At 73.0% G+C, this 57075-nt stretch carries 57 protein-coding genes (2 of these 57 only partly in view); 28 read left to right on the top strand and 29 right to left on the bottom strand.

Annotated elements, in window-relative coordinates:
- Together DB033_RS11270 and DB033_RS11275 are read right to left on the bottom strand one after the other, a co-directional pair.
- On the bottom strand, window positions 1-211 hold the 5' portion of the coding sequence (locus DB033_RS11270; RefSeq protein ID WP_111766751.1) for a hypothetical protein. The gene continues 20 nt to the left of window position 1, outside the view; only the first 211 of its 231 coding nucleotides appear in the window; it begins with the start codon at window positions 209-211; its stop codon lies beyond the left edge, outside the window.
- A 49-nt stretch (window positions 212-260) separates the two neighbouring features.
- The gene (locus DB033_RS11275) at window positions 261-1406 is read right to left on the bottom strand and encodes an inorganic phosphate transporter (RefSeq protein ID WP_111766752.1); all 1146 of its coding nucleotides are present in this window, start codon (window positions 1404-1406) and stop codon (window positions 261-263) included.
- A gap of 415 nt (window positions 1407-1821) precedes the next feature.
- On the opposite strand from DB033_RS11275, the gene DB033_RS11280 reads away from it, so the two are divergent.
- Entirely contained in the window at window positions 1822-2073 is a 252-nt protein-coding gene (locus DB033_RS11280; RefSeq protein ID WP_205843761.1) for a hypothetical protein, read from the top strand.
- 56 nt (window positions 2074-2129) lie between these two features.
- Window positions 2130-3740, top strand: a complete 1611-nt coding sequence (locus DB033_RS11285; RefSeq protein ID WP_111766753.1) for a CYTH and CHAD domain-containing protein — start codon at window positions 2130-2132, stop codon at window positions 3738-3740.
- A gap of 57 nt (window positions 3741-3797) precedes the next feature.
- Here DB033_RS11285 and DB033_RS11290 read toward each other — a convergent pair whose 3' ends face one another.
- The 3 genes from DB033_RS11290 to DB033_RS11305 all read right to left on the bottom strand — a co-directional run bounded on the left by DB033_RS11290 (window position 3798) and on the right by DB033_RS11305 (window position 8764).
- Window positions 3798-6065 carry an esterase-like activity of phytase family protein gene (locus DB033_RS11290; RefSeq protein WP_111766754.1) on the bottom strand — a complete coding sequence of 756 codons (2268 nt, stop codon included), beginning with the start codon at window positions 6063-6065 and terminating at the stop codon, window positions 3798-3800.
- Between the two features lie 239 nt (window positions 6066-6304).
- Entirely contained in the window at window positions 6305-6745 is a 441-nt protein-coding gene (locus DB033_RS11295; RefSeq protein WP_111766755.1) for a hypothetical protein, read from the bottom strand.
- A 528-nt stretch (window positions 6746-7273) separates the two neighbouring features.
- Window positions 7274-8764: an MFS transporter gene (locus tag DB033_RS11305; protein WP_111766757.1), complete on the bottom strand. Its 1491-nt coding sequence runs from the start codon at window positions 8762-8764 to the stop codon at window positions 7274-7276.
- Window positions 8765-8893: 129 nt separating this feature from the next.
- Between DB033_RS11305 and DB033_RS11310 the strand changes: the two genes are divergently transcribed.
- On the top strand, window positions 8894-9562 hold the full coding sequence (locus tag DB033_RS11310; protein ID WP_111766758.1) for a TetR/AcrR family transcriptional regulator: 669 nt from the start codon (window positions 8894-8896) through the stop codon (window positions 9560-9562).
- An 8-nt stretch (window positions 9563-9570) separates the two neighbouring features.
- On the opposite strand, the gene DB033_RS21805 is transcribed toward DB033_RS11310, so the two are convergent.
- From DB033_RS21805 to DB033_RS11325, 3 genes are all read right to left on the bottom strand, one after another.
- Window positions 9571-9987 carry a DUF2255 family protein gene (locus tag DB033_RS21805; RefSeq protein ID WP_205843762.1) on the bottom strand — a complete coding sequence of 139 codons (417 nt, stop codon included), beginning with the start codon at window positions 9985-9987 and terminating at the stop codon, window positions 9571-9573.
- Window positions 9988-10072: 85 nt separating this feature from the next.
- Complete coding sequence (locus DB033_RS11320) at window positions 10073-10522, bottom strand: SRPBCC family protein (protein WP_111766759.1); 450 nt, start codon at window positions 10520-10522, stop codon at window positions 10073-10075.
- Window positions 10519-10824, bottom strand: coding sequence for an ArsR/SmtB family transcription factor (locus DB033_RS11325; RefSeq protein WP_240615843.1), 306 nt, complete (start codon window positions 10822-10824; stop codon window positions 10519-10521). The genes DB033_RS11320 and DB033_RS11325 overlap by 4 nt, the downstream gene beginning before the upstream one ends.
- 590 nt (window positions 10825-11414) lie before the next feature.
- Between DB033_RS11325 and DB033_RS11330 the strand changes: the two genes are divergently transcribed.
- A complete protein-coding gene (locus tag DB033_RS11330; RefSeq protein WP_170315554.1) occupies window positions 11415-13520 on the top strand; it encodes a PhoX family protein in 2106 nt (701 codons plus the stop codon).
- 55 nt (window positions 13521-13575) lie between these two features.
- On the opposite strand, the gene DB033_RS11335 is transcribed toward DB033_RS11330, so the two are convergent.
- Window positions 13576-14037 (bottom strand): ferritin family protein, encoded by a 462-nt coding sequence (locus DB033_RS11335; protein ID WP_111766762.1) that lies wholly within the window; start codon window positions 14035-14037, stop codon window positions 13576-13578.
- Window positions 14038-14282: 245 nt separating this feature from the next.
- On the opposite strand from DB033_RS11335, the gene DB033_RS11340 reads away from it, so the two are divergent.
- From DB033_RS11340 to DB033_RS11375, 8 genes are all read left to right on the top strand, one after another.
- Window positions 14283-15149, top strand: a complete 867-nt coding sequence (locus DB033_RS11340; RefSeq protein ID WP_111767430.1) for an MBL fold metallo-hydrolase — start codon at window positions 14283-14285, stop codon at window positions 15147-15149.
- Window positions 15146-15853, top strand: a complete 708-nt coding sequence (locus tag DB033_RS11345; protein ID WP_111766763.1) for an HAD family hydrolase — start codon at window positions 15146-15148, stop codon at window positions 15851-15853. Before DB033_RS11340 ends, DB033_RS11345 begins: the two co-directional genes overlap by 4 nt.
- Before the next feature lie 480 nt (window positions 15854-16333).
- Entirely contained in the window at window positions 16334-17191 is an 858-nt protein-coding gene (locus DB033_RS11350) for a YsnF/AvaK domain-containing protein (RefSeq protein WP_111766764.1), read from the top strand.
- Window positions 17192-17224: 33 nt separating this feature from the next.
- A complete protein-coding gene (locus DB033_RS11355) occupies window positions 17225-17989 on the top strand; it encodes a hypothetical protein (protein ID WP_111766765.1) in 765 nt (254 codons plus the stop codon).
- A complete protein-coding gene (locus tag DB033_RS11360; protein ID WP_205843763.1) occupies window positions 17986-18399 on the top strand; it encodes a phage holin family protein in 414 nt (137 codons plus the stop codon). Before DB033_RS11355 ends, DB033_RS11360 begins: the two co-directional genes overlap by 4 nt.
- Window positions 18396-18986, top strand: coding sequence for a DUF3618 domain-containing protein (locus tag DB033_RS11365; RefSeq protein WP_111766767.1), 591 nt, complete (start codon window positions 18396-18398; stop codon window positions 18984-18986). Before DB033_RS11360 ends, DB033_RS11365 begins: the two co-directional genes overlap by 4 nt.
- Window positions 18987-19111: 125 nt before the next feature.
- Window positions 19112-20164: a YihY/virulence factor BrkB family protein gene (locus DB033_RS11370; protein WP_111766768.1), complete on the top strand. Its 1053-nt coding sequence runs from the start codon at window positions 19112-19114 to the stop codon at window positions 20162-20164.
- Between the two features lie 153 nt (window positions 20165-20317).
- Entirely contained in the window at window positions 20318-21058 is a 741-nt protein-coding gene (locus DB033_RS11375) for a GAF domain-containing protein (protein ID WP_111766769.1), read from the top strand.
- Window positions 21059-21075: 17 nt separating this feature from the next.
- Here the strand turns inward: DB033_RS11375 and DB033_RS11380 are convergent, their stop codons facing one another.
- The 11 genes from DB033_RS11380 to DB033_RS11430 all read right to left on the bottom strand — a co-directional run bounded on the left by DB033_RS11380 (window position 21076) and on the right by DB033_RS11430 (window position 32128).
- Window positions 21076-21720, bottom strand: coding sequence for a hypothetical protein (locus tag DB033_RS11380; RefSeq protein WP_111766770.1), 645 nt, complete (start codon window positions 21718-21720; stop codon window positions 21076-21078).
- A gap of 104 nt (window positions 21721-21824) precedes the next feature.
- On the bottom strand, window positions 21825-22601 hold the full coding sequence (locus tag DB033_RS11385) for a GAF and ANTAR domain-containing protein (RefSeq protein WP_111766771.1): 777 nt from the start codon (window positions 22599-22601) through the stop codon (window positions 21825-21827).
- Window positions 22602-22724: 123 nt separating this feature from the next.
- Complete coding sequence (locus DB033_RS11390; protein ID WP_111766772.1) at window positions 22725-23516, bottom strand: GAF and ANTAR domain-containing protein; 792 nt, start codon at window positions 23514-23516, stop codon at window positions 22725-22727.
- A complete protein-coding gene (locus DB033_RS11395; protein ID WP_111766773.1) occupies window positions 23513-24232 on the bottom strand; it encodes a GAF and ANTAR domain-containing protein in 720 nt (239 codons plus the stop codon). Before DB033_RS11395 ends, DB033_RS11390 begins: the two co-directional genes overlap by 4 nt.
- 4 nt (window positions 24233-24236) lie before the next feature.
- Window positions 24237-24803, bottom strand: a complete 567-nt coding sequence (locus tag DB033_RS11400; protein ID WP_170315520.1) for a GAF domain-containing protein — start codon at window positions 24801-24803, stop codon at window positions 24237-24239.
- A gap of 467 nt (window positions 24804-25270) precedes the next feature.
- Window positions 25271-26167 (bottom strand): polyphosphate kinase 2, encoded by an 897-nt coding sequence (gene ppk2, locus DB033_RS11405; protein ID WP_111766775.1) that lies wholly within the window; start codon window positions 26165-26167, stop codon window positions 25271-25273.
- 428 nt (window positions 26168-26595) lie between these two features.
- On the bottom strand, window positions 26596-27528 hold the full coding sequence (locus tag DB033_RS11410) for a lysophospholipid acyltransferase family protein (protein ID WP_111766776.1): 933 nt from the start codon (window positions 27526-27528) through the stop codon (window positions 26596-26598).
- Complete coding sequence (locus DB033_RS11415) at window positions 27525-28364, bottom strand: GNAT family N-acetyltransferase (RefSeq protein WP_111766777.1); 840 nt, start codon at window positions 28362-28364, stop codon at window positions 27525-27527. Before DB033_RS11415 ends, DB033_RS11410 begins: the two co-directional genes overlap by 4 nt.
- Before the next feature lie 112 nt (window positions 28365-28476).
- Window positions 28477-30453 (bottom strand): acetoacetate--CoA ligase, encoded by a 1977-nt coding sequence (locus tag DB033_RS11420; protein ID WP_111766778.1) that lies wholly within the window; start codon window positions 30451-30453, stop codon window positions 28477-28479.
- Between the two features lie 98 nt (window positions 30454-30551).
- Entirely contained in the window at window positions 30552-31430 is an 879-nt protein-coding gene (gene mshD / locus DB033_RS11425; protein WP_111766779.1) for a mycothiol synthase, read from the bottom strand.
- Entirely contained in the window at window positions 31427-32128 is a 702-nt protein-coding gene (locus DB033_RS11430) for a winged helix-turn-helix transcriptional regulator (protein ID WP_111766780.1), read from the bottom strand. The genes mshD and DB033_RS11430 overlap by 4 nt, the downstream gene beginning before the upstream one ends.
- A gap of 236 nt (window positions 32129-32364) precedes the next feature.
- Here DB033_RS11430 and DB033_RS11435 point away from each other — a divergent pair, with 236 nt between their 5' ends.
- The 6 genes from DB033_RS11435 (at window position 32365) to DB033_RS11455 (ending at window position 36383) form a co-directional block, all read left to right on the top strand.
- A complete protein-coding gene (locus DB033_RS11435; RefSeq protein WP_111766781.1) occupies window positions 32365-33162 on the top strand; it encodes an alpha/beta hydrolase in 798 nt (265 codons plus the stop codon).
- A gap of 18 nt (window positions 33163-33180) precedes the next feature.
- Window positions 33181-33876: an LmeA family phospholipid-binding protein gene (locus DB033_RS11440; protein WP_111766782.1), complete on the top strand. Its 696-nt coding sequence runs from the start codon at window positions 33181-33183 to the stop codon at window positions 33874-33876.
- Window positions 33877-33957: 81 nt separating this feature from the next.
- Window positions 33958-34038: a putative leader peptide gene (locus DB033_RS21810; protein WP_420814062.1), complete on the top strand. Its 81-nt coding sequence runs from the start codon at window positions 33958-33960 to the stop codon at window positions 34036-34038.
- Between the two features lie 152 nt (window positions 34039-34190).
- Window positions 34191-35033, top strand: a complete 843-nt coding sequence (locus tag DB033_RS11445) for a sulfurtransferase (protein ID WP_111766783.1) — start codon at window positions 34191-34193, stop codon at window positions 35031-35033.
- A gap of 28 nt (window positions 35034-35061) precedes the next feature.
- A complete protein-coding gene (locus tag DB033_RS11450; protein WP_111766784.1) occupies window positions 35062-35361 on the top strand; it encodes a DUF1416 domain-containing protein in 300 nt (99 codons plus the stop codon).
- A gap of 425 nt (window positions 35362-35786) precedes the next feature.
- Window positions 35787-36383 carry a heme-binding beta-barrel domain-containing protein gene (locus DB033_RS11455; protein ID WP_420814063.1) on the top strand — a complete coding sequence of 199 codons (597 nt, stop codon included), beginning with the start codon at window positions 35787-35789 and terminating at the stop codon, window positions 36381-36383.
- Window position 36384: 1 nt separating this feature from the next.
- Here DB033_RS11455 and DB033_RS11460 read toward each other — a convergent pair whose 3' ends face one another.
- A complete protein-coding gene (locus DB033_RS11460; protein WP_111766786.1) occupies window positions 36385-37989 on the bottom strand; it encodes a SpoIID/LytB domain-containing protein in 1605 nt (534 codons plus the stop codon).
- Entirely contained in the window at window positions 37986-40709 is a 2724-nt protein-coding gene (locus tag DB033_RS11465; protein ID WP_170315521.1) for an N-acetylmuramoyl-L-alanine amidase, read from the bottom strand. Before DB033_RS11465 ends, DB033_RS11460 begins: the two co-directional genes overlap by 4 nt.
- 1026 nt (window positions 40710-41735) lie before the next feature.
- Here DB033_RS11465 and DB033_RS11470 point away from each other — a divergent pair.
- On the top strand, window positions 41736-43628 hold the full coding sequence (locus DB033_RS11470) for an FG-GAP repeat domain-containing protein (RefSeq protein ID WP_111766788.1): 1893 nt from the start codon (window positions 41736-41738) through the stop codon (window positions 43626-43628).
- 79 nt (window positions 43629-43707) lie between these two features.
- On the opposite strand, the gene pgm is transcribed toward DB033_RS11470, so the two are convergent.
- The 3 genes from pgm to DB033_RS11485 all read right to left on the bottom strand — a co-directional run bounded on the left by pgm (window position 43708) and on the right by DB033_RS11485 (window position 47123).
- Window positions 43708-45345 (bottom strand): phosphoglucomutase (alpha-D-glucose-1,6-bisphosphate-dependent), encoded by a 1638-nt coding sequence (gene pgm / locus DB033_RS11475; RefSeq protein ID WP_111766789.1) that lies wholly within the window; start codon window positions 45343-45345, stop codon window positions 43708-43710.
- Window positions 45346-45430: 85 nt separating this feature from the next.
- Complete coding sequence (locus DB033_RS11480) at window positions 45431-46273, bottom strand: aminodeoxychorismate lyase (protein WP_111767431.1); 843 nt, start codon at window positions 46271-46273, stop codon at window positions 45431-45433.
- Between the two features lie 88 nt (window positions 46274-46361).
- A complete protein-coding gene (locus DB033_RS11485) occupies window positions 46362-47123 on the bottom strand; it encodes an SDR family NAD(P)-dependent oxidoreductase (RefSeq protein ID WP_111766790.1) in 762 nt (253 codons plus the stop codon).
- 101 nt (window positions 47124-47224) lie between these two features.
- Here DB033_RS11485 and DB033_RS11490 point away from each other — a divergent pair, with 101 nt between their 5' ends.
- The gene (locus DB033_RS11490; RefSeq protein WP_111766791.1) at window positions 47225-48067 is read left to right on the top strand and encodes a helix-turn-helix transcriptional regulator; all 843 of its coding nucleotides are present in this window, start codon (window positions 47225-47227) and stop codon (window positions 48065-48067) included.
- A 1-nt stretch (window position 48068) separates the two neighbouring features.
- Here DB033_RS11490 and coaA read toward each other — a convergent pair whose 3' ends face one another.
- Window positions 48069-49139, bottom strand: a complete 1071-nt coding sequence (coaA, locus tag DB033_RS11495) for a type I pantothenate kinase (RefSeq protein ID WP_111766792.1) — start codon at window positions 49137-49139, stop codon at window positions 48069-48071.
- Between the two features lie 156 nt (window positions 49140-49295).
- Between coaA and ygfZ the strand changes: the two genes are divergently transcribed.
- The 5 genes from ygfZ to DB033_RS11520 all read left to right on the top strand — a co-directional run bounded on the left by ygfZ (window position 49296) and on the right by DB033_RS11520 (window position 53390).
- The gene (gene ygfZ / locus DB033_RS11500; protein ID WP_111766793.1) at window positions 49296-50387 is read left to right on the top strand and encodes a CAF17-like 4Fe-4S cluster assembly/insertion protein YgfZ; all 1092 of its coding nucleotides are present in this window, start codon (window positions 49296-49298) and stop codon (window positions 50385-50387) included.
- 17 nt (window positions 50388-50404) lie between these two features.
- Window positions 50405-51349, top strand: a complete 945-nt coding sequence (locus DB033_RS11505) for a threonine ammonia-lyase (protein ID WP_111766794.1) — start codon at window positions 50405-50407, stop codon at window positions 51347-51349.
- Window positions 51346-51918 carry a 3-keto-5-aminohexanoate cleavage protein gene (locus DB033_RS11510; RefSeq protein ID WP_111766795.1) on the top strand — a complete coding sequence of 191 codons (573 nt, stop codon included), beginning with the start codon at window positions 51346-51348 and terminating at the stop codon, window positions 51916-51918. Before DB033_RS11505 ends, DB033_RS11510 begins: the two co-directional genes overlap by 4 nt.
- 177 nt (window positions 51919-52095) lie before the next feature.
- Window positions 52096-53040 (top strand): asparaginase, encoded by a 945-nt coding sequence (locus DB033_RS11515; RefSeq protein ID WP_240615844.1) that lies wholly within the window; start codon window positions 52096-52098, stop codon window positions 53038-53040.
- Window positions 53041-53198: 158 nt separating this feature from the next.
- Window positions 53199-53390, top strand: coding sequence for a DUF3073 domain-containing protein (locus tag DB033_RS11520; RefSeq protein ID WP_111766797.1), 192 nt, complete (start codon window positions 53199-53201; stop codon window positions 53388-53390).
- Window positions 53391-53583: 193 nt separating this feature from the next.
- Here the strand turns inward: DB033_RS11520 and DB033_RS11525 are convergent, their stop codons facing one another.
- Window positions 53584-53862: a hypothetical protein gene (locus tag DB033_RS11525; RefSeq protein ID WP_111766798.1), complete on the bottom strand. Its 279-nt coding sequence runs from the start codon at window positions 53860-53862 to the stop codon at window positions 53584-53586.
- Between the two features lie 538 nt (window positions 53863-54400).
- On the opposite strand from DB033_RS11525, the gene DB033_RS11530 reads away from it, so the two are divergent.
- The 3 genes from DB033_RS11530 to DB033_RS11540 all read left to right on the top strand — a co-directional run bounded on the left by DB033_RS11530 (window position 54401) and on the right by DB033_RS11540 (window position 55802).
- Window positions 54401-54985, top strand: coding sequence for a hypothetical protein (locus DB033_RS11530; RefSeq protein ID WP_111766799.1), 585 nt, complete (start codon window positions 54401-54403; stop codon window positions 54983-54985).
- A 262-nt stretch (window positions 54986-55247) separates the two neighbouring features.
- Window positions 55248-55433 carry a CsbD family protein gene (locus DB033_RS11535; protein ID WP_111766800.1) on the top strand — a complete coding sequence of 62 codons (186 nt, stop codon included), beginning with the start codon at window positions 55248-55250 and terminating at the stop codon, window positions 55431-55433.
- Window positions 55434-55610: 177 nt separating this feature from the next.
- Window positions 55611-55802 (top strand): hypothetical protein, encoded by a 192-nt coding sequence (locus DB033_RS11540; protein ID WP_111766801.1) that lies wholly within the window; start codon window positions 55611-55613, stop codon window positions 55800-55802.
- 69 nt (window positions 55803-55871) lie between these two features.
- Here DB033_RS11540 and purM read toward each other — a convergent pair whose 3' ends face one another.
- Complete coding sequence (purM, locus tag DB033_RS11545) at window positions 55872-56951, bottom strand: phosphoribosylformylglycinamidine cyclo-ligase (protein WP_111766802.1); 1080 nt, start codon at window positions 56949-56951, stop codon at window positions 55872-55874.
- Window positions 56948-57075 carry the 3' portion of an amidophosphoribosyltransferase gene (gene purF / locus DB033_RS11550; protein WP_111767432.1) on the bottom strand. It continues 1411 nt past the right edge of the window, so the window shows 128 of its 1539 coding nt (coding positions 1412-1539); its start codon lies off the right edge, out of view — the gene reads right to left on this strand; it ends in the stop codon at window positions 56948-56950. The genes purM and purF overlap by 4 nt, the downstream gene beginning before the upstream one ends.

Raw genomic sequence — 57075 nt, forward strand, 5'->3', positions numbered from 1 at the left:
TCAGCCACAGCCCGTAGAGCACGACGACGGCGGCCATCACCAGGCAGGCCGCACCCAGCGCCCGGCCGGCGCCGGCGGGACGGCCCGCCGCCACCCGGGCGTCGGCCGCGCTCAGCGAGGCGATACCGAGGGCGACGACGCCCACCACCACGACGGTGGCCGACAGCGCCACCACCGCGACCAGTCCCAGGGCACTCCAGTCGATCGTCATGCGGTGGCCTCCCGGCGCTCGGTGGTGCGGTGGCGGGACGGGCACCGGTTCATCGGACGCCCGCCGGTTCCTTGGCGGTGGTGACGACGACCTCGTCGGAGTCGTTGACATTGTCGCTCGAGACCCGGCTGCGGCGGGCGATCGAGAAGATGGCCAGCGCGGCGACGACGAGCACGCCGAGCATGACCACGGTGCCGACGGTGCCGGTGTTGGCGACCAGGGCCGCGACGCCGCCGACCAGGGCGGCGGCCGGGAGGGTCAGCAGCCAGGCGTAGAGCATCTTGCGGGCGGTCGTCCACTTCACCTCGGCCAACCGGCGTCCGACGCCGGAACCGACGATCGACCCGGAGCACACGTGGGTGGTGGACAGCCCGAAGCCCAGGTGCGAGGACGCCAGGATGGTCGCGGTCGAGGCGGTCTCGGCGGCGAAGCCCTGCGGCGCCTCGATCTCCACGAGACCCTTGCCCATGGTGCGCATGATCCGCCAGCCGCCGGAGTAGGTGCCCAGCCCGATGGCGAGGCCGGCCGCCAGCACGACCCAGAACTGCGGTCCGGTGCCGCTGTCCTGGTAGCCGGCGGTGATCAGCACGAGCGTGATGACCCCCATCGTCTTCTGCCCGTCGGACGTGCCGTGGGCCAGCGCGACCAGCGAGGCCGACACGGTCTGTCCGTGCCGGAAGCCGCTCTCGGCGCGCCTGCCCCCACGGCCGGCGACGATCTTGTACGCGAGGTAGGTGGCCAGGCCCGCCGCGAGTCCCGCGACGACGGGGGCGATGACGGCCGGCAGCAGGATCTTGGAGACAACCACCGAAAAGTGCACGCCGGACACCCCCGCGCCGACCAGCACGGCACCGATCAGGCCGCCGAACAGGGCGTGCGAGGAGCTCGACGGCAGGCCGAAGAGCCACGTCATCAGGTTCCACAGGATGGCGCCGATGAGCCCGGCGAACACCATCACCGGGGTGACGACCGCGTCGTCGACGATGCCGCCGGAGATCGTCTTGGCGACCTCGGTGGACAGGAAGGCGCCGACGACGTTGAGGACGGCGGCGATGAGCACCGCCACCCGGGGCTTGAGCGCCCCGGTCGCCACCGACGTGGCCATCGCGTTGGCACTGTCGTGGAAGCCGTTGGTGAAGTCGAACGCGAGCGCGGTGAGCACCACCATGACCACGATGAAGAGGGTTGCCGACATGGGCGGGTTCGCTTTCGGGCGGGGGATCCGGGGCCCGGACGGCCGGCGGACCGCGCTGACGCTAGGAGCGGACGCTGAACCCCGGGTGAACGGCGGCTGTGCGGCTGCTGTCCGGGTCTGCGGCATCCGGGTGGTTCCACCGCGACGCGTCGTCCCAGGTCAAGGGCGGGTCAAGGGCTGATCATCGCCGGGTAAAGGAGGTGATCCGGGCGGCCGACGCCTCCGTTCCCGGCGCGGCGACCCGCCGCCGGGGCGACGGACCGGCACCGGTGCGCGCCCCCGGCCGACTTGTCAACCCGACGTTGACGTCCACGGCAACGTACCGTTGACAGCGACCGGGCGGGACCGCCCGGTCGGACCGACGCCGGCACCCCGCCCCGGCGGCCCGGACCGCCCGCCGCGAGAGGAGTGCGCCGTGACCGGACGTCCCCCGCACAAGCGGCTGGCCCGGGCGGTGGCGGCCCTGCAGGCCATCGAGGACCCCATCGTCCGGCTGGACGCCGTGCGGGCGGCCCGCGAGGAGTTCGAGAGCCTCGAACGTGACGCGGTGGCCGCCTGTCGCGCCGCCGGGCACACCTGGACCGACATCGGCGCCCGCTACGGGCTCTCCCGGCAGGGCGCCCAGCAGCGGTTCCGCCGCCGGACCCCGCCGACCGCACCGCCGTGAGCCCGCGACGTCCGCTCCACCGTCCGAACCCCAGCACCGACCCCAGGAGAACCACCGTGGCCCCCAGCCCGCTCCACTTCGACGTCCGCGCCGACACCGCAGTGCCCGACCTCGCCGACCTTCCGCCCGAGGGTGGCCGTTGGGAGGTGGGTGCCGCGTCGTCGGAGACCCGCTACCTCGACACCGCGGCGCACGACCTGACGCGCGCGGGTGCGGCGCTGGCCCGGACCACCGGCGACAGTGGCGCCGGTTGGCGGCTGGAGTTGCCCGGCCGCCCGCCGCAGTACCTGGTCGACCGCCCGCGCGCGACGGTCACCCCCGAGCTGCCGGCGGCGCTGGCCGCCGCCACCGTGGGGGTCCGCCGGGGCCGCGAGGTGGCCGAGGTGGCGACGGTGCGGATCCACCGGACCGTGCACCGGCTGGTCGATGCCGCCGGCGATCCGCTGGTCGAGCTCGCCGACGAGACCGTGCACACCGCGGCCACCACCGCCGACGGGGTCCTGCTGGAGGATTTCCGGCGTTGGGTGCTCGCCGGCTCCGCGGCCGGGAACGACGGTGTGGCCCCGGTGGTCGACGCCGTGGCCGCCCGGCTGACCGGGACCGACGGAGCGGTCTTCGACCCGGCTCCGGGCACCGACCTGCAGCGCGCTCTGGTCGGGCATCCGGGCGCGGCCACGACGCCGCCGCCGTCGTCCGACCAGGCGAGCGCCGGCACGTCGCACAAGGCCGGCGGGACCGAGCACGCGAAGGGCAGGAAGGGCAGCAAGGCACAGAAAGGAAAGGCACAGAAGGGGAAGGGGAAGGGAAAGGCCGCGGACGGACGGACGGCCGGCGAGCTCATCCTGGCCTACCTCCGCGCCCAGGACGACGCCCTGATCGCCGGCGACCTGGTCCTGCGGGCCCGCGACGGTGGCATCCATCCGACCCGGGTGGCGACGCGGCGGCTGCGCAGCACGCTGCGCATCTTCCGGCCGTTCGTCGACGCCGACCGCGCGGCCGCCTTCGACGCCGAACTCTCGTGGTACGCCGCGACTCTCGGCGAGGTGCGGGACCGCGAGGTGCAGCGGGTACGGATGCGGGCGCTGCTCGACGAGATCCCGGACGACCTCGTGCTCGGGCCCGTCGGCAGCAGCATCGACGCGGTGCTGCGGTCGGAAGAGGTGCTGCACCGCGGACGCCTCGCCGAGGCCATGGACTCCGACCGGTACCTGGCGCTGCTGCGCGAGGCGCATCTGTGGAGCACGACTCCCCCGTTCACGGCCCGGGCCGACGACGACGCCGAGGTGCTGACCGGGCGCGTCGACAAGGCGGCCGCCAAGCTGGTGGCGCACCTGGAGGCCGGCTTGCGGGCCGGCGGCGACGACGAGGAGTTGCACAGTGCGCGCAAGGCGGGCAAGCGGGCCCGGTACGCGGCCGAGCTCGCCGCCCCTGTCCTGGGGAAGGAGGGCGCGAAGCTGGTGTCGCGGTACGAGGAGGTGCAGGACGTCCTCGGTGACTTCCAGGACGGGGTCGTGGCCTGCGCGCTGATCCGGCGGCTGGCCACCGGCACGGTCGGCAAACGCAAGGAGAACGGCTTCACCTACGGCCTGTTGTACGCCCGCGAGCGCGAGCGGGCCGTCGAGGGCCGCCGGCGCGCCGACGCGTTGTTCGCCGGCCTCCGGGATTGACCGACCGGGCCGGTCCGCGGTATCCGCGGGCCGGCCCGGCCGTCGTCGGGTCCGGTCTCAGTGCCCTTCGACGGCGGTCACCCCGAGATCGGGGTTGTCGGTGAAGATGCCGTCCAGGCCGGCGTCGAGGAAGACCCGCATCTCACCGAGCACGTCCCCCGGCGCCTCCGGATCCGCACCGCTGCGGAAAGCGGTCGGGAGGAAACGGTTCTCGACCCGGAACGTCCACCCGTGCACCACCAGCCCGCGGCGGTGGGCGTCCCGGATGACGTTCGTCGGTGTGGTCAGGTCGCCGGCGGCGTCCCGCGGGATGAGGACGTCCTTGCACGCGCCGATTCCGTCGGCGTACCGCGAGATCTCCGTGATCCCGGCCCGGGTCATCAGGTCGGCGTAGGTGCGGGAGTCGCCGGCGGCGACCAGGTCGTACGGTGCGCCGGTGCAGTTGACCAGCTGGGCCAGCGGCAACCGCGTCATCCGGTCCAGGTCCCGCAGGTTGGACGTCTCGAAGCTCTGGATGAACACCGGCGCCCGTCGGCCGTCGTAACCGTTGTCGTGCAACACGGCCAGCAGCGGCTCCTCCAGCGACAGGCCGATGGAGTCGAAGTAGGTCGGGTGCTTCGTCTCCGCATAGACGCCCACCGGCCGCCCGTCACAGGTCCGGGAGTGCCGGGCCAGGTCGACGACCTCGTCGAAGGTGGGGATCTGGTAGAGCCCGTCGTAGACGGTGTTCTGCGGCCGGGTGGCCGGGATCCGCTCCACCGCGCGCAGTGTCTTGAGTTCGGCGAGGGTGAAGTCCTCGGTGAACCACCCGGTGAGCGCGACGCCGTCGATGACCTTGGTCGCCTGCCGGTCGGCGAACTCGGGCCGGGTGGCCACGTCGGTGGTGCCGGTGATGTCGTTCTCGTGGCGGGCGACCAGGACGCCGTCCGCGGTCGACACCAGGTCGGGCTCGATGTAGTCCGCACACTGCAGGATGGCCGTCTCGTAGGCGGCCAGCGTGTGCTCGGGCCGGTAGCCGCTGGCGCCGCGATGCCCGATGACCAGCGGGTCACGGGAGGCGGAATGTCCGTGTCCGTGACGCTTCTCGATGTCGAGGACGATCAGCTCGGTGTCGTCCGGGGTGCCGGGCACCCGTCCGGCACTGCCCGGGTAGTTGTTGTCGCTGGCGACCAGGATGCGTCCGTCGGCGAGCGGCAGCGCGACCTCGACCGACTGCAACGGGAAGGCGAAGGGATTCCCGATGCCGTAGCCGTCGGCGGTACCCGTCACTCCGATGTGGCCGGGGTTGGCGATCCGCAGCAGGTCGACCAGCAGGGTCTTCTCGACGAAGCCCGCGGCGTCGGTGTCGTCGAGATCGATGCGGTAGAGCCGTTTCGTGACCGATGCCGGACCCTCGAAGTCGTCGCGCTCGATGAGCACGATGTCGCCGTCGCGGGTGCTGAACGCGTCGCCGATGACGTTGGCGTCCTGATCGGTCTCGTACTGCCACGTCCGGCCCGTGTAGGACGCCGACGCGGTGTCGAACTCGTAGATGTACCGGCGGCGCAGCACCGGGTCGTCGGTGAAGGAGCCCTCGACGACCGGGTACAGCGTGGCGCCGTCCTTCGACGCGGCCATCGCTTCGAAGCCACGGCTCCCGCGCACCCGCGGGGTCGCCGACGGGTCCAGGTGGGGATCCGCCGGCGAGCTGCCGTCGGGGAACCGCACCGGCGGCGCGAGCAGCCGGCCCGTGGCGTCCACGTGCAGCAGGAACGGCCCGAACTCCTCGCCGATCCAGAACGAGCCGTCGGCGGAGCGCACCACCGACTCGATGTCGAAGTCCGCGCCGGTGAGCAGCCGCTCCGCGGTCGCGCCGTTGACGATCGGGAAGTCGATGAGCCCGTCGGGATCGCGGAGGGAGATGAACTCACCCACGTCCACGACACCCGGGCCGCCGTCGGCGGTCTCCCACCGCGGGGTGATCCGGTAGAGGCGGAGCAGGAAGTCCGCGGAGTTCGCCTTGGTCCCGAAGCCGTTGTCCGGCATCGCCCAGAAGGTCCCGTCCCCGTCGGCGACCATGCCCGAGAACCCGGGGATGACCTGTCCCGGGAACGGGCCGACCCGGCCGTTCGCCGCTGTGGCCAGGGCGCCGGACGGCGGGCCGGGTGCCTGGAAGTCGGCGCTGAGCACGGCGCGTCGCTCGAGCACGGCGTCTCCGGCACCGGCCGACCAGCCCGGTCGGCTCGGCGCGCCGGGCGGGGCGGCCGCTGCGGACGGCACGGCGATCACCACCGATCCGGCGGCCACCACCGCGGCGATGATCGAACCCAGGAACGGATGTCGCATGGCTGCCTCCTCCGTGGCCGTCTCGACGACGAGCCGCCGGTGAAGGCTGCGACCCGAGGTTGAACGGTAGGTGACCCGGTGTGGACCCGTCTTACTCCTACGCGTGAATTCGGCGGACGTCGATCCACCGCACGGACGACGCCGCGCCGCCACGGCGCTCAGCCCGACGTCGGAGCTCACCCGGGCGGAGGTCGACCGGCGTTCCGGGGAACTCACACCGACGGTTCCCCGGCGGTCGCTCAGCGGCGCCCGGGAACGGGCTGCCGTGTGGCGAGCCGGGCCTTCGCCCTCGCGATGGGCCACTGGGCGACCACGGCGGGCAGGACCCAGAACAACGGGTTGCCGGTGCCGGCCACCGAGGCACCGGTGAGCAGGGCGACGTAGCTGCCACCGAGGACGTGCGGGACGAGGGTCGTCCACCCCGGAGGCCGTCGCCGCCACAGCCACAGGCCGGCCACCGCACTCACCTCCGTCAGGATCGCGACGGGCAGCAGCCACCAGAGCCGGTCCCACGCGATCACCGCCAGGGCGCCGCCGCTGACCGCTGTCAGGGCCACCGCGGCCTGGTAACCCGGCCCGGTCACCGACCGGAGACGACGGACGGACACGAACGCCGGCCCCGCCAGCAGACCGACGGTCCCGGCGACGATGTGGCCGGTCAGCACCGCGTCGAAGGTCACGGTCCGATGGTCGCAGCGCGACCTTGACACTGTCAAGGTCGCCGGTCGGCCTCGCGGTGTCGGTGTCGGTCGCGCCCACCGCGCCTCTGCAGGTACATCGCCTCGTCGACGGTCGAGACGAGGGCGTCGGCGGTGCGGGTGCCGCCGTCGACGACGACCCTGATGCCGGCCGCGGGATGCACCTGTGTCTCGGCCGGCCGGGCGCAACCGGTGCGGCCACCCGGATCCGGCCCCGTGGCGAATTCCTCGGTCGGCAGGGCGTGCCGCACCTGCGCCGCGGGACGGTCAGCAACTCACCTCCCAGTGTCGTCGACGGACGTGAACCGGTCGAGGTCGACGAACAGCATCGCGACCGGCCGGGCCGCCGCCGATGGGCGATCGCGTGCTCCGGCCGAGCCGGCAGCAACGTGCGGTCGGCCAGTCCGGTCAACGGGTCGTGGACGAGCTGGTGCCACACGATGGTTCCTGCGCAGGCACGACCGCGGCTCGCGTCCGGCGATCGGCGGAGCCCGATCCCGGACCGTGACGTCAGGCCGGCGGCGCCGCCGGGTGCTCGTCGACGGTGCGGGCGTCGTCCAGGGTGAGCGCCCCGAGCACCGCGAGAACACCGGCCAGCACGGTGAGCGCCAGATAGGCGACGCGCTCCCCGTGGAAGTAGGAGGCGACGAGGTCCGGGCTCCAGCCGCCGAGCGGCAGGACCGTCACCACCAGCGCAGCGATCAGGGTGCCGATGAACGCGGTGCCGACACTGGTGCCGACCTCCTGTGCGGTGTCGTTGAGCGCCGCACCGAGTGACGTCCGGTTCTCGGGCATGGCATCGATGAGCCCGACGGCGCAGATGGTCATCACGGTCCGCAGGCCGACGGTCATGATGACCATCCCGACGGCGATGGCGGCGTATCCGTGGTCGACGGCCCAGGCGAGCCATCCCAACCCGACGGTCAGCGACACGGCACCGACCAGGCAGGCCGCGCGCCGACCCACCCGCGCCACCAGCCGCTCGGTGAGCGGCCCGACGGCCAGCATGGTCGCGATGAAGGGCAGGTTGGCCAGCCCGGCCCTGATCGGGCTCCACCCGTAGGCGTACTGGAAGTGCAGGATCAGGCTGAACATCACGCCGGCCATCGCCAGCGACGTGCCGATCTGGGCGAGCGTCGCGCCGCGGACGGTGCGGTCGCGCAGCAGGCTCAGATCCAGCATCGGCGAGGTGGTGCGCCGCTCCCGCACCACGAACCCGGCGACCGCGGCGACCGCGCCGGCGGCGGACAGCAGGGTCGCGGCCGAGAGCCAGCCGTGCTCGACCCCACTGGTCAGGGTGTAGCAGCCGAGGCCGATCCCGAGCACGGTGAGGGCGGCCCCGGGAAGGTCCAGGGTGTCGGCGGTGAGGTCCTCCGACCGGTCCTGGGCGACGCCCAGACGCACACCGACGAAGGCGATGAGCGCGATCGGCGCGTTGGCCAGCAGCAGCCACTGCCAGCCGACGTGGGCCAGGGCGGTGCCGCCGATGAGCGGCCCGAGGACGAAGCCGCTCATGCCGACGACGATCATCACGGTCATCGCCCGCATCCGCAGCGTCTGGTCGGAGAACAACCGGAACACCAGCGAATTGGTGATCGGCGCCATCGCCGCGGCCGCGATCCCGAGCCCGGCGCGCAGCGCGACCAGCTCGCCGGTGCTGGTCACCGCCAGCACGGCCAGGCTCATCAGGCCGAAGGCGGCCAGCCCGATCTGCAGGACCCGGCGCCGGCCGAACCGGTCGGCGATCGACCCGGCGGTGAGCAGCAGGCCGCCGAACGTCAGCGAGTAGGCACCGGTGATCCACTGCAGCGACGTGGTGCTCCCCTGCAGGTCGCGCCCGATGGTGGGCAACGCGATCGTCAGCAGGGTGTTGTCGACCATCTCGACGAAGAAAGCCAGACACAGAGCGGTCAGCGGGATCCAGGCGGCGCGCAGGGACGGGTAGGAGCGGGTCGACCCGCCGGGGGCAACGGCCCGGGCAGGGGTCTGAGATGTGGTCATGAGGCCTCCGATTATCGAACGACGTTCGATAATCGAACGCTGTTCGAACTATAGAACCGCGTTCGATAGACTGCAAGGGTGAATCGCGAGACGAGTACGCGCCCCGCCCGCCGCCGCGCATCGCACTCCATGGAGGCGGTGCTGACCGAGGCCGTCCGGTTGCTGGACGAGGCCGGCGAGGGCGCGCTGACGTTCCGGGCCCTGGCCGCCCGGCTGGGTGGCGGTGTCGGCAGCATCTACTGGTACGTGCAGAACAAGGACGAGCTGCTGGACCGGGCCGCCGACCACGTGATGGACGGCGTCCTCGCCGCGACCGAGACCTTCGTCGCCGACGAGGATCCCATCAACGCCCTCCGCGAGATCGGTGTCACCCTCTACGACACCGCGATCGACCGGCCGTGGCTGGGCCGGTACTTCATGCGCAACACCGGGTTCCAGCCGAACTCACTGCGCTTCTACGAGCGGGTCGGCGGACAGGTGCTCCGCCTGCACCTGACCCCTCGGCAGTCGTTCCACGCGGCGTCAGCGGTCGTCGGTTTCGTGGTGGGTCTCGCGGCCGACATGGGTCAGCAACCGCCGGAGCAGGTCCTGAGCGGCGAGATGAACCGCGACCGGTTCATGGACGGGGTGGTCGCGGAGTGGAGCGCGCTGGATCCGGCGGAGTACCCCTTCCTGCACACGATCCTCGACGAGTTCGCCCGTCACCGGGACGCCGACCAGTTCCGCGCGGGACTGGACCTGCTGCTGGACGGGTTGCGCCGGCAGGCCGACGCCGGCGGGACGACGCGGGAACGCTGACCGGCGCGTCAGCCGCAGCCGCAGCCGCAGCCGCAGCCGCAGCCGCAGCCGCAGCCGCAGCGTCGTGGCGGCCGCGGCCTGCGTGCACGTCCGGTGCACTGCAGGCGGTCCGGGTCCGCCGTACTTGGTCCGGTGGGCAGCGTCGATCCGGTCGCCGAGACCCGGGTGGGCTCCACCGATGTCGTCGACACCGACCTCACCCTCGAGCCCTGGACCCGCACCCGGGCCCGCCCGGTGCGGACGGCCGCACCGAACCAACCCGTCTCCCGGCGGTGCCGGCTCCGGACGAACACGCAGCCGTCGACACGGACCACCCAGATCGGCGTCCACGGCCGCAGCGTCCCGTCCGCGCACGCGACGGCGATGGACAGCTCCCCGGTGGCACCGATCCGGGCGAGTGCGTCGTCGGTCCACGCCACGTCCATCCGGACAGTCCGCGCCCGGGGGACCGGGACAGGTCGGCAACAGCCGACCCCGACCGCTCCCGGGTCCCCGGCGCCGGAGTCCGGGTCAGCCGGCCCCGAGCACCTGGGCGACACCCTCCAGGCACCACTGCCAGCCGGTCCGCATGTTCTCGAGCGTCTCGGCGTCGGAGAGGTCGTCGACCGTCAGGTCGAGGCGGGTGCCGCCGTCGGCCGGATGCAGCGTCACGGTGCAGCGCGAGGTCTCGGACATGTCCGCCCCTTCGGTGCGGACCTCGAGGACGAGTCGTGACACAGGCTCGAAGACCACGAACGTCGCGCTCTCGCGGTAGGCGTCACCGTCGGGGCGGGGGCCGAAGCGGATCCGGTAGCCGCCACCCGTGCGCGGATCGACCTCGCAGGCCGACACCGCCCAGTCAGGGTCCGGGCACACCCAGCGGCGCAGCAGGTCGGCGTCGGTGAAGGCGTCCCACACCCGTTCGGGCGGGGCCGGGTAGGTGCGGTCGAGGTCGAACGACAGGAGCGGGGCGGTGGTCATGTGTCCTCCAGGAGTGTGCCGAGAGCGTCCAGCCGGGTCGACCAGAGCGCCTGCTGCCGTGCGGTCCACGTGGCCACGGCGACGAGGGCGTCGTCGCGCAGCCGGCACTCGCGAACGCGGCCGCGTTTGACGGTCGTCACCAGACCGGCCTCCTCCAGCACCCGCAGGTGCTTCAGGACCGCCGGCAGGGACAACGCCGTGGGGGCCGCGAGATCGCCGACCGACGTCGGACCGCGGGCGAGCCGCTCGACGATGGCCAGCCGGGTCGGGTCGCCCAGCGCCGCGAACTGATGGTGAACCACGTGGTTAACTATTGCGCGATCGATCGGAGGTGTCAAGGGGGTGGGCCGGTCCGGTCGGCGCCGGGTCGAGGAACACCGGGCGGGGGCTCCACGCCCGTGAGCACACCGCCGTCGCCGCCGGCCCTCGGCATCCATCGCCCACTCCGGAGGGCCCCGCGCCGACACGGGCACACCTCCGCCACCCGGCGCCGTCGATGACGACATCACCGGCGCTGCAGCGGGTCCGGAACGGTGAGCACCCCTGCCGGCGGACTCCCCGGGCGGCGTCGACGTCCGGATCCCCCCGTCCCGACATCACGTCACGACCGGACGCCCGTCCGCCACCGCGACGACGAACCCGCTACCCCACCGGTCACACCCACCGCAGCCCGGCCCGACCCACCAGCGTCGGACCCCTGGGCCACCCACGCGGCCCGACCGCCTCCCGGCCGCCCACTGTTCACCCGCCGGACACCTGCGAACCCCTGCCGCGCGGTGCCGTCTTCGTAACGTCACGCGGGTCCCACCTCCGCGCACCGCCCGCCGCGACGTGCGCCGCCGACAGACCTGGAGTCCCCGTGACCCTGAACGACCGTCGTCTCCCCCTGCTCATGGCCGGCCACACCGTCGGCAAGCGCAGTGCCGTGACGTGTGCACTCAAGTGCGACAACGCCTGTGCGCACCCCGCTCCCAACGTCAGCGACAACCCGACGTTCCGCGACATCGCCGGTGCCGCCCTCAGCCGCCGGATGCTGCTGAAGGGCGCCGCGGCCGGTGCCGCCGTCGTCCTGCTCGGCGGCGAGCTGGCCGGCACCACCCCGTCGGCGTCCGCGACCCCGGTCGTCGACCCGGCGGCGCCGGTGGTCCCCGGTTTCGGCGGCAAGGGCCGCGCCCCGGGCCTGTACTGGAACCCCATCGAGCCGGTCAGCGCCGAGGTCGACGCCTTCACCGTCCCCGAGGGCTACGACTGGTCGACCATCCTGCGGTGGGGCGACCCGCTCTTCGACGAGAACGAGATCTTCGACGTCCAGAACCAGACGGAGGACCGGCAGGCCCGCCAGTTCGGTTACAACAACGACTATCTCGACATCATGCACATCCCCGGCACGGGCGGCCGCGAGGCCCTGCTGGTCTGCAACCACGAGTACGTCAACCCGGCCATCATGTTCCCCGACGGCACCGACCCGGTCGCCCAGCGCAAGATCGCCATGCAGGCGCACGGCATGTCCGTGGTGCACCTGCACCGCAAGAAGCGCACCGACCCGTGGACCTACACCGTCGGCAGCCGCTACAACCGCCGCATCACCGCCACCACCCCGTTCACCCTGACCGGTGCCGCCGCGGGCAGCGAGCTCGTCCGCACCGGTGCCGACCCGGCCGGCACCACCGTGTTCGGCACCCTCGGCAACTGCGCCGGCGGCACCACCCCGTGGGGCACGGTGCTGTCCGGCGAGGAGAACTTCAACGGCTACTTCCGCGCCGCCGGCACCGCCACCGGCGAGGCCCGCTACGGCCTCGCCGACAAGGAGACCGCCAACGGCTGGGAGACGATCGACCCGCGGTTCGACGCCCGCACCCCGGAGACGGTCAACGAGCCCAACCGCTTCGGCTGGATCGTCGAGATCGACCCGTTCGACCCGACCTCCACCCCGGTCAAGCACACCGCCCTGGGCCGCATGAAGCACGAGGGCGCCAACGTCATCGTCGGCAAGAGCCGCCACGTCGCCGCCTACATGGGTGACGACGAGCGCTTCGACTACCTCTACAAGTTCGTCTCCAAGGAGAAGATGCGCGGCGGCTGGCGCAACGGCGTCAACTCCTCGCAGATCATCGGCAGCAAGGACCGCGCGTTCAACAAGACGCTGCTGGACTCCGGCAGCCTCTACGTCGCGCGGTTCAGCGGGGACTCCCCCGCCGGCGAGATCGACGGCAACGGCGCACTCCCCGCCGACGGGAAGTTCGACGGCACCGGCGAATGGCTGCCCATCGTCATCGACGGCGTCTCCCAGGTCCCCGGCTTCACCGTCGAGCAGGCGCTCGTCGACACGCGGCTCGCCGCCGACGCCCTCGGCGCCACCAAGATGGACCGCTGCGAGGACGTCCAGCCCGACCTGCGCACCGGGCGCATCTACGTCGCCTGCACCAACAACAGCGACCGCGGGGTCAAGCCGGGCAAGGAGGCCGCCACCGAGGTGAACCCCCGCAACGGCAACAAGGACGGCCACATCGTCGAGATCACCGAGAGCCGCGACGACGTCCGCTCCACCACGTTCCGCTGGTCGCTGCTGCTCGTCTGCGGCGATCCGTCGACCAACGCCGCCACGTACTTCGCGGGCTACCCCAAGGACAAGGTCTCCCCGATCAGCTGCCCGGACAACCTGGCGTTCGACTCCTGGGGCAACCTCTGGATCGCCACCGACGGCGCCCCGAGCTCCATCGGCAAGAACGACGGCCTGTTCAAGGTGCCGCTGCGTGGCCCGGAGCGGGGCCACGTCAAGCAGTTCCTCTCCGTCCCGCGGGACGCCGAGACCTGCGGCCCGGTGATCCACGACCAGGACAACCTCGTGTTCGTCTCCGTGCAGCACCCCGGCGAGGACGGCACCTTCGCCGAGCAGCTGTCGTTCTTCCCCGACTACGTCCCGGAGGGCACCACCCCGGCGCCGGGTGACTGGCGCGGCCCGCGGCCTGCCGTGGTGCAGGTCTTCGCCACCCGGTGACCACCCCGGTGCGGGAGGTTCCCGGCCGGGAGCCTCCCGCACCACCCGTGCGCGGTCAGCGGCCGGCGATGAGGGCGTGCGGTGCGGTCTGTTTGATCCGGGCCGTCAACCACTGCAGCTGCACCTCGGTCTCGCGGTCACACGTGCGCACCACGGTCGCCAGCCCGTGGTCGCGGAGTCCGTTCGCGGCCTGTTCCACCACGGTCCAGCTCAGGTGCACGAACGACGCCAGCATCCAGAGATCCTGCAGATCGCACAACAGCCCGACCGAGCCGGTCCGGTGGGTGTCCGACCGCGGGCCCGGTGGCCCGTCGGGGACGTCGCCCGGATCGACCGCGCCGTATCGGCGCAACAGGGGGCCGAGCGCACCCCGGTGCTCCTCACACTGCCCGGCGAGACTCGTGCACACACCGACGATGTCGGGTTCCTCCGGGTGCACCTCGGCCGCCCGGCGGAACGAACCGGCCAGCGAGTCCTCGGCGGCGTCCACCAGCTCCAGGTATGCCGGGATCTTCACGGTCGACCTCCCCGCGGCGGCGCCGGGCACCCGCTGAACCGCTGTCCGGTCCGGGTGCGCGACGTTTCGTCCCTGCTCCAGTCTTACCCCGGACGGCAGCCGCGTGCCCCCACCCGACCGGGTGAGCGCACCGGCGTCCGGGCGAACGCGCGGTCCCACCCGGGTTCGGGTACAGCACCCGGAGTCCGGGTCGCCCGGGGTCGACGCACCGGCCGCCGACGGCCGGACCGACCGGAGGCATGCCCATGTCCCGACCCGACCGCTCCGACACCCCACGCGCCGAGGCGTCGCTGTTCTTCATCGGCAACGCGACCACGCTCATCCGGTTCGGCGAGCTCACCCTGTTGACCGACCCGAACTTCCTGCACGCCGGTCAATACGCCTATCTCGGCCACGGACTCACGTCACGCCGACTGACCGACCCCGCCCTCGACGTCACCGCGCTCCCGCCCCTGGACGGTGTCGTGCTGTCGCACCTGCACGGCGACCACTGGGACCGGGTCGCGCAACGGGGCCTCGACCGGGCCCTGCCCATCGTCACCACCCCGCACGCCCGGACGAAGCTGCACCACCGTGGTTTCGGTGGCGCGGCCGGCCTCGCGACCTGGGAGTCGACCACCCTTACCCACGGGGCCACCTCGGTCCGCATCACCGCGCTGCCGGGCCGGCACGCCACCGGGTGGGTGCGGCACCTGCTGCCCCCGGTGATGGGCTCGATGCTGGAGTTCAGCACCGGCGGTGGCCCGGTCGAGATGCGGATGTACCTGTCGGGCGACACCCTGCTCATCGACGACCTCGCCGAGATCCCGGCCCGGTTCCCGCGCGTGGACAACGGCGTGCTGCACCTGGGCGGCACCCGCATCCCGGCGGGCCTGCGACGCGGGCTGATGGTGACCATGGACGCGGTCCAGGGGGCGGACCTGATGCAGCTGATCGACCCCACCGTGACCATCCCGGTGCACTTCGACGACTACACCGTGTTCACCAGCCCGCTGTCGGACTTCCGCGACGAGGTGCAGCGGCGCGGCCTGCTCGACCGGGTGCGGTTCCTGGAACGCGGCGGCACGGTCCCGCTCGCCGTCCGGGGCGACGACGGGGCGGTCACGCCATGACCGTCCGCGCCGTCCTGTTCGACATCGACGGCACCCTCGTGGATTCCAACTACCTGCACGTGCAGGCGTGGTCGGAGGCGATGGCCGCCGCCGGGCACCCGGCGGACGACGCCAGCATCCACCGGGCCATCGGGATGGACTCGGATCTGCTGCTGCGGTCGGTGCTCGGCCGGGACACCCCGACTCCGGTCACCGACGCCGCCGCCGCCGGGCACGCCGACCGCTACCAGGCCCTGGCGTCGCGGCTGCGGGTCTTCGACGGCGCCCGGGAACTGTTGCACGCCATCCACTCCGGCGGCCGGCAGGTCGTCCTCGCCACGTCCGCGCCGCCCGCCGAACTGGACGCCCTGCTGGCCGTGCTCGACGCCGCGGACGACGTCGACCACGTCACCTCCGGGGAGGACGTCAGCCAGGCCAAGCCCGCCGCCGAGCTGATCGAGGTCGCGCTCGGCCGCGCCGGCGTCACCGCGGCCGAGGCGGTGCTCGTCGGTGACACCGTGTGGGACGGCGAGGCGGCCGCGCGGGCCGGCGTGGCGTTCGTCGGGGTGCTGTCCGGTGGCATCGCCCGGGCCGAACTGGCCGCTGCCGGAGCCGTCGCGGTCTACGACGACGTGGCCACCCTGCTCGGTGACCTGGACGCGAGTCCTCTTCGCAACGACGTCTCCACTCCCGGCTCCACCCGACCGGGGCCACGTCACGGGTGACCCGCACGCCGCCGACCCCGACGGCGGAGGCCCGGACGGGTGATTCGCGACATCGGCCCATCCGGTCCGTGTTTAGCCCCGGGAGTGCCGGGTAGACAGGAACACGTCGCTAACAATGCGATGTCATCCGGGCTCGGACACGAAAGCGACACCCAGCCCATGAACGTCTCCACCCGCTTCCCGGCCGCCGCCGGCAGCGTGCGCCCATCGACGGTCTCCGTGCCGCCCCGCCTGCACACCGGGCAGCCCCCCGGTATTCGTGCGGCGAGGCCCTAGAGCACCCGTTCCGGCGTTTCTGCTCCACCCGTACCGCCGCCCGCCGGTGGTCGGTCGTCCGGACGCCGCTCCGACCGACCGCGCCCCGCGGGAGACGACACCGCTCCCCCCAGGCTTTTCCACCCAGGCTTTCCACCCAGGCCATCCGGTTGCATCCCGACCCACGGGGCGCCCGGTGGCACACCCACCCATGAGGAGGTCTCCATGACCGAGGCACAGCACACGACCACGAGCCCCGACCAGTACCTGGGCCTGACCGCCGTCGGCCCGGACCAGGACAAGATCGGCTCCGTGGGCCAGGTCTACGTCAACGACCAGAGCGGCGTCCCGGACTGGATCACCGTCAACACCGGCCTCTTCGGCACCACCGAGAACTTCGTGCCGCTCGAGGGCTCCCGCATCCAGGGCGACAACCTGGTCCTGCCGTTCGGCAAGGACATCGTCAAGGACGCCCCCAAGGTCGCCGACGCCAGCCACCTGGACCCTGACGAGCAGGAGGAGCTGTACGCGCACTACTCCCGCTACATCACCTCGGGTCGCACCACGACCGGCACGGTCGACGCCGACGCAGACTTCGCGCGCACCGACACGACCGTGGGCACCGACACCACCGTGGGCACCGGCGACGTGAACCGTCACGGCACCGTCGGCCACGACACCTCCGGTCCGACCACCGACGACGCCATGACCCGCTCCGAGGAGCAGCTGAACGTGGGCACGCAGCGTGTCGAGGCCGGTCGGGCCCGACTGCGCAAGTACGTCGTGACCGAGCAGCAGAGCGTGACCGTCCCGGTCTCGCGCGAAGAGGTCCGCGTCGAGCGCGAGCCCATCACCGACGCCAACCGCGGCGACGCCCTGGCCGGCCCGGAGATCTCCGAGGAGGAGCACGAGGTCGTCCTGCACGCCGAGCGTCCGGTCGTGGAGACCGAAGCCGTTCCGGTCGAGCGCGTGCGCCTGGGCACCGAGACCGTCACCGAGCAGCAGCAGGTGACCGGTGAGGTCCGCAAGGAGCAGATCGAGGTCGAGGGCGACACCACGACCGGCCGCGGCACCTCTGCCTGATCCAGCACCACTCGATCGACGAAGGGAATCACGATGACCAGCAGTTCCGGATTCGGATCCACAGGTACTCCCAGCGGCATCCCTGATCTCCCGCCGCCGCCGGCGCCCTCCACGTGGCAGGCGCCGTCGAGCACGCCCCTGAGCACCGGCACCTCGGGCTCCGGCGGTTCCACCACCGACGTCGCCAAGGACCAGGCCGCGTCCGTCGCCGGCAGCGCCAAGGACGCCGCCAAGGACGTCGCCGGCACCGCCAAGGAGCAGGTCAGCCAGGTCACCGGTGAGGCCAAGAAGCAGGCGAAGGATCTCTTCGGCCAGACCCGCTCCGAGCTCACCGAGCAGGCGTCCACCCAGCAGCAGCGGGTCGCCGGCGGTCTGCACTCGGTCAGCGACCAGTTGCGGTCGCTGGCCAACGGTGAGGCCCAGCAGGGTCCCACCACCGACCTGGCGCACCAGGCGGCGGACAAGGTCCAGGAGATCGCCTCGTTCTTCGAGAACCGTGACCCGGGCCAGCTTCTCGACGAGGTCCGTCGCTACGCGCAGCGCCGCCCGGGCATGTTCCTCGCTCTGTCGCTGGGCGCCGGCGTTCTCGCCGGTCGCCTGACCCGCGGCCTCACCGCCGACGACAGCAGCAGCTCGGATGCGCCGCGCACCGGTGGCACCGCGCAGGTCGGCGGCACCGTCCCCCGGCCCGCGCTGGGCACGCCGGCCTACGGCACCCCCGCCGCACCGGCCTACGGCACCCCGGCCGCACCCGCGTACGGCACCCCTGCCTGGTCCGATCCGGGGGTCCCGCGGTGAGCTCACCCACGGAGACGACGGACAGTTCGTCCAAGTCACTCGGTGAACTGCTCAGCGGTGTCACCGAGGACCTCTCGACGCTGATGCGTCAAGAGGTCCAGCTGGCCAAGGCCGAGGCCACGCAGTCGGCCAAGCGCGCCGGCAAGGGCGCCGGCATGATGGCCGGCGCCGTGGTGGCCGCGCACTTCGTGCTGCTGTTCCTGTCCATCGCCCTCTGGTGGGGTCTCGGCAACTCCATCGGCCACGGCTGGTCGGCACTGATCGTGGCGGTCCTCTGGGGCGTCGTCGGCGCCGTGCTGTTCAGCGTCGGCAAGAAGGCGATCGCACAGGTCCGCGGCCTTGACCGCACCACCGAGACGGTCGCGAAGATCCCGAACGCGATCAAAGGCAACGAGGAGCAGAACCGATGACGACGAGCAACGACCCCGACCAGATCCGTCGCGAGATCGAGGCCACCCGCGCCGGTCTCAGCAACGACGTGAACGCCCTGTCGGACAAGGTGAACCCCACGCAGATCGTGGAGCGCCAGAAGTCCAAGATCACGGGCGCCGCCCGCTCGGTGAAGGAGAGCATCATGGGATCCGCTGATTCTGCGACGTCCTCCGCCCAGAGCGCGGTGTCGTCCGTGGGCGACGCCGTCAGCGACGCGCCGTCCGCGGTGAAGTCCAAGACTCGGGGCAACCCGCTGGCGGCCGGGCTCATCGCCTTCGGTGCCGGTGTGCTCGTCTCCTCGCTGTTCCCGGCGTCGGAGAAGGAGTCGCAGGCGGCGGCGGCGTTGAAGGAGAAGGCGCAGCCGCTGGTGGACGAGGTCACCTCGGTGGCCAAGGAGGCGGCGGCGCACCTGCAGGAGCCCGCACAGAACGCGCTCGAGTCGGTCAAGTCGACCGCGACCGACGCCGTCGACACCGTCAAGGACGAGGCCGGCAGCGCCAAGGACGAGGTCAAGGGCCAGGCCGTGGACGCCAAGGACAGCGTCCAGCAGGCCCGGAGCAGCTGATCGAGTAGTTGCGGTGCACGGTGGGGCGGGTCGGCGAACAGCCGGCCCGCCCCACCGCTGTCTGTGGGCCCGTCGCGGAGCGCCGACGGGTCCGTGCGAGATACCTGATGACGTGAGAGGACCCGATGGACCAGCAGAACAGCGGCGACAAGGCGGCCACCGCACCGCATCCCGATGACGACCGCAAACCCGACGCGATCTCCGACCTCACGAAGCCGTCGTGGAAGTTCGTCTTCAAGAAGACGGTCCGGGAGTTCTCGCAGGACGAGTGTCTCGACCTCGCCGCGGGCCTGACCTACTACGCCGTGCTGGCCCTCTTCCCCGCCCTGCTCGCCATCGTGTCGCTGCTGGGACTGCTCGGGCAGGACCAGGCCGGGACCGACGCGCTGATGAACATCATCCGGCAGGTCGCACCCAGTGCCGCGGACACCATGCAGGGTGTGGTCACCCAGCTCACCCAGAGTCAGGGAGCGGGGATCGGGCTGGTCATCGGCATCCTGGGTGCGCTGTGGTCGGCGTCCGGGTACGTGGGCGCCTTCGGCCGCTCGATGAACCGGGTCTACGAGATCGACGAGGGCCGGCCGTTCTACAAGCTGCGGCCGGTGATGCTCCTCGTCACCCTCGTCGCCGTGGTGCTGGCTGCCCTGGTCGCCGTCGCGCTGGTGGTGTCGGGTCCGGTCGCCGGGGCCGTCGGCGACGCCATCGGCATCGGTGAGACCGGTCTGACCATCTGGAACATCGCCAAGTGGCCGGTCATCCTGGCGGTGGTGGTGTTCATCGTGGCGGTCCTGTACTGGGCCACCCCCAACATCAAGCAGCCGAAGTTCCGCTGGATCAGCGTCGGGGCCGTCATCGCGGTCGTGGTGTGGATCGTGGCCAGTGCCGCCTTCGGCTTCTACGTCGCCAACTTCGGCAACTACAACAAGACCTACGGCTCGCTGGCCGGCGTCATCGTCTTCCTGCTCTGGCTGTGGATCACCAACCTGGCTCTGTTGTTCGGTGCCGAGGTCGACTCCGAGCTCGAGCGCGGCCGTCAGCTGCAGGCGGGCATCGAGGCCGAGGAGACACTCCAGCTACCGCCGCGCGACACCAAGGCCAGCGATAAGGCCGCGGCCAAGGAGGAGCAGGTGGTCGAGCAGGGTCGGCGCATCCGCGAGACCGGCGGTCGCCAGGCCTGACCCGAGGGTCGCCCTGGGGGTCCGTCGCCCGGCCGGGCGACGGAGCGGCAGCGTCCGCGGTCGCCGGGGATGGCAGAATCGGACCCGGCGTCACCGCATCGGTGCTCGCACGTCGGACGTGATCGCGGCGGTCCCCACCGGTCGGGAGGGTCCGTGACGGCGCTGGTGCGGTTCGAACTGGCCTTCGCCCGGCTGGCGGACGCGTTCGGCGAGCCCGAGCTGTTGCCGGCGCGGTTGGCGACGGCCTGCACCGAGGTCCTGCCGATCGCCGGCGCCGGCATCAGCCTGTTCATGCCCGACGGCTTCCGGGTGCCGGTCGGGGCGAGCGACGAGACGGCCGCGCACGCCGAACGCCTCCAGTTCACCCTGGGCACCGGCCCGTGCATCGAAGCGCACCGCACCCGGCGGATGATCGGTCTGACCGCGGACGAGATGACCGCCCGCTGGCCGGATTTCGCGTCGGCGCTCACCACGGCGACCCCCTACCGGGCGGTCCTGGCGGCGCCGCTGTCCGTCGGGCTGGACACGCTCGGCACCACCGATCTGTTCCTCGACGATCCGGCGCAGCTGGCCCGGCTCGATCCCGACGACGTCGCCGCGGTCACCGATGCCGTGTCGCACCGGCTCTCGGCGGTGCCGGCTCCGGCGACGGACCAGGGCGACACGGACCGGTCGGCGGAGGCCGAACCGGTGTGGCTGCAGAGCCCGCCGGCCGTCCACCGCACCATGGTCTTCGTCGCCATGGGCATGGCATCGGTCGATCTGGACGTCACCGCGCAGGTGGCGCTGCGGTTGCTGCGGACCCGGGCCCTGCGCGACCGGAGCTCCGTCGACGACATCGCCGCCGCCGTCGTCGCCCGGCGACTGCAGCCGGTGGACCTGCGCGTCAGCTGAGACCACGCTCGTCCGGGTCACCCGAAACGTCGGGTGCGCCGGACCACGGCATCGGCGATCTCGTGGATCGAGGTGCGTTCGGCGAAGGCGGCCGCGCGCAGCAGCGCCAGCGCGTTCGTCACCGGCACCTCGGCCTGCACGGCGATCATCCCGGTGGCGATGGCGATCTCGTCGTGGCCGAGGGTGCGACCGCGGGTGCTGTGCAGCTCGCGCAGCACGGCGCGGGCGATGTGCCCGGTGCCCAGCAGGGCGGTGGTCGTCGCCACCGGGCTCAGGGCCCCGGGGGTGCGGCGGTAGAGCTGCACGGTGCCGAACGGCACCGTCCCCACCTGCAGCAGGAACGCGAAGAGGGCCGCCACCCCCAGGCTCCCGACCTCGCGGGTCAGCACGGGCCAACGGTCACCGGCCACGCCCGCCGTGAGATCCGGGACGGCGTACGGACTGCGATGCAGGAACGCGTCGATCGACGGGCCCTCGTTGAGGGTCAGGTGCCACTCGTCGATGGCTCGCGCGACGTCGTCGGTGGCGAACACGAGGTGCCCGTGGTCCAGGCTGCCGCGCGCGGTGACCGCCGCACCGTCCAGCCCGAGAGTGGCGACAAGGTCACGGCAGAGGTCGTCCGGTGTGCTGTCGACCTCGACGGGCGGCGGGCGGTGCTTCATCGGCGCCGCCCCTCTGCCGGCCGGTGACCCGGGTCCACCGATTGCCGCCACACGCACCATACGGCACCTCCGTGGCGGTGCACCCGCCCGGCCGGGGCCCGGGATCAGCCGGTCGGCCCGACGATGTCCGCAGCCACGACACCCACATCCACGCCTCGGCGCCGGGCCTCGTCCTCGATCAATCCGAAGGCCTGATCGATGTCGACGCCGTGCCGCGCCATCGTCACCCCCGCCGCCTGGTTGACCAGCTGACGGCGCCGCAACGCCGTGACCAGCGTGCGGGCGGGCGCCTCGCCCGGCTGAGCCGCCAGATAGTCGGCGAGCCCACGGTCGAGGTAGTCCAGCAGGACGACGAGCACGTCCGGCTCGGGTACCCGCAGTCCGCCCTCCCGGCGGCTGTACAGGTTGAGCGAACCCACCACGACGGGCCGCACGTGCAGCGGCTCGGCGAGGAACGAGCGGACACCCACCTGCGCCGCCGCGGCCGCCACGAGCGGCCAGCGGACCCGGACGTCGTCCAGGGTCACGGCCACCCGCCGGTCGGACCGGGCCGCCGACAGACAGGGCCCGTCGCCCTCGTCGTACTGGCCCTCGTCGATCAGCAGGACGGCGTCGTCGGTGTGGGCGGCGGTGAACGGCTCACCGGCGAACCGGGCGGTGACGCCGGCGCCGTGGGCGTCGGCGATCATCCGCACCGCCTCCCGCGAAGCCCGGCTCATCAGGTCCAGCAGGGTGTCGGCGTCGTTCACGCGTCCCTGCAACTGGATCATCAACCGGCCGATCTCGTCCGGCGACTGCGCCAGCGCCCGTTTCAGGGCCGGCGACCAGTCCACCGCGTCGTCCGGCCACCCCCCGCCGGGACCGCCGGGCTCATCGACCATCTGGGCAACCCCGCTCACCTGTGGCACTGGTCGGCAGCGCCGTCGTCACGTCAGGTCGGTAGGGAGACCTTCCGGCTGAGCCTATCCCGGCCGGCGTCGGTGGCACGGCGCCGCGGGCGGCGGTCAGGACGACGTGGCGGCCAGGCCGACCGCCGGCGCCGGCTCCTCCGGAGCCGGGATGGGCAGTTCCGGTAGCGCGCCCGTGAGCGCGACCTCCTCGGCGAGGTCCCGGAGCTTGCGGTTGAGTGCCTGACTCGCCTCGCACATCGCGGCGAAGGCCTGGTCCTCGGTCCACTGGCTGCGGGCCATCAGGATGCCGATCGCCACGCCGATGCGGCGGTTGCTCATCAGTGCCCGGTGCAGGTTCGCCGCCCGGGCCCGCTGCGCGAGGCCGGCCAGCGCGGTCTCGGTGGACGCCATCGTCACCGCCGCGACCGTGGTGGCGGCCCCGGCGAAGGCCTCGACGTCCTCGGCGTACAGGTTGAGCGTCCGCGTCACGGGGCCGGCGCCGCGCAGCGGGTAGGACAGCACCCCCCGCACCGGCGTGCGCTGCACGACGATCTCGCTCAGCCGCGGCCAGCGGACGTCGGTCCGCAGGTCGCGCACCATCACCGCGGATCCGCGGCGCATGGCCTCCAGCGTCGGCCCCTCTCCCAGGCGGTACTGGGCGACGTCGACCTCCTGGGCCACCGGATCGGTGGTCGACACGGTCCGCGGGATGCCGCGCGAGTTGCGCTCGGTGAGCGTGGCCCAGCGGGCCCCCGGCACGACGGTGGTCACCACCTGCAGGACGCCGGCGATGGGGTCGCCGGGGTTCTCGGCGGGCTCGGCCACCAGCTGGGCCAGCGAGGCGAGCTGCGCGGCCAGCGTCGGTGCCGTCGCGGTGCTGCCGTTGATGGACGGGTTGTCGGTCATGGTTCTTCTCCAGGGAGGCGGCCCGTGTCGAGCAACGTCTGGGCGACGTCGCCGATCTTGCGTCGGGTACTGCGGGCAGCGGTACGGAGGCGGTGGAAAGCCGCCACGTGGTCGAGGTTCTCGCGGGACATCAGGAAACCGACGCCCCGTTCGATGGGCACCCGGTAGTCGAGGGCGTAGTTCAGCTGCGCGGCGAGCACCCCGGCCTGTTCGGCACTCACGGCGGTGGCGAGCATCGCCTCGGCGACGTCACCGAACCGGCTGAGCGCGTGCTGCTCGGCGGCCTCCCAGCGGTGCTCGCGGTCGAGGTAGATGTCCAGGCTGGCCACCGGGATGCCGCTCAGGTGGACCGGGACGCCGAGGACGGCCCGGATGCCGCTGCCGTCCAGGACGCCGGCGAGCTGCGTCCACCGCTCGTCGTTCTGCACGTCCGTGGTCGCCGTCACCGCGTCGTGGACGAAGGTGTCCACACAGGGCCCCTCGCCGGTCTCCAGCTGGGCGTTCTCCAGGAGGCGGCTCGTGGGATCGGTGAAGACCGCGTAGCGCAGCTCGCTGTGCTCGTCGGCGAGCATCAGGCCGCTGCCGGAGATGTCGAACATCTGCGCGCAGGCGTCGACGACGCGCTGCAGCGATTCCTCCAGCACCGTGTTGGCCTGCTGCTTCTCCAGCCGCCGGAGGCTCGCGGCGAGGGCGGTGGCGTCGATGCTCGTTGTCATGTGCTCACTCTTGCCCGATTCCGTCGTCCGGGGGTCCGGCGGGACCACCGGGCGGCGTGCCGACGGGGTCCAGGTCGGCCCGGCCGTGTGCGCCGTGGGGCAGATGCCGCGCGGAGGCCGCGCTCAGCTCGAGGAGCCGGCCGATGACCCCGGCGAAGGCCTCCGAGCCCGAGATCTGGGCGTCGGACCAGGTGTGCGGGGCGGCACGGACGGCGTTGAGGTTGCCCACCACCTCTCCGGACACCCAGATCGGCGCGGACAGCACCGCCCGCACCCCGTCGGAGGCGAGCCGCTGCCACACCGACCGGTAGGCGTCGTGGGTGGCCAGGTCGGCGACCGCCACGGTGCGCTGCGACCGCATGGCGTCGATGCCGGGTCCGACCGACAGCTGCTGCTGGGCCTGCTCCAGCGCTTCGGCGGCCAGGTCGGTGGCGGCCACCGTCCGTACGGCGTTGTCGTCGTCGAGCAGCAGGACACCGACCCCGTCGGCGGCGAGGAGGTCGCTCGCGGCGGTCACGACCTGACGCAACCGCGGCACGAGGGTCTCCACGGGCGATCGACCGACGCTCACCTCGAGACCACGCAGGGTGTCTCCGGGGACCGCGGGGCCGCGGTTCACCGCACGCGCCCGACATGCGGGCCGGACCCGGTCGTCGCAGCCATGTCTCTCCAGTCCGCCGGCCGGTCCCCGGACAGGGGACGGCATCGAGAACGGACCGCGGACACAGGGCGGTCGGGATGGCGACGGACCAGCCGTCGCTCACGCGAGATGCTAGCGGTGGAACCGATCGCACACAATCATCCCGGCACGGCCGCCGCCGCGGTGTCCGGGTGCACCGCCGGTCACGGTGGGCGTGCGGCACCGGTGCCCGGCCGCCGCCGGCGCCGACGGTGGGCCGGGCCACCTCTGACCCGCCGCCGGCCCCGCCTCCGTCACCCGGATGCCCGGACAGCCCTCGATGCACGACGGCCCGCCACCCCTGACGGGTGGTTGTCGCCTCGTGTCCGGGACAGCGGGTGACCGCCGCGGCGGTCACCTCATTCGAACAGCTCAGCCGCCCGGCCGACGATCAGCGGGTCCGGGCGGCGTACCACGGTCGTGTCCTTGCCGTCGTAGTCGACGTCGGCGAGCACGAAGCGCATCGCCTCGAGCCGGGCCCGCTTCTTGTCGTTGCTCTTCACCACCGTCCACGGCGCGCGGTCGGTGTCGGTGGCCCGGAACATCGCCTCCTTCGCGGCGGTGTACTGGTCCCACTTGTCCAGCGACGCCAGGTCCATCGGCGAGAGCTTCCACTGCCGCACCGGGTCGATCTGCCGGATGAGGAAGCGGGTGCGCTGCTCGGACGGCGACACCGAGAACCAGAACTTGATCAGGGTGAAACCGTCGTCCATCAGCACCTCCTCGAACTTCGGCGCCTGCCGCAGGAAGCGGGCCGTCTGCTCGGCGGAGCAGAAACCCATCACGGTCTCCACCCCGGCGCGCGTGTACCAGGAGCGGTCGAACAGGGCCATCTCGCCCTTGGCCGGGAGATGGCTGACGTACCGCTGGAAGTACCACTGGCGGAGTTCGTGGTCGGTGGGCTTCTCCAGCGCCACCACCCGCGCTCCGCGGGGGTTGAGGTGCTCGGTGAAACGCTTGATGGTGCCGCCCTTCCCGGCGGCGTCGCGGCCCTCGAAGAGCAGCGCGTAGCGGGCGCCGGCGGCCTTGATCCAGTTCTGCAGCTTGAGCAGCTCGATCTGCAACAGCCGCTTGTCGTGCTCGTACTCCTCGCGGCCGAGCCGCTGGTCGTACGGGTAGTCCTCACGCCAGGTGTCCACGATCCGGCCGTCCACGGCGCGCAGCACCGGGTCGTCGTCGTCGAGTTCCTCCACGACGAAACCGCCGGTGCCGTACTTGTCCTCGAGAGCGGCCAGCTGCGCGGCGAGATCGGTCATGCCGCGAAGTGTGGCCGACCCGCCGGACCGGCCGATGGACGCCGGGTGAACGGCAGCCGACGCCGCAGGCCGGCGGGTCGGTCAGCGGGTCGCGCGTGAGCACGGCAGTGGGTCGGGGTCAGCGGGCCGGTGGTCGGTACGTCAGCGGGTCAGCGGGTCTCTGGTCGGCGGGTCAGGGTCAGCGGGCCGGTGGTCGGCGGGTCAGCGGGTCAGCGGGGTCAGGGCGTCAGCGGGTCAGGGCGTCAGCGGCTCCAGCGCGTCAGCGCGTCAGCGCGTCAGCGCGTCAGCGCGTCAGCGCGACAGCGCGACAGCGCGAGAGCGCGTCAGCGCGTCAGCGCGTCAGCGCGACAGCGCGACAGCGCGAGAGCGCGTCAGCGCGCTCCAGGCGTCAGCGGGTCAGCGCGTCAGCGCCTCGGTGGGTCGGCGCGTCAGCGGGAGACGCGGACTGCGGCCGGCAGCCACCCGGTGGCCGGCGGCCGGTCGAGGGCCCGGCGCCGCCGGAGCACGACGTCCTGCCGGAGCGCCCGGGCGACCGCGTTCTCGGCCAGCCGGGCGACCACCGCGCGGTCCACGGGCGCCCGGCCACTGCCGGCGATGGCCGGGATCGGCCGCAGCCACTGCAGCTCTACGACGACGCCGCGCATCCGCAGCGTCCGCCACACGACGGCGGCCAGGGTGTCGTCCCCCACGAAGGCGGTCGCCGTGGTGGGCACCGCCCCCTGCGACACCCGGACCGTCGCCGGCTGCACGACCACCGCGGCGTTCAGCGCCGCCTGGAACGCGGCCCGGTGGAACTCGCCGACCGCCCGGCCGCACCGGGTGGTCGCCTCCGGGAACACCTGCACCCGGTGCCCCTGCCGGAGCAGCACGGTCATCGCATCGACGGCCGCGGGCAGGTCCCGGTACCGACGTCGCCGCAGGAACACCGCGCCGCTGCGCCGGGCGACCGCGCCGACCAGGGGCCACTCCTGCACCTCCGACTTCGCCACCGGGACCATCGGTGCGCCGGCGGCGAGCGCCAGCACGTCCAGCCAGGAACTGTGGTTGGCGACCACCAGACCGGCGCCGCTGCGGACGGTGCCGGACACGGTCAGCGTGACCCCGGCGGCGGTCAGCACCCGGCGGCACAGCCACTGCAGCAGCCACGCCCGGCGGTGTGCGCGGCCGTACCCGGGGAGGCTCATCACCAGCAGGGCCGGGGGGACCAGCACGGCGACCACCACGGCCAGCGACGCCATCCGCCACCAGGTGAGCGTCATGCCCACCAGATCGGCGGACGGCGCGACGCATCCGGCGACGCAGGCCGACCGCGGCGCCGGCAGGTGGTGACAGCCGCTCCCCGTGACACGCGCGGTGCTCACGGGGCACCGCCGCGGGTCCGGCGCGACACCGTGGGCAGGGCCGCACGCGGCGCCGGGAGCGGCCCCGGCTGCCCCGTCGCCGGCAGGAACCGACGCAGGTAGCGCTGGTCGGCGTTCTGCAGGTCCAGCAGGATCAGCAGGTCCACGCAGTTGAACAACGGGTCGTGCGCCGGTGGCCCGAGCACGGTGGCCCCCAGCCGTAGATAGCCCTTGAGCAGCGACGGGAACCGCACCACCGCGGGCGGCGGCCCGGGCACCCACGGTCGCCGGGGCGGGCAGCTGAACCGCGGATCGCGGTGCGACACCTGCAGGTCCTGCCACACCCCCGCGGCGAGCTCGCCCCCGTCGGTGAGGGGGATCGACGAGCAGCCGATCAGGTACCGGTGGCCGCCGCGCATCATGTACTGCGCGATGGCCGACCACAGCAGCGACATGGTGGCCCCGTTGCGGTGATCGGCGCGCACACACGACCGGCCGCCCTCAACCGTGTACGGCAGCAGGCCGGCGATCCGGTCGAGGTCGAACTCGGTCTCGGAGTACAGCCCCGTGCTGCGCGATGCGGGCGGCAGCAGCCGGTAGGTGGCCACCGTCTCCGGCGCCGCCCCGGGCCGCGGGGTGTGCGTGACGATGACGTGGTCGCCGGCCTCGTCGAAGCCGTCGGCGTCCAGACCCACCGGGCCGGGGGTGATGGCGCCGAACTCACCGGCGAAGATCTGGTGCCGCAGCCGTTGGGCGCTGCGGATGTCGTCGGACTGACGGGTGACCGTCACCGTGTAGGGCGCTGTTCGATCGTCGGCGGGCGATGCCTCGGCGACGCGCAGTTGCTCGATGGACACCCGTCAAGGCTGACCCGCAGGCACCACGACGCGCCTCCCCGGGCCACGAAGGGGCGGTGAAGGTTCGGTGAACGGTGGCATCCGCGGCCCGGGTGCGGGCGGCGCACCGGGTTCAGCGGGGTGCGGCGCCGCCGTGGGCCTGTCGGGCCGCCGCCAGGAACGCGTCGAAGCCGGCCGGGTCGGCCAGCGCGTCGCGGGACACGGCGCCGGCGACGTCGGCGCCGGCGAGGATGCGCTTGACCGGCACCTCGAGCTTCTTGCCGTTGAGCGTCCGCGGGATCGCCGGCACGGGGATCACCCGGCTGGGCACGTGCCGCGGTGACAGGTCCGCCCGGATGTCGCGGCGCAGTCGGGCGGTGACCGCGTCCGGATCGGCGCCGTCGGCGAGCACCACGAACAGCAGCAGCTCGCCCTCGGCCGCGCCGGACGTGTCGACCACCAGCGCGTCCCGCACCTGCGGCACCGCGTCCACCACCCGGTAGAACTCGGCGGTGCCCATCCGCACCCCGCCGCGGTTGAGGGTGGCGTCCGACCGGCCCTCGATGACGCACGACCCGCGGTCGGTGACGCGGATCCAGTCGCCGTGCCGCCAGACGCCCGGGTACTCCGCGAAATAGGCGTCGCGCAGCCGGGTCCCGTCGTCGTCGCCCCAGAAGGCCACCGGCATCGACGGCATCGGCGCGGTGATCACCAGCTCACCGACCTCGCCGACCAGCGGATCACCCGTCGGGGAGAAGGCCTCGACCTTGGCGCCGAGCGCCCGGCAGGAGATCTCCCCCGCCCACACCGGCACCGTCGGCGCGCCACCGACCACGGCCGTGCACAGATCGGTGCCGCCCGACAACGACACGATCTGCAGGTGCTCCCCCACCGCGTCGTGCAGCCAGCCGAACCCGTCGGCGTCCAGCGGCGACCCGGTCGAACCGACCACCTGCAGCGCACCGAGGTCGTGGTCGGTGCCCGGGGTCAGGCCGGCCTTGCGGCAGGCGGTGATCCACGGCGCCGACGTCCCGAAGTACGTGACGCGCCACTGCTGCGCCAACCGCCACAGGACGCCGAGATCGGGGTGCCCCGGGTTGCCGTCGAACAGCACGATCGTCGCGCCCACCAGCAGGCCACCTATCAGGTAGTTCCACATCATCCAGCCGGTCGTGGTGAACCAGAGGAACACCGAGCCGGGACCGAGGTCCGACTGCAGCGCGAGGACCTTGAGGTGCTCCAGCAGGATCCCGCCGACGGACTGCACGATCGGCTTGGGCAGCCCGGTGGTGCCCGACGAGTACAGCACCCACAACGGAGCCGCGAACGGCACCGGCACGAACACCGGCGCACCGGCCTCGGCGGTGAAGGTGTCCCAGTCGGTCGCGCCGTCGGGCACGGGGGTGCCGAGCACCGGGATGTGCACGAGCGTCATCCCCGGGACGGCGGCCCGCAGCTGCGCCACGGTCGCCGAGACGTCGAAGACCCGGCCGCCGTAGCGGTACCCGTCGACGGCGAGCAGCACGGTGGGCTCGATCTGCCGGAAGCGGTCGATCACCGAACCGGGCCCGAAGTCCGGCGAGCACGACGACCACACCGCTCCCAGCGCGGCGGTGGCCAGAAATCCGACCAGGGCGTGGAGCCCGTTCGGCACCAGCGCCACCACCCGGTCGCCGGTGCCGACGCCGGCTCGGCGGAGGCCGTTCTCGGCGGCGCCGACCAGCGCCCGCAGCTCCGCCAGCGTGACCGGCTCGGCGGTGCCGTCCTCAGCCGCGACGATCGCCACGACGGTGTCGTCGGTGCGGCCGGGCAGGTCGGCCAGGGCGTGCTCGGCGTAGTTCAGGGTGCCGCCGGGGAACCAGCGGGCGCCGGGCATCCGCGCGTCGGCCAGGTCGCCGATCGCGGGATGGTGCCACCGCACCCCGAAGTGGTCGGCCAGCGCGGCCCAGAACGCGCCCACCTCGGTGGTGGAGTACGACCACAGGTCCGCATAGGTCGGGAAGGCGCGGCCGGTGCGGGTGGCGAGCTCCTCGGCGAAGACGCCGATCCGGGTGGTCCGCTGCTCGTCCGGCGCCCACAGCACCACCGGGGGTTCGGTGCGCTCGTCCATCGGCCGGCTCCTCTGCTCGCCGGGCGCCGCCGCCCGCCCTGCTGGCATCCTCACACACCCCGGGCGGGCCGGCCGGTCCGCGCGGCCGCCGACCGCTGCTAGCGGGCGTAGACGACGTCGGTGAGGAAGCGGGTGAACCCGAGCCGCTCGTACAGGCGCAGCGCGCGGGTGTTGTCACCCTCGACGTACAGCATCACCTGGGCCGGGCCGCGGGCCCGCAGGTACTCCAGGCCGGCCAGCGACAGCGGCGTCCCGAGGCCCCGGACGGGCGACTCCGGGTCGACCCCGAGGACGTAGATCTCGCCGAGCGGGCCGGCCGGTGCGGTGGCGTCGGCCGGGGTCGGGTCGGTGGGATGCACCTTCGTCCAGTGGTAGCCCAGCAGCCGGTCGTCGGCGTCCACGGCGAGGAAGAAGCCGGCCGGGTCGAACCAGTCCTGGGCCAGCTCCCGGTCCAGGCCCGCCTGGTCGAGCCGGCCCTGTTCGGGATGCCAGGAGAAGGCCCGTGCGTTCACGGCGAGGAACGCGGCGTCGTCGGCACCGGGGACGAAGGTGCGGATCCGCACCCCGTCCGGCAGCTCCGGACGCGGCGTCGGCGCGGCGGCCGGCCGCCGCATCTGCACGAGCTCGCGGGTCTCCCGGAGACCGTGCCGCGCCGCCAGCGCCCGGGCGGCCGGCAGGTCGCCGTGGGCCCACACCGCCGGACCCGTGTCGAGCACCGCCCGCAGCAACCGGTCCCCGAGCCCGCGGCGGCGGTGCGACGGGGTGACGGCGAGCTCCGCGGGGTCGCCGGCCGGCAGGACGGCGACGGCCACCAGCGCTCCCCCCTCGGTGGCGGTCAGGTAGCGCAGGTCGCCGTCCAGGCCGACCGACTCCAGGACGTGGCCGCCGAACGGCGAGACCCCGTCGGCGGCGACGCAGGCATCGACCAGGGCGGCCAGGTCGTCGACCGGCGGCAGGTCGGGGCGGAGGTCGCTCACCCGGTGACCGGAGCGGTCTGCTCCTCCCGGAGCGACGAACGGGCGGGCGGGACCATCTTGTAGCCGACGTTGCGCACGGTGCCGATCAGCGACTCGTGCTCGGCGCCGAGCTTGGCGCGGAGCCGCCGGACGTGCACGTCGACGGTGCGGGTGCCGCCGAAGAAGTCGTAGCCCCAGACCTCGGTGACCAGCTGCTCCCGGGTGAAGACCCGCGACGGGTGCTGCGCGAGGAACTTCAGCAGCTCGAACTCCTTGTAGGTGAGCTCCAGGGTCTTGCCCCGCAGCCGCGCCGTGTAGGTGTCCTCCTCGATGGTCAGATCACCGAGGCTGATCAGGCCCGAGTTCGAGGCGGGGTTGCTGCGGCCGGCCAGCAGCCGCAGCCGACAGTGCACCTCGGCCGGCCCGGCGCCGGCCAGCACGACGTCGGAGACCCCCCATTCGGGGCCGATCGCGACGATGCCGCCGTCGGTGACGACGGCCAGGATGCACACGTCCAGCCCGCCGGAGCCGAGCAGCCGGCACAGGTTGCGAGCGGCGGCGAGATCCTGCCGGGCGTCCAGGATGACCAGGTCGTACGGCCCGGAGGTGACCAGCGATGCGGCCTCGGGTGCGGCGGACCGCAGGTTGACCGGCAGCAGATCCAGCGCGGGCAGCACGCTGTTGGGATCCGGATCAGCAGTCAGCAACAGAAGATCCACTCGTCGACTCCCTTCCCGGTGCGTGCGGAGTTCACGGTCCTGCGGGGGCGCCGCGGGCACCGGGTCGCGGGACCGTCGCTACCACCCGGACCACACAACAAGGCGTCAACGGACCGAAACACAGGCGTCCAGCTGCGGAAATCATAACGGCTGGACGGCGCCGACCGAATCGAGCGCGTCACACCACCGGTGGCACGCGGGGCGGACCACCACGCCCACGGTGACAGGATGGCGCCATGCTGCGGCGCCGGTCGACCGAACACGCTGGTCCGAACGGGCTCACCGCCCGCACCGCCGACGGCGTGACCCTGCGCGGGCTGCACCTGTCCGGCGGTGCCGACACCCCGACGGATCACGCGGTGGTCGTCGCTCACGGCATGACCAACGCCACAGCCAGGGTCTCCACCCGCGCCGTGCTCGCGCGGTTCGCGAACCGCACCGCGGTGGTGGCGCTGGACTTCCGTGGCCACGGACGGTCCGACGGCCGGTCCAGCGTCGGCCGGGACGAGATCCTGGACGTCGACGCCGCGATCGGCGCCGCGCGGGGGCTCGGCTACACCCGCGTCACCCTGGTCGGGTTCTCGCTCGGCGCGGCGGTCGCCCTGCGGCACGCGGGACGCACCCGCACCGACCCCGCGCTGACCGAGGCCGCCGACGCCGTCGTCGCGGTGTCGCCGCCGGCCCGCTGGTTCCTCCGCGAGAGCCGCTCGATGCTGCGGGTGCAGTGGTTGCTCGAGCACCCGGTCGGCCCGTTCCTCGGGCCCCGGTTGGGCATCCGGCTCGGCCGGCCGTGGAGCACGGTGCCGAGCACCCCGTTGGACGAGGTGTCGCGGATCGCCCCCACCCCGCTGCTGTTCGTGCACGGCACCGCCGACCACTACTTCGGTCCCGAGCAGAGCGTCCGGCTGCACCGCGCCGCGCCCGGCGCCGAGCTGTGGCTCGTCGACGGCATGGGGCACGCCGAGAGCGGCATCGCCGCGACCACCGTCGACCGCATCCTCGACTGGTCGCTGCGGCAACCGACGTCACGGTGAGTCGCGCACACTGTCGCTGTGCGCAGATTCCTGGTCTTCCTCGTCGTGCTCGCCGTGCTGCTGGTCGGCGCCGACTTCGGTGCGCGGTACGTCGCCACCCAGAAGATCGGTGAGGCGCTGCAGAGCCGGCTCGGCGTCGGGCAACCGCCGACGGTGGACATCGCCGGGTTCCCCTTCCTGCTGCAGGCCGTCCGTGGTGAGTACGGCAGCGTGCGCGCCGCCCTGCCGCCGGAGACCCTCGGGCCGCTGACCGACGTCCGGGTGTCCGTCGAGCTGCAGCGGGTCCGGCTGCCGCTGTCCGAGGCGCTCAGCGGCACCGTCGACCGGCTCACCGCCGACGCGGGCCGGATCCGGTTGACCGTCCCCACCGCCGCGGTGGCCGCCGCCGTCGGGCTGCCGGGCCTGACCGTCACCGCACAGGACGGGGCCCTGGTCGTCGGCGCCACCGTCACCGTCCTCGGGCAGTCGTACCCGGTGACCGCCCGGCTCGACGCCGCGGTGGACGACGCCGCCCTGGTGCTCCGCAGCGGCGAGCTCAGCGGCGCGGGCCTGACCCTGCCCACCGAGGTGACGAACGCGCTCGCCACCCTCGTCGACCTCACCGTCCCGTTGGACGCGCTCCCGTTCCGGGTGACCAGCGGCAGCGTCACCGTGGACGGGGCGGACGTGGTCGTCGACGCGACGACGGGCCCTCTGGACCTGGCCACCGGCTGACCCACCGCACCCGCTCCCACCGGCGGCGCAGCACCGTCGAACGGTTCCCGCGCCAGGCCGCGGCTGGTAGTTTGACCCACCATGGGCCCGCTGCTGACTCAGCGCCGCGCGATCGACCTGAACCGGGTCGCCAGCGCGATGTGTTGCCGACCCTCCCGCTGACGCCGAGCAGCCCGCCACCCGTACCGGGTGCGCCCGCGGACCACCGTCCGCCCGGTCCCGTCACACCGCCCGCCCGCCGGACCTCTGTCCGCCCCCGCAGCAACCGTCCCGCGCATGCCGGGCCGTCCCCCAGTTGAGGAGAAGTCACCACCATGAGCCGTGCCGAGAACCTGGTCACCACCGACTGGGCGAACGACAACCTGAACACCGCCGGACTGGTCTTCGTCGAGGTCGACGAGGACACCAGCGCCTACGACGGCGGTCATCTGCCGGGCGCGGTGAAGATCAGCTGGCGGGACGACCTGCGCGACGCGGTGAAGAACGACTTCATCGACAAGGCGGGGCTGGAGAAGCTGTTCAGCGAGAAGGGCATCGCCGTCGACGACACCATCGTGCTGTACGGCGGCAACAACAACTGGTTCGCCGCCTACGCCTACTGGTTCTTCACCCTCTACGGCCACGAGAAGATCGTGCTCATCGACGGTGGCCGCAAGAAGTGGGAGCTCGACGGCCGCCCGTTGACCACCGACACCGTGACCCGGCCGGCCACCACCTACACCGCCAAGGACGCCGACCTGTCGATCCGGGCGTTCCGCGACGACACCGTCGCCGCGATCGGCACCAAGAACCTCATCGACGTCCGCTCGCCCGGTGAGTTCGCCGGCCAGCTCGGCGCCCCCGCGCACCTGCCGCAGGAGAACGCGCAGCGCCGCGGCCACGTCCCCGGCGCCATCAACATCCCGTGGTCCAAGGCGGCCAACGAGGACGGCACGTTCAAGTCCGACGCCGAGCTCACCGAGCTCTACGCCGACGCCGGGTTCGACGACTCCAAGGAGTCCATCGCCTACTGCCGCATCGGCGAGCGCTCCAGCCACACCTGGTTCGTGCTCAGCGAGCTGCTCGGCAAGAAGAACGTGAAGAACTACGACGGCTCCTGGCTCGAGTACGGCACCCTCATCGGGGTCCCGATCGAGCTCGGCGAGCCCGCCAAGTAAGCCCCGACCCGAGAAACGGACACCCGCCATGTGTGCAGCACCCGAGCAGACGCTCGACCTCCCGCCCGGCACCGACACGGTGACCCAGGCCGTCATCCAGGGCCGCGTGCTGGCCGGCGCGGAGCCGGTCGCCGGCGCCCACGTCCGGTTGCTCGACGGCACCGGCGAGTTCACCGCCGAGGTCGTCGCCTCGCCGGAGGGCTCGTTCCGCTTCTACGCCGGCCCCGGCAGCTGGACGGTCCGCGCGCTGTCCCGCGGCGGCAGCGGCCAGTCGGACGTGGCCACCCGGTACGGCGTCTACTCGGTGGACGTCCTCGTCGGCGCCTGACGCACCGCACCACCCGACGGGGTGCCGGCCGCCGCTGCGGCCGGCACCCCGTCGGCGTTCCCGGACCTGCGCCCCCCGGGCGGCACCGGGCACGGTCCCCGTCCCCCGGCGCCCGGCGCCGGTGCCCCGCCGGCATTCGCGACACAGCGACCGACGTGGCCGGTCCCACGCCCGGGCGGGGCGCGTCGGCCGGACGGCTCCGGTTATGGTGGGTCCGTGGAAATCTTCTACACCGGCCTGCTGGTGCTCGTGGCGATCGTCATCACGTGGTTCGCCGTCTACGTGGTGTACCGGCTGCTGCACGAGGACAAGTGACCCCTCCGTCCGCCGCGGACGACCGACCGGACACCCCGGAAGGATCGCCGCTCCCCGACGTCACGCCCGCCGCTGACGATCCTGGCTCGCGCCCCTCGGGCAACGACGCTCTGGCCGCGGCCATCGAGCGCAGCCTGAGCCCGCAGGGCACCACTGCGCTCAACATCGGCGACACCGTGCCGCTGCCGGTCGGCGCCGACACCGCCAACGTCCGGCTGGGTCCACCCCTGGACGACGCGAACCTGTCGCTGCTGCCGCTCGTCGGGGTCTGGCGCGGCGAGGGTCACCTGCACGGTCCCCAGGAGACCCCGGACCGCGTCTTCGGTCAACAGCTGACCATCTCCCACGACGGTCGGGGCTTCCTGCGTCACGAGTCGATCACCTGGGTGTTCGACGAGGACGGAACCGCGCTGCCCGCCGGCCGCGAGGTCGGCTGGTGGCGGCCGCAGCCCGACGGCGTCATCGAGCTGGTGCTCGCCGACGCCGACGGCGTCGTCGAGGTCTTCTACGGCACCGCGCAAACCCTCGCGTCCTGGTCACTCGGCACCGACGCGGTCCTGCGCACCACCAGCGCGCCCGCCGTCACCGGCGCGACCCGGCTGTACGGGATCGTCGACGGGCGGCTGGCCTACGTCAGCGAGCGCGCCACCGCCGAGCACCCGATGCGGCCGTACGCCTCGGCGCTGCTGGACCGCCAGGCCGGCTGACTCAGCGCACCTCCGGCTTCGGGTAACCGGCCGCCGCCCACTGGGCGTAGCTCAGTGCCGTCACCGTGCCGTCCGGCGCCTGTGCGTAGATCGTCGGGTCCACGCCGTTGCCCCAGAAGCTGGTGTTGATGATCCAGCCCGCCTCCGCCGGCGCCGGATACCCCGCGCGCGCCCACCGGTCGTAGTCGAGGAAGTCCCACTGCCACTGCGGGTCGCCGGGCCAGAACGTCACCGCGACCAGGCCGGGTGCCCAGGAGTACTTGACCACGTTCGAGGCGATGGAGCCGACCGCCGGGTAGCCCGCGGCCACGTAGTCGTCCCAGGTCATCGCCATCTTCTCCGACCAGCCGTTGACCTGGGCCAGCTGGTAGACCGTGTCGGAGAACTGCGTCTTGACGTAGCTGACCGACGTCGCCTGCTGCATCGGGAAGAACCAGTTCGACCGCAGGCCCATCGCGCTGCGGAACTGGTCGCCGGTGACCGTCGCCCGGCCGGCACTGCCGACCACGTCCATGTTCAGCACCCGGCCGCCCTGCGCTCCCTCACCGTCCCGGCGGGTCACCTGCAGCGCCGTGAACTGGCCGATCTGCGGGTAGGCGGCGGTGATGGCGGCACCGGTCAGCTCCACCCGCCAGGTGTTGTGCGGCGAGCGCAGGTCGCCCCAGTCCTGCACGTGCCCGAAGCTCGGGCCGGTCGTGCGGCCGCCGGTGGACGAGCCGAACTCGGTGTGCACCACCGCACCGCCGCGCACCCGGACCACCCCGGCGCTCGCGGCCACGGCGAAGTCCGTCCGACGGTCCTCGACGGAGGCCCCGTTGCGGCCGGCCCCGCCGTAGACCTGGCAGGCGATGGTGTCGCAGGTCATGGCGTAGGCGTACCGACGCTCGGACAGCGCGTAGCTGCGCGCGGCGACGGCCTGCGCGGCGAGGGCCTGCATCCCCCGGCCGCCGCCGAGGTCGGCCCAGCTCGCCACCGACTCCCGCGGCACCACCCCGCGCAGGTACTGCTCGACGGGCAGCGTGTTGACCACCCGGAGGGCGCCGCCGACGTTGTCGGCGATGACGGCCAGCGACCCGCGGTACTGGGTGGCGTTGGCGCAGGTGGTGAGCATCCGGGACAGGGTGTCCCCGGGGTCGGCGTCCAGGGTGATCGTGGGGTTGGCCGGCAGCGGGTAGGGGCCGTACTGCTCGCCCGGCCGGCAGCCGCCGTACGCGGTGAACAGCTGCCAGCTGCCGCCGTCCCGGGTGACCCGCGCGGCCGCGCCGGCCTCGATGTGCACGCCCCCGACGGTGAAGCCCTGGCCGGCGGTGATCCAGGTGCCGGCCGCGGAGTCCAGCACGGTCAGCCGCACCGAGATCGGCGAGTTGCCGACCACCCCCTGGTCGGTCCCGTTGTAGTAGTGGTCCAGGATGGTCCGCGCGCTCCAGCCCTGGTCCACGGCGTACCCGAGGGCGCCGTACTGGCCGAGGCCGCGGCCGTGGCCGTAGCCGTGCCCGACCAGGGTGACCGAGCCGGGAGCGGCCGCGGCGGGCACCGCGGCGACCAGCCCCGCGGCGACGGCCAGTGCCGCCGCCGCGGCCAGCGTGCGCTTCCAGCGGCCGGTCACGAGAAGTACCCGACGACGTCGACGATCACGTGGCTGCTCCCGGAGTTGTTGAAGATCTGCGCGGACCGGTCGGTCCCGACCGGCAGCAGGACGGCGTTGGCCGCGGCGACACCGGGCCAGGGGTTGAGATCGGAGGTGGTCGGGCGGGTCCCGCCGGTGGCCCAGACCCGGAAGTGGGTGGGCGCGGAGGTGCCGTCGCTGGTGAGCGTGCCCAGCACCGCGGTGGCGTCGGCCGGGGTGCCACCGGCGCCGGCGGTGGTCTGGGTCAGCGCCTCCCCCGCCCCCAGCGGGGCGCGCCGGCCGGGGCCGTAGCGGGTGTCCAGCACCCGCGAGGCCGGCACCGAGGTGTACCGCGCGCCGCCCGGGCCGAACCATCCGACGACGTCGACGTAGACGCGGGTGTCGCCGCCGACGTTGCGCACCGAGATCCGGCCGTCGGCGACCGCGACCAGCGTGCGGTTGGTGACGTCGCGGCCCAGCACGACGTTGGCGGTGGACGACGCCGACGCCGCCCCCGCCGGCTGCACCGAGACGTTCCCGGGCCGCGAGGCCTGCGACAGCGTGACGTTCACGATCGCCCCGGTCATCGCGGAACGGTCCACCCCCAGGGCGCCGGCCACGTCCAACGTCCGGGTCTGGCCGTCGGACATGGGCAGGGCGGCGCCGTCGAGCAGCCGGGTCGGGGCGGTGGTGCGCACCCCACTGCCACCGGCGGCGGTGAAGTAGCCGACGACGTCGACGACGAGGTGCACGGAGCCGGCGTTGTTGCCCAGGGTCACGCCGCCGCCGCTGCCGATCGGCACGACCACGAGGCCGGGCACCGTGGTGCCGGTACCCACGTTGAGCGACGACGTCGAGGGCCGGGCCGCCCCGGCCGGCCAGGCCGTGAGGTGGCTCGGCTGGGTGGCGTCCACGGCGGTGACGTTGAGCGCGACCCCGCGGGCGTCGGCCGGGACCGCCCCGCCGGTGACGGTCACGGTGCGGCTGGATCCCGGGCCCAGCGGCTGGGTGCGGCCGGACCGGCTGTCGTAGATGCGGGACGGGGCGACGGGCACGAACCCGGCCGCGGTGATGCCGCCGCTGAACGCGGCGCCGCGGGCCGTCTCCGTGGGCGGCACCACCTCGATGCGGCCGGCCGCCAGCCCGCCGGCGGCGGTGCGCAGGTACCAGGTGTACATCCCGCCGCGGACGGGCGTCAGGGAGTCGTCGAGCAGATCCCACGCCCCCGGGAACGGGCCGCGCTCGGCGTACCCGGTCACCCGGCGGACCTGTGCACCGGTGGACTCCTCGACCACGCTGAACTCCCACGGCTGTGCGCTGGGCAGCATCGCGGTGAACGGCGCCGGCGCGCCGGCGTAGGCGACCTGCTGCAGGGCCGGTGCGGCCCCGGTGAGGGTGGTGTCGGTCTGGCGGGCGACCCGGTCGGCGGCGACGCGCAGCTCGGGCAGCCGCGGGTAGAGGTACTCGCCCGGGCACAGCGTGTTCCCGGCGTCGCGGTGCCCGCTGACCACGTCGAAGGTCACCCGCTGACCGGCCGGGTACTTGGAGGTGCCGCCGCCGGCGCCGACGAGGGAGTCGCGGCCGAACGGGTCGCGGTTGTGCAGGCCGAGCTTCCAGCCCAGCAGGTGGGCGATGCCGCTGAGCAACGCGTCGGTCGGGGGCACCGTCTCGTAGTTGCCGATGGCCGAGACGCCGAAGCTGTCGGTGTTGAACCCGCCGGTGTGCGCGCCCTTGACCGCCCGGTCGACGCCGCCCCAACGGCCTTCGTAGACCCGGCCGAACTTGTCGACGAGGAAGTTGTAGCCGACGTCGCACCAGCCGTTGACCAGCACCTGGTAGGCGTAGATGGACCGGACCTCGGCGGCGGTACCGGCGGCGTCGTAGGTGTTCGTGGACGCCACGTGGTGCACGAAACCCACCTTGATCGTGCTGTTGTACTCGACGTCGCAGCCCTGCTGCTTCTCCCGCAGGCTCTCGTCGGCTCCCCATTCCGCGCGGGTGATGATGGCCGGCGCGTTCGGCGCCGGCGGCGCGGCGGCGGCGGCCGACGGGTTCGCGGGCCCGGCCCCGGCGGGCGGCACCGTGGCCAGGGCGGCGTCGCCGGGCCCGGTGCCCGCGTCGACGGTGGTCACGGCGAACCCGGCCGGTGCCGGTGCCCCCACCGCCGGCATCACACGGACGCGGTAGGCGTCCGCGCCGGAGACCAGCAGCGGCTCGGTCACGGTCAGCGACTGGGACGACGCCGCCCGGGCGGCCTCGGCGGTGTCGGCGTCCGGCCCGCCGTCGACGGCCTCGAGCTGCTCCCACGACGACCAGGTGCCGTTCTCCCGCACCGTCACCTCGATGACCGGCGCTGCGGTACCGGCCGCGTAGCTGAACCCGATCGCGTCGAACGGCTCCACCGTGGAGTCCGCCGCGACGAGTGCCGGAGCCCCGACGGTCGCAGATGGCGGACCGGACGGCGCCGCTCCGGTGCTCCCGGCCGCGGAGTCCGGGGCCGTCGGCCCACCGCCCGTGCGGGCCCGGCTGTCAGCGCCGGCCTCCACCGCGGCGGTCAGGGTGAGCTCGGTACGGGTCACCTCCGGGGCGACGCCGGGTGCGGCGACCGGGGCGACCGGTGCCGTGGCGGCGACCACCGGCGCCGACGGGGTGCCGGACGGCGGCTCGGCGGACGCCGGGGTGCCGACGAGGACGCTGCTCAGCACGACAGCCGCGGTCAAGTTGGACCGGAGGGCGAGAACGGGGCGCACGGGTGATCAGCTCTCCGCGGTTCGTGGGGCCGGGCCTCGCCTCGGCGGTTCACCGTCGGCGCCGACCCGGGACGGCAGTGTCCGGGGACCAGCCCCCGTGACAGCAGTGAACCCCAGCACCCAGCGTCCTGGCAAGACCACACAGAGTGACTCCGGGGGGCGATCACTCACCGCTGCGACCGCGGTTACACCGAAAGACCGCGATGTGCATCACGCGATGTCAAGAATTGTCCCGGGTTCGCGGTAAATTGCGGATGCGCCCATTCGGATCGATCATCAACGATTGATCCCGAACGTTCCGCGTGATGGACGACGTCGTCCACCACGACCCGAAGCTCGTCCTTCTGTCGCCGGACACTCCGGTGACGTCCGCCGCGTCGCCACGAGCACGCCTCGGACGGGACAGATCGGACGGGCGCCGAGCCGGCGCCCACTGTCGCGCGCTCCGCACTCGATCTCACCTTGCGTAGTCTATTGACTGCGCGTAGTCACAGATCTAGTGTTTACGTCACTGAACAACTGCACTGCGTCAATGCGAACTGTCCGGGTGTCACCTTGCGTAGGCGAGGATCCGGCAGTCCGCCGTCGTCCCGGACGGCACGACGCAGGGCAGGCACTGCCGGCGCATCCCGGCACGACCACCCCGCCACGCATTCCGAGGTGGTCGACGCCTGCGCGCAGGAATGCCCGCCCGCATCACGGAAAGGAATTCGGACAAATGCAACTCCGCCATTACGGAACCGCTCGGCGACCCGATCGGGTGGCATTTCCGGGCTGGGTGACGCATTCCGTGATGCATTCACCCGCATTCATCGCGGTTCCGCCGGGCCGAACGCCACCGCCGGGTGGTCGGCCACCCTCGGTGACCACGCAACGACCGCACGACACCGACTGCACGACCGTTTCGACCGTCTTCGCCCTCATCCCCACCATCGCCCCCGCCACCGCCCGCGCCGGAGTGCACCCCGCCGGCCGGCCGCAGCACGAGGAGTTCGCATGCGCAGGACACTGACGACGATCCTGGGGGTGGCGGCCCTGGCTGCCGGCTTCGCGACCGTCCCCGCCACGGCGTCCGCCGGAGTCCCCGGCAACGTCCAGATCCCCAAGGTGAGCCCGAACGCCGGCTGGGAGACCCCCGCCTTCGGCACCAACTACAGCCAGATCGGCGAGAAGTTCTCCGCCGCCGCCATCGGCGACTTCGACAACAACGGCGTGCTGGACATCGTCGCGGGCTTCCCCGACGGCAACATCTACGCCTGGCGCACCGACAACGGCGCCCGCTGGTTCCAGTACTGGACGGGCCCGGGCGCGATCCAGGCGTCCCCGGCCCTCATCGACTACAACCGCGACGGGCGGCTGGACGTGGTCTACGCCAACACCCACGGCGACGTGGGCGTCGTCGGTGCGGACACCCGCTCGATCCTGCGGGTGAAGTTCGGCCCGGACAAGCCGTGGAACGGCGCGTTCGGCACCCCGGCGATCGCCGACATCGACGGCAACGGCAACCTCGAGATCATCGTGACCGGCTTCGACGGCTACGTGCACGTCTACATGGAGAACGGCCTCGAGTTCCCGGGCTGGCCGAAGTACCTCAACGACACCAGCTGGTCCAGCCCCGCCGTCGGCGACATCGACGGCGACGGCAAGCTCGAGATCGTCGCCGGCTACGACTGCGACGGCGCCCCCGGTCAGAGCTGCGCACCCGACTACGGCGGGTACGTCGGGGCCTGGAACCCCGACGGCAGCAACGTCCCCGGCTGGCCCAAGTTCGTCGCCAAGCAGGTCGTGTGGTCCTCCCCCGCCCTCGCCGACCTCGACGGCGACGGCCGGCTGGACGTCGTCGTCGGCCAGGGCAACATGCCCGGGACGATGTGGGACAACTACGCGCAGAAGATGAACGGGCAGTACGTCTACGCGTTCCGCGGTGACGGCTCCAACGTCCCCGGCTGGCCGGTGGGCATCGGGCGCAACGTCACCTCCTCGCCGGCGGTCGGCGACGTCAACGGTGACGGCCGGCCGGACGTGGCCGTCGTGGCCGAGGACGGCTACCTGTACGCCTTCAACCACGCAGGCCAGACGTTGTTCGCCCGCTGCGCCGGGAACAACCCCTACGCACCGCAGAACACCGGGGTGGCCACCTCCACCACGTGCCCGGGGCTGCACGCCTCGGCGTCGATCGCCGACGTGGACAACGACGGGCGCCAGAACGTCGTCATCGGCGGCGAGCAGTGGCTGCGGGCCTACGACGCCAACGGCGACCTGCGCTACAGCGGCGAGACGGCCGCCTACACCGACCCGATGACCGCCACCCCGAGCGTCGTCTCGGTCAACGGCAAGACCTGGATCGTCGAGGTCACGGCCAACCGCAACACCGGGCGGGTCTTCGCCTGGACCACCAACACCGCGTTGGGCAGGGCCGACTGGCCGACCTTCAAGGGCAACTACAAGCGCAGCGGCGGCAACACCACCCCGACCGCGCTCGCCCCGCCGGCCGCGCCGAAGCTGACCGTGTACAAGAACAGCTACAGCTCGACCCTGTACAAGACGGTCAACGGTGGCGCCGTGCCCATCGACTACGCCGAGTGGTCCCGCGCCGGTTTCCCGGCCCCGCAGAACAGCCCGACCGAGTTCGTGAAGTACCCGTGGGCGCCGAGCATCTACGCGGTGACCTTCTGGTCGGCGGGATGGCAGTGGGACCGGTTGAACTACGACCAGTGGTCCCGCGCCGGTTTCCCGGCCCCGCGGACCGCGGGTTGGATCGCGGGCTCGGACCTGTACAAGAAGAGCGGTTCCAGCACGTTGTACGTCAAGGACCCGACCGGCCTGGTGCACGAGCTGACCTACGCGGAGTGGGCGGCGATGGACTTCCGCGCTCCGCGCACCGTCTGACACCACCCCGCACGAGCGACGGGCCCGGCCCCTCCCCCAGGAGGCGCCGGGCCCGTCGTCGTCGGGGCCGGGGGACCGCTCAGCCGCCGAGGGCGGCGCTGACCACCTCACGGGCCTCGGCCTGCACGACGGCCAGGTGCTCGGGGCCCTTGAACGACTCGGCGTAGATCTTGTAGACGTCCTCGGTACCGGACGGGCGCGCGGCGAACCAGGCGCTCTCGGTGGTGACCTTGAGGCCGCCGATCGGGGCCCCGTTGGCCGGCGCGGTGACCAGCCGGCCGGTGATCTTCTCCCCCGCCACGGTGTCGGCCTGCACGTCCTCCGGGGACAGCCTGCCCAGTTTGGCCTTCTGCTCCTTGGTGGCCGGGGCGTCGACCCGGGCGTAGGCCGGCGAGCCGTGCCTCGCGGTCAGCTCGCCGTACAGCTGCGACGGCGTCTTACCGGTCACGGCCAGGATCTCCGAGGCCAGCAGACAGAGCAGGATGCCGTCCTTGTCGGTGGTCCACACGGTGCCGCGCTTGCGCAGGAACGACGCCCCGGCCGACTCCTCGCCGCCGAAGCCGATGGTGCCGTCGATGAGACCCGGCACGAACCACTTGAAGCCGACCGGCACCTCGTCCAGCCGCCGACCGAGGTCGGTGGCGACCCGGTCGATCATCGACGACGACACCAGGGTCTTGCCGATGCCGGCGTCCGCGGGCCAGTCCGGCCGGTGCGAGTACAGGTACTGGATGGCCACCGCGAGGTAGTGGTTGGGGTTCATCAGCCCGCCGTCGGGGGTGACGATGCCGTGCCGGTCGGCGTCGGTGTCGTTGCCGGTGGCGATCTGGAACTGGTCCTTGCGCGAGACCAGGGAGGCCATCGCCGACGGCGACGAGCAGTCCATCCGGATCTTGCCGTCCCAGTCCAGGGTCATGAACCGGAACGTCGGGTCCACCACCTTGTTCACGACGTCGAGGTCGATGTGCAGCCGCTCGGCCATCACCTCCCAGTAGCCGACGGACGCGCCGCCCAGCGGGTCGGCGCCGATCCGGATGCCGGCCTCGCGGATCGCGTCGATGTCCAGGACGTTCTCGAGATCGCCGACGTAGGACGCGGTGTAGTCGTAGTAGCCGGTCGAGTCCGCGTTGCGGGCCTGTTCGTAGCCGACCCGCTTCACGTCGGCCAGGTTGCCCGCGATGATCGCGTTCGCGCGGTCGGCGATCCAGGAGGTCGCGTCGGTGTCGGCCGGCCCGCCGTTCGGCGGGTTGTACTTGAAGCCGCCGTCGCGGGGCGGGTTGTGCGACGGGGTGACGACGATGCCGTCGGCCTGCGGACCGGTGGACCCGCGGTTGGCCTTGAGGATGGCGTGCGACAGCGCGGGGGTCGGCACGTAGCCGTCGTTGACGTCCAGCAGCACGGTCACGTCGTTGGCGGCCAGCACCTCCAGCGCCGACTGGGTGGCCGGCGCGGACAGCGCGTGGGTGTCGGCGCCGAGGAACAGCGGCCCGGTGGTGCCCTGGCCGCGGCGGTACTCGCAGATCGCCTGGGTGATGGCCACGATGTGGTCCTGGTTGAACGCCGTGTCCAGCGACGAGCCGCGGTGGCCGGAGGTGCCGAACGCGACCTTCTGGGCCGGGTTCTGCACGTCCGGGTGCAGGTCGTAGTAGGCACCGACGACGGCGTCGACGTCGATGAGATCGCTGGGCTCGGGAAGCTGTCCGGCACGTGAGGTCATGCACGCATCTAACCCGACCCGACGGTCCCCGGCACGACAGGGACGCCGGTGTCCGGCCGCTGCGACCCGGCGGTCCGGACGGTGGTCAGGAGCCGGGCATCTCCAGCAGCGCGGCGAGTTCACCGGTGGCCGCGCCGCGGGCGCGGGGGGTCCCGTCGATGCTGACGACGGGCGCGAGCAGCCGGACCCCGGAGACCAGCCAGACACCGTCGGCGGTCCGCAGGTCGTCGGGGGTGAGCGGCGCGGTCTGGGCCTCCCAGCCGGCGTCCTCGGCCGCCCGGAACAGCCGGCGGACCGTGACCCCGGCCAGGATCCCCTCGACCGGCGGGGTGATCAGCAGCCGGCCGCGGGCGATGACGACGGTGGCGGTGGGACCTTCCAGCACGTGGCCGTCGGTGCCGACGAAGACGACGTCGTCGGCGCCGTGCCGGTCGGCCCAGCGCCGGGCGGCCATGTTCATCGCGTACGACAGCGTCTTCGCCCCGGCCAGCAGCCACGGCAGGGTCGCGACCTGCTCACCGGCGAAGCCCCGGTCGAGCAGCAGCACCGCGATGCCGTCGGCGCGTTCCCGGGCGATCCCGGCTCCGACGGGCCCGCCGAGCACGAAGCAGGTCGGCGCCCCGCTGCCCTCGCGGCCGCGGGTCGCGATCAGCCGGAGCACCATCTGCGCCCCGCCGGTCCAGGCGACGAGCACGGCGTCGATCCCCCGGTGCCAGTCCGACAGCGGCGGCAGCGTCAGGTCGAGCATCCCGGCGCTGACCTCGAGCCGAGCGAGGTGCTCGACCAGGTCGCGGGGTCGGCCGTCGACGGCCAGCGTGGTCTCGAAGATGCCGTCGCCGCGGAGCACGCCGTAGTCGTCGACGTGGATCAGCGGCTGGTTGACGTCGACGAGCGTGCCGTCGAGCAGGGCGGCGACCGGGGTGTCCATCCGCGACACGCTAGTGGGCCGGTGCCCGGTGCCGGTGCTCCGGTCGTCGCCGGGACACTGCTGCTCCGGCCCGTCCCGGAGCGCAGGGTCACGCGGAACGCGCGGTGGTGATGCCGCCGTCGACGGCGAGTTCGGTGCCGTGCAGGTAGGCGGACTGCTCCGACAGCACCCAGGCCACCGCCGCCGCGACCTCCTCCGGGGTGCCCGGACGGCCGGCGGGGATGCCGGCGGTCATCGCGGCGAGGACGTCGCCGTCACCGGCGTTGATCGGGGTCCTGGTGGCGCCCGGCGACACACTGTTCACCCGGACGCCCCGCGGCCCGAACTCCGCGGCCCAGCTGCGGGCCAGCTGGATCCCGGCGGCCTTGCTGGCCGCGTAGAGCCCGACGAACGGATGCCCGACGTGGGCCATCCACGACCCGATGACCACGATCGCGCCGCGGCCCCGCTCCACCATCGCCGGTGCCAGGGCCGCGGTGAGCACGTGCGGCGCCCGGACGTTGACGGCGAGGGTGGCGTCGAGCTCGGCGTCGGTCAGCGTGAACGTGTCCACCGCCGGGCACAGCGCGGCGTTGTGCACCACGGCGTCCAACCGTCCCCCGGCCGCCGCGGTCGCCACGGCCGCGAAGGTCCGTAGCTCGTCGGCGGAGGAGGTCAGATCCGACGGGACGAACACGGCGTGACCGCCGGCGTGCTCGACGTCGGCGACGACGGCCGCACCCCGGGCGGCGTCGCGTCCGGTGACGACGACCCGCCAACCCTGCGCCCCGAGGGCGCGGGCGGTGGCGGCGCCGATGCCGCTGGTGGATCCGGTGACGAGGACGGTGGACGGGGACTCGGTGGAGGTCATGGGATCCAGTGGACGTGCTCCGGCCGCGTCCCACCAGGGCAGGACGTGCCTGGTCACCGCATGCCCACCCAGGCGCGCGGCGGTCGACCTAGAGTGGCGCTGTGCCCGCCGACCGTTCCGCCCTCGGCGCGTTCCTCCGCTCCCGGCGGGACCGGCTGACCCCCGCCCGGGCCGGGATCCGGGCCTTCCCCGGGGCGCGCCGCGTTCCCGGCCTGCGCAAGGACGAACTGGCGGTGCTGGCCGGGCTGAGCCCGGATCACTACAGCCGCCTGGAGCAGGGCCGGCAGCACACCGTCACCGAGGAGGTCGTCGAGGCGCTGTCCCGGGCCCTGCAGCTCGACGACGTCGAACGCGCCCACCTCCGCGACCTGGCCGCACCGGCCTCGCAGCGGCGCCGGGCGGCGCCGGAGATCGCCCAGCGGCCCGAGCCCGGGATGCTGCGGCTGATGACGGCGCTGGATTCCCTGCCGGTCCTGCTGCTCGGCCGGCGCTCGGAGGTGCTGGCCCGCAACGGACTGCTGTGCGAGGTCCTGGGTGCGTCGCTGCCGCCGGGCTCGTCGTTCCTCCGCTGGCTGTTCCTCGACCCGGGCGCGCGGGTGCGCATCACCAACTGGACCGACTTCGCCGCCGCGTCGGTCGGGGCCCTGCGCTACGAGTCCGGACGGCGTCCCGACGACCGCCGGCTGACCGCACTGATCGCCGACCTGCGGGCCGCCGACGACGACGTGGCGCGGTGGTGGGACGACCAGCGGGTCACCTTCCGCACCTCGTTGACCAAGGTCGTCGACCACCCCGCCGCCGGACCGCTGCAGTTCGGGGTCGAGTCGGTCGTCGGGCCGCACGACCCCGACCAGCGGCTGGTCGTCTACACGGTCGAACCGGGATCCCCGACCGCCGCGGTGATGCCGATGCTGGCCAGCTGGGCGTCCGCACCCACCACTTGACTCAGAGTTTGCGCAGCTGGATCCGCTTGACCGAGTGGTCGGCGCCCTTGCGCAGCACCAGGTTGGCGCGGCCCCGGGTCGGCTGGATGTTCTGCAGCAGGTTGGGCTCGTTGATCGATCCCCAGATCTCGGTGGCCAGCGCGACGGCCTGCTCGTCCGACAGCGCGGCGAAGCGGTGGAAGAACGCGCCGGGCTCAGCGAACGCCGACTCGCGCAGGTGCAGGAACCGCTCGACGTACCACTGCCGGATGTAGGCGGTCCGGGCGTCGACGTAGATGGAGAAGTCGAAGTAGTCGCTGACCGCCAGCGCGCTCTCGTGCAGCCGTTTGCCCGGGGCGGGCAGCGTGGCCGGCTGCAGCACGTTGAGGCCCTCGACGATGAGCACGTCGGGCCGCCGGACGACGATCTCCTCGCCGGCCAGGATGTCGTAGGTGATGTGGTCGTAGCGGGGGGCCCGGACCTCGGCCGCCCCGGACTTCACGTCCCGGACGAACTTCAGCAGCGCGCGCCGGTCGTAGGACTCGGGAAACCCCTTGCGCTGCATCAGCTTGCGCTTCTCCAGCACCTTGTTCGGGTGCAGGAACCCGTCGGTGGTGATCAGCTCCACCCGCGGCGTGTCCGGCCAGCGGCCGAGCAGCTCCTTGAGCACCCGGGCGGTGGTCGACTTGCCGACGGCCACGGACCCGGCCACACCGATCACGAACGGGGTGCGCTGCTGCCGCTCGGACAGGAACTTCGACGTCACCCGGTGCAGCTCGCCGGTGCCGGCGACGTACAGGCTCAGCAGCCGCGACAGCGGCAGGTAGATCTGCTCGACCTCGGCCAGGTCGATCGGGTCGGTCAGGCCGGACAGCCGGGCGATCTCGTCGTCGGTCAGCGGCACCGGGGTGGACGCGGCCAGCGCGCTCCATTCAGCCCGGTCGAACTCGACCCACGGCGACCGGTCGTCCTCGTGGTGCGGCCGCCCGTCCGGGTCGGCGGGTGTCCCCGCGGGCGACGGCACCGTCCCGTCGGGCACCGCTGCGGGGAGGGCCTCGGGCACGAACCGCACACCGTCGTTGACGTGGGACATGGACGTTGATTGTGCCCGGTCACCGGGCCCCGACCGGCCGCGCGGACCGCCTCCGGGACGTGACTCGCGCCGCATCCGCCGGCCGGCCGGCGGGCCCGCGCGGCCGGCACGGTCCGCGGCCACCGACGACCGGGCGACCGGCCTACCATCGCAGGTATGGACGAGACCCCGGGTCCGCTGCCCCTCCTGCACCCCGCACACTCCCCGCTGTTGCAGCGCCCCGGCGCGGTGGCCGGCAGCGGCGCCGACGCGACCGTCGCCTGGCACTACGGCGACCCGATGGGCGAGCAGCGCCGGACCGAGCGCGGCACCGGCCTGGTCGACCGCTCGCACCGGGAGGTCCTGAAGGTCGCCGGCACCGACCGGCACGACTGGCTGAACAAGCTGACCAGCCAGCTGCTGCTGCCGCTGGCCGACGGCGCCGCCACCGAGGCGCTGGTGCTGTCACCGCAGGGCCACGTCGAGCACCACTTCGGCGTCACCGAGTTCGGCGACGCGGTGTACCTGGACACCGAGCCCGGTCGCGGAACGGCGCTGCTGGACTACCTGGAGCGGATGAAGTTCTGGAGCCGGGTCGACCTGTCGGTCGCGCCGCTGCGCCAGCTCAGCCTGCTCGGCAGGGGGGCCGCCCAGCTGATCGACGGGACACCGGCGGTCGGCCGGGCCGTGGCCCACGGCGACGGATTCGTGCGCCGCAGCCGGCTGGGCGTCGACGTCTTCACCCTCGACGTGGCCGGCACCGCGACGACGCTGATCGCCGCGGGCGCGGCACCCACCGGCAGCTGGGCCGACGACGCCTTGCGCGTCCCCACCCGACGGCCGCGGATCGGCGTCGACACCGACGACCGCACCATCCCCAACGAGGTCAGCTGGCTGACCGACGCGGTGCACCTGCACAAGGGCTGCTACCGCGGCCAGGAGACCGTGGCCCGGGTGGCCAACCTGGGCCGGCCGCCCCGCCGGCTGGTGATGCTCAACCTCGACGGCAGCCAGGACCTGCTGCCCGCCCCCGGCGACCCCGTGACCACCGCCGAGGGCCGCACCGTCGGCCGGCTCGGCACCGTCGCCCAGCACCACGAGGACGGCCCGATCGCGCTGGCGCTGGTCAAGCGCGCGGTCGGCCCGGACGCCGCGCTGCTCGCCGGTGGCGTCGACGCCCGGATCGACCCGGCCGACGGCGTGCCCGACGACGCCTCACCGATGTCCCGCCTGGACCGGGGCGCGTTCGTCGACCTCCGCCGCAACTGAGTCCGGTACGTCGCCCCGTGACCGACCTCGTCGACCTCGCCGCCCTCCGGGACGCCGCCCGCCGCATCGACGGCATCGCGGTGCGCACCCCGCTGCTCGAGTCGCCGTGGCCGGACCTGTGGCTCAAGCCCGAGACCCTGCAGCCGATGGGTGCGTTCAAGATCCGCGGCGCGGTCACCGCGATCAGCCGGCTGGGCGCCGCCGAGCGGGCGCGCGGCATCCTCGCCCACTCGTCGGGCAACCACGCCCAGGCCGTGGCCTACGCCGCCCGCCGGCTGGGCATCGACGCGCACATCGTCATCCCCGACAACGCCCCGGCCCGCAAGATCGAGGCGACCCGCGGCTACGGCGCCACCGTCGAGCTGGTGCCGCTCACCGAACGGTTCAGCCGGCCGGCGGAACTGCAGCGGGAGACCGGCAAGGCGATGATCCCGCCGTTCGACAGCCTGGACGTCATCGCCGGTCAGGGCACCGTCGGTCTCGAGATCGCCGAGGACGCCCCCGATGTCGCGGTGGTGCTGGTGCCGGTCTCGGGCGGCGGGCTGATCTCCGGCACGGCGGCGGCGGTCGCGGCGCTGCTGCCGCACGCGGTGGTGATCGGCGTCGAACCGGAGCTGGCCGGCGACGCCGCGGCGTCGTTCCGGGCCGGGGTCCGGCAGGAGTGGTCACCGCACGACACCGCCCGCACGATGGCCGACGGGTTGCGGACGTTCTCCGTCGGGCACCTCACCTGGCCGCACATCCAGGCCCACGTCGCCGACATCGTCACCGTCACCGAGGACGAGATCGCCGAGGCCACCCGCCGGCTGCTCATCGACGGCCGGCTGCTCGCCGAGCCGTCCGGCGCGGTGAGCGCGGCGGCGTTCTTCTTCCACCGCGACCGCCTCCCGCCCGGCCGGACCGTCGCCGTGATCTCCGGCGGCAACATCGACCCCGCGGTGCTGCGCTCGCTGCTGGCGTGAGCGGCGTGCTGCTGTCGCTGGCGCTGCCGGCGGCCGACGACGACGTCCTGCTGCGCCTCGTCGCTGACGCCGTGCACGTGGGCGCCGTCCGGGTGCACCTGGCGGCGCCGGCGTCGGTGGTGACGGTCAGGGCGCTGCGGGCCGCCACCCCGGCCCTGCTGAGCGCGGCCACCGGGCCGGCCGACGACGTCCTGGACCTGGTGGGCCACGACCATCCCGCGGTCGCCGGACACACCGTCTTCGTCGGCCGTGCCGGCGATGCGGTCCTGGTCGACATGGTGCCGCCCGCGGCCGACGACGACGCCGCTCTGGTGGCCGCCCTGAGCGGCCGGTTGGCCGGGCTGCCCGCCGACGGCCCGCTGCGGTCGGTGATCGCCCGCGGGGACCGGGCGACGCCCGCGGTGCTCACCGCGCTGGCCACGGGCGCCCACCTGCGGATCGGGCCGGGCGACGGGCCCGTGGTCGTCGGTGACGCGGTGCGGGCCCTCGCCCGGGCCGCCGCACTGGCCCGGTTGGCCGGCCGGCCACCGTCGACCGTCGACGAGGCCCGGGCGCGGCTGCTCCGGTGAGCCCACGTCGTCGTCGCTGACGCGGTGCGCGCCACCGTCCCGGGCCGCCGCACCGGCCCGGTCGGCCACCCACCGCCCACCCCCCTCGACGAGGCCCGGGCGCGGCTGCTGCGGTGAGCCGGATCTATGGTGGCGTGCGGCCACCGCCGGGCGGCCGCGAACGGGAGGTGCGTCACGGTGATCGAGCTGGTGCGGGTCGTGCGGTCGGGATTCCACGAGAGCAGCCACCTCGGGGCGGTGGTCGTCACCGGACCCGACGGCGCGGTGCTCCGGGCGCTGGGCCCGGTCGACCTCCCGGTGTTCCCCCGGTCGTCGAACAAGCCGTTCCAGGCGCTGGCGATGCTGGCCGCCGGTGCTCCGCTGGCCGGCCCCGATCTGGCGCTGGCGTCCGCGTCGCACTCCGGTGAGCCGATGCACACCCAGCGCGCCCTGGCCATCCTGGCCCGCGCCGGGCTCGGCGAGGACGATCTCGGCTGCCCCGTCGCCCTGCCGCTGCACGAGGGCGCCCGGGACGAGGTCATCCGGGCCGGCGGTACCCCGCGCCGCATCTACATGAACTGCTCGGGCAAGCACTCCGGGATGCTGGCCGCCTGCGTCGCCGCCGGCTGGGACACCCGCTCCTACCTGTCCCCCGACCATCCGCTGCAACGGTCGGTCGCCGCGCAGGTCGAGCGGCTCTCCGGCGAGGCCCCCGTGGCCACCGGCGTCGACGGCTGCGGTGCCCCGCTGTACGCGATCAGCCTGACGGGTCTGGCGCGGGCGTTCGGGCGGCTGACGACCGCCGCACCGGGAACGCCGGAGCGGGCGGTGGCCGACGCGATGCGCACCCACCCGGAGCTCGTCGCCGGCACCGGCCGCGACGACACCCTGATGATGCAGGCGATCCCGGGTCTGTTGATGAAGGCCGGCGCGGAGGGTGTGCACGCCGCCGCCCTCGCCGACGGCCGCGCCGTCGCGCTCAAGATCGCCGACGGGCACGAACGCGCGCGCACCCCGGTGCTGGTGGCGGCGCTGCGTTCGCTGGGCGTGCAGAGCCCGGTGCTCGACCGGTTCCAGCGCGGTGTGGTGCTCGGCGGCGGCGTGCCGGTGGGGTCCGTCGAGGTCGTGCCCGGTCTGTTCTGAGTGGCCCGGCGTGTCGCCGGGACGCGCCGCGGCGGCTGCGTCACAGCGGGATGCAACCGCCACGACGGAGCCTGTAAGCTGGGCCGCACGAATGGTCAACTAATCCGGAGCCGCCACTTGCTGGCCGCTCCGCTTCTTCGCGCAAGGGGGTCCGCCAGATGGGGCGAGGCCGTCAGAAGGCAAAGCAGACCAAGGTCGCACGGGATCTGAAGTACAACACCCGCGAGATCGACGTCAGCGCCTTACAGAACGAGCTCTCTGGACGACCCGGCTCTCCGCCGTCGGCCACGAGGGATGACCTTGACGAAGGGTACGGCGACTATGAGGATGCCTACGGCACCGGTCGTTGAGACCGGATCTTCTCTCTCCTGACGCGGTGCTAACGCGGACGACGGGTGACCCCGGTTCACGCCGGGGTTGACCCGCCTGCTCACCGTGGGCTCAGCGGACGGTCCGGAGCGACAGCGCCCGCCACCTGCCGCAGCAACGGCAGGCTCGGATCGGCGGCACGGCCCTGATCGTCGGTGGTGGCGGTCAGCGTCGTCACCAGGCTGATCGCGATGCGCCGTTCGGGCGGGTGGGCATGCCGGCGCCGACACCGGCGAAGGTTGCCTGGGCGATCCAGTCGGCCATCAGCAACACGCCGAGACCGTAGCCACGGTCGGCGTTCCGCGTGGTGCACACCGGGCACGCTTCGGTGCGCCGGCCCGGGCCGACGAGGTTGTCGCCGATCTGCTGCGCGTACCTCTCCGGCGTCAACAGCGCACCCGGGCCGACCTGCTCGGCGGTGGTGGCCAGATCGGTGATGTCGGTGGGCTGCACCGCTCCGGCCGTTGTCCACGACGGATTCCAGGAGGTCGGGTCCTCGACGACGGCGTGGCCGCCGGGATCTGCGGGAACGGTCGGCGTTCTGCGCTCCGGCTGTGCAGCGTCGGCGACGGGAGCAGGGCGGTGTCCGCGCCGGCGGTGGTCCGCAGCCCCATCGGCCCGAGGGTCTCGTCCTGCATCAGGGCGCCCAGCGGTTTCCCGGTGACCGCCGTCAGCAGGCGGGCACGGCCCGTCGGCCGTCCCGGCGGGTCGGCGGCCGACGTGACCTCCATGGTGCGGTCACGGTCACGGGCGGGTTCGGACGAGCGGCATCCCGGGAGCTCATCCACTGACGGCCACGAGGGACCGGTCCCGGACCATCGATCCAGGCCCGGTGTCCGGAGGGCACCCCGGACACGCGCGACCGATCCCGGATGCGGGCGCCCGATTCGCGGTCGGGAGTGCGGACGGCACCCGGACGCGGCAACCGGTTCCGGACGCGGGCAACCGATCCGGGCCGGGCACCGTCCTTGATCCGACGAGCCGATCGGAGATGACCGTGCGGGGACGACGACCGATCTTCCTGGCCGTGGCGCTGGTGCTGTCGACGGCCGCGGCCTCGGACGTGGCGACCTCGCCGGTACCGCTGCAGCCGCTGCTGCCCGAGCTGGCCGGCCGCTCCTTCGTCGCCGTCGGCACCGTGAGCGGCGCCGGCGGTGAGATCACCGCCCTGGCTCCCGGGGCCGCCCTGGAGCTCACGTTCGACAGCCGGTCGGTGGTGGCCGAGACGCCCTGTGGGCGGTACACCTACCCGCCGCTGACGGTCACGCCGACCGGAGGCCGGTACGCGATCGACTTCGGCTCACCCACCGGTCCGGCGTGTGCGGACCCGGGCGGGGCCGGCCGGCCCACCGGCACGCTGCTCTGGAGCGGGCGTTCCGACGGCCGTCACGCCCTGGGCGACGGCCCGACCGCGATCGTGCTCGGCGCGGCCGCCGGCGACCTGTGGACCTCGGCCTGGGTGATCGTCCCGACCACCACGATGCTCCTCGCCGCCGCGGGCTGGTGGGCGGTTACGTCACGCCGTCGGCGCCGTGCGGCGCCGGGCGAGCTCCGGCCGCCCGGACCCTGGTGGTGAGCACGGTCCCGCCGGGTGCCCTGGACACCCTCGGAGGAGTGGACGTGCGTTCACACCGTTCTCCCACGTCAGCGATGTTTCCGGGCCCTCCGCGGCTGGGTAGTACAGCAGTCGCGAGACGATGTGGCCACTGACGCGGGGATTCCCTGAGCGCGGCGGGCCGGACGACGGAACGCACGGCGTCTGACAGGGCATCCGCCCCCAGAGGTCACCTTCGGAGATCGGCGAAACCGCCGCCGGTCGAGAACGAGAGGAGTACCCGATGAGCATCGGAGACAAGATCAAGCACGCCGCCGAAGAGGCCGTGGGCAAGGTCAAGGAGACCACCGGAAACGCGACCGACAACGAGAGCCTGAAGGCCGAGGGCCAGGCCGATCAGGCGTCGGCCAACGCCAAGCAGGCCGGTGACAAGGTCGGCGACGCCGCCAAGAACGTGTTCGGCAGCTGAGCCAGCGTCACCCCGGGGCCGCTGCGGACGTCTCGTCCGCGGCGGCCCTGTGCTTTTCCGCCTCTCGGGACGGACGGCATCTGCGGAACCGCCGTCGCCTCCCGGACGTTCCCTGACCGGGACGTGAACCGCCCGCACCACCGCACCACACCATCGCCACCCGAGAGGAGCACCACCATGTTCGGAGCACTCAAGAAGCTGGCCACCGCCGGTGGTATCGCCGCTGCACTGCGCAGCCCGCAGGGGCAGCAGGCCATCGCCAAGGCGAAGCAGATGGCCGCCGACCCGGCCAACCGGCAGAAGATCGCCGACCTGGCCAAGAAGTTCGGCGGCAAGAACAAGGGCACCCGCGGCCCCGGTACGTACTGACCGGTCTTATGACGCCACGAGCCGCCGTCCCCGTGTTCGGGGACGGCGGCTCGCGTCGTGAAGGCAGGGTCAGAAGCGCGGGTGATCGCCCTCGAGGGTCACCCGGGGCTCGTCCACGCCGGACGCCTCGACGGTGCCGAGAACCCAGTTCGGCACGTGCCGGGCGGTCAGGATGGCCTGCGCCCGGTCGGCGTCGTCGGCCTTGACGACGGCGACCATGCCCACACCCATGTTGAAGGCCAGTTCCATCTCGGCCCGCTCGACGCGACCGTGTCCGGCGACGAAGCCGAACACCGGCAGCGGCTGCCAGCTGCGCCGGTCCAGCCGGGCGGTGACACCGCGGGGGATGACCCGGGCCAGGTTGTTGACCAGCCCACCACCGGTGATGTGGGCGTAGGCGTGCACCTCGGTGTCCCGGCCCAGCGCCAGACAGTCCAGCGCGTAGATCCGCGTCGGCTCCAGCAGCTCGACCCCGAGCGGTCGGCCGAACTCCTCGACGTAGCCCTCCAGCGGCAGCCGCTGGATCTCCAACAGGATCCGCCGGACCATCGAGAACCCGTTGGCGTGCACGCCCGACGAGCCCAACGCGATCACCACGTCGCCCGGCCGGACCCGGTCCGGCCCGAGGATGGCGTCCATCTCGACGATCCCCACGGCGGTGGCGGCCAGGTCGTAGTCGTCGACGTTCATCAGACCCGGGTGTTCGGCGGTCTCCCCGCCGACCAGCGCGCAGCCCGACAGCTGGCAGCCCTTGGCGATCCCGCCGACGATGGTGGCGATCTTCTCCGGGACCAGCGCTCCACAGGCGATGTAGTCCTGCAGGAACAGCGGCTCCGCGCCGCACGCGACGAGGTCGTCGACCACCATCGCGACCAGGTCGATACCGATGGTGTCGTGGACGTCCAGAGCCTGCGCGATCGCGGTCTTGGTCCCGACCCCGTCGGACGACGACGCCAGCACCGGCTCCCGGTACTTGCCCATCGGCAGCTTGAACAGCGACGCGAAACCGCCGATGCCGCCCAGCACCTCGGGCCGGTAGGTCTTCTCGGTGTGCTTGCGCATCAGATCGACGGCTGCTTCACCGGCGGCGACGGAGACGCCGGACCCGGCGTAGGTCGTGCCGGAGCCCAGCGGGTGGTGTTCGGTCATGGTCGGGTCAGTGCATCCTCTGCGCCGTAGCTTGCCGCGTGGACCGATGGCACTCCCGCATCCGCACCGGAGGCGACGCCCCGGGCGATGCCCTCCAGGACGTGCTTGCCGACCTGGGCGGGGA

This window comes from Nakamurella deserti (assembly GCF_003260015.1).
In the GTDB taxonomy this organism is placed as follows: domain Bacteria; phylum Actinomycetota; class Actinomycetes; order Mycobacteriales; family Nakamurellaceae; genus Nakamurella; species Nakamurella deserti.

Excerpts from the sequence above, each read along its gene's own strand:
- DB033_RS11275 (WP_111766752.1), bottom strand. The coding sequence starts at position 1,406 with ATGTCGGCAACCCTCTTCATCGTGGTCATGGTGGTGCTCACCGCGCTC.
- DB033_RS11395 (WP_111766773.1), bottom strand. The coding sequence starts at position 24,232 with ATGACAACGAGCATCGACGCCACCGCCCTCGCCGCGAGCCTCCGGCGG.
- DB033_RS11320 (WP_111766759.1), bottom strand. The coding sequence starts at position 10,522 with ATGACCACCGCCCCGCTCCTGTCGTTCGACCTCGACCGCACCTACCCG.
- DB033_RS11380 (WP_111766770.1), bottom strand. The coding sequence starts at position 21,720 with ATGAAGCACCGCCCGCCGCCCGTCGAGGTCGACAGCACACCGGACGAC.
- DB033_RS11290 (WP_111766754.1), bottom strand. The coding sequence starts at position 6,065 with ATGCGACATCCGTTCCTGGGTTCGATCATCGCCGCGGTGGTGGCCGCC.
- DB033_RS11365 (WP_111766767.1), top strand. The coding sequence starts at position 18,396 with ATGACGACGAGCAACGACCCCGACCAGATCCGTCGCGAGATCGAGGCC.
- DB033_RS11470 (WP_111766788.1), top strand. The coding sequence starts at position 41,736 with ATGCGCAGGACACTGACGACGATCCTGGGGGTGGCGGCCCTGGCTGCC.
- DB033_RS21810 (WP_420814062.1), top strand. The coding sequence starts at position 33,958 with ATGGGCCCGCTGCTGACTCAGCGCCGCGCGATCGACCTGAACCGGGTC.
- DB033_RS11310 (WP_111766758.1), top strand. The coding sequence starts at position 8,894 with ATGGAGGCGGTGCTGACCGAGGCCGTCCGGTTGCTGGACGAGGCCGGC.
- DB033_RS11355 (WP_111766765.1), top strand. The coding sequence starts at position 17,225 with ATGACCAGCAGTTCCGGATTCGGATCCACAGGTACTCCCAGCGGCATC.
- DB033_RS11520 (WP_111766797.1), top strand. The coding sequence starts at position 53,199 with ATGGGGCGAGGCCGTCAGAAGGCAAAGCAGACCAAGGTCGCACGGGAT.
- pgm (WP_111766789.1), bottom strand. The coding sequence starts at position 45,345 with ATGACCTCACGTGCCGGACAGCTTCCCGAGCCCAGCGATCTCATCGAC.
- DB033_RS11370 (WP_111766768.1), top strand. The coding sequence starts at position 19,112 with ATGGACCAGCAGAACAGCGGCGACAAGGCGGCCACCGCACCGCATCCC.
- DB033_RS11445 (WP_111766783.1), top strand. The coding sequence starts at position 34,191 with ATGAGCCGTGCCGAGAACCTGGTCACCACCGACTGGGCGAACGACAAC.
- DB033_RS11330 (WP_170315554.1), top strand. The coding sequence starts at position 11,415 with ATGGCCGGCCACACCGTCGGCAAGCGCAGTGCCGTGACGTGTGCACTC.
- purM (WP_111766802.1), bottom strand. The coding sequence starts at position 56,951 with ATGACCGAACACCACCCGCTGGGCTCCGGCACGACCTACGCCGGGTCC.
- DB033_RS21805 (WP_205843762.1), bottom strand. The coding sequence starts at position 9,987 with ATGGACGTGGCGTGGACCGACGACGCACTCGCCCGGATCGGTGCCACC.
- DB033_RS11535 (WP_111766800.1), top strand. The coding sequence starts at position 55,248 with ATGAGCATCGGAGACAAGATCAAGCACGCCGCCGAAGAGGCCGTGGGC.
- DB033_RS11480 (WP_111767431.1), bottom strand. The coding sequence starts at position 46,273 with ATGGACACCCCGGTCGCCGCCCTGCTCGACGGCACGCTCGTCGACGTC.
- DB033_RS11420 (WP_111766778.1), bottom strand. The coding sequence starts at position 30,453 with ATGGACGAGCGCACCGAACCCCCGGTGGTGCTGTGGGCGCCGGACGAG.
- DB033_RS11540 (WP_111766801.1), top strand. The coding sequence starts at position 55,611 with ATGTTCGGAGCACTCAAGAAGCTGGCCACCGCCGGTGGTATCGCCGCT.
- DB033_RS11305 (WP_111766757.1), bottom strand. The coding sequence starts at position 8,764 with ATGACCACATCTCAGACCCCTGCCCGGGCCGTTGCCCCCGGCGGGTCG.
- DB033_RS11350 (WP_111766764.1), top strand. The coding sequence starts at position 16,334 with ATGACCGAGGCACAGCACACGACCACGAGCCCCGACCAGTACCTGGGC.
- DB033_RS11345 (WP_111766763.1), top strand. The coding sequence starts at position 15,146 with ATGACCGTCCGCGCCGTCCTGTTCGACATCGACGGCACCCTCGTGGAT.
- DB033_RS11385 (WP_111766771.1), bottom strand. The coding sequence starts at position 22,601 with ATGGTCGATGAGCCCGGCGGTCCCGGCGGGGGGTGGCCGGACGACGCG.
- DB033_RS11530 (WP_111766799.1), top strand. The coding sequence starts at position 54,401 with ATGACCGTGCGGGGACGACGACCGATCTTCCTGGCCGTGGCGCTGGTG.
- DB033_RS11340 (WP_111767430.1), top strand. The coding sequence starts at position 14,283 with ATGTCCCGACCCGACCGCTCCGACACCCCACGCGCCGAGGCGTCGCTG.
- coaA (WP_111766792.1), bottom strand. The coding sequence starts at position 49,139 with ATGTCCCACGTCAACGACGGTGTGCGGTTCGTGCCCGAGGCCCTCCCC.
- ppk2 (WP_111766775.1), bottom strand. The coding sequence starts at position 26,167 with ATGACCGATCTCGCCGCGCAGCTGGCCGCTCTCGAGGACAAGTACGGC.
- DB033_RS11485 (WP_111766790.1), bottom strand. The coding sequence starts at position 47,123 with ATGACCTCCACCGAGTCCCCGTCCACCGTCCTCGTCACCGGATCCACC.
- ygfZ (WP_111766793.1), top strand. The coding sequence starts at position 49,296 with ATGGACGAGACCCCGGGTCCGCTGCCCCTCCTGCACCCCGCACACTCC.
- DB033_RS11435 (WP_111766781.1), top strand. The coding sequence starts at position 32,365 with ATGCTGCGGCGCCGGTCGACCGAACACGCTGGTCCGAACGGGCTCACC.
- DB033_RS11390 (WP_111766772.1), bottom strand. The coding sequence starts at position 23,516 with ATGACCGACAACCCGTCCATCAACGGCAGCACCGCGACGGCACCGACG.
- DB033_RS11450 (WP_111766784.1), top strand. The coding sequence starts at position 35,062 with ATGTGTGCAGCACCCGAGCAGACGCTCGACCTCCCGCCCGGCACCGAC.